Origin of the sequence: Brevundimonas sp. UBA7664 (assembly GCF_002483305.1) — a bacterium.
Lineage (GTDB): Bacteria > Pseudomonadota > Alphaproteobacteria > Caulobacterales > Caulobacteraceae > Brevundimonas.
The window spans coordinates 1-53,391 of sequence record NZ_DLHQ01000018.1; the positions used below are offsets into that span (position 1 = coordinate 1).

General features: G+C 70.0%; 60 protein-coding genes and 1 other RNA gene (1 of these 61 only partly in view). 37 read left to right on the forward strand and 24 right to left on the reverse strand.

All coding sequences use genetic code 11. The features are described 5' to 3' along the window. A partial coding sequence (locus B2742_RS03410) for a J domain-containing protein (protein WP_292062992.1) occupies window positions 1-370 on the reverse strand: 370 nt, incomplete at its 3' end. Further along, complete coding sequence (locus B2742_RS03415) at window positions 367-2,073, reverse strand: Hsp70 family protein (protein WP_292062995.1); 1,707 nt, start codon at window positions 2,071-2,073, stop codon at window positions 367-369. The genes B2742_RS03410 and B2742_RS03415, both read right to left, overlap by 4 nt. A gap of 139 nt (window positions 2,074-2,212) precedes the next feature. On the opposite strand from B2742_RS03415, the gene B2742_RS03420 reads away from it, so the two are divergent. The 7 genes from B2742_RS03420 (at window position 2,213) to B2742_RS03450 (ending at window position 9,633) form a co-directional block, all read left to right on the forward strand. Beyond that, complete coding sequence (locus B2742_RS03420) at window positions 2,213-2,671, forward strand: YcgN family cysteine cluster protein (RefSeq protein WP_292062997.1); 459 nt, start codon at window positions 2,213-2,215, stop codon at window positions 2,669-2,671. 74 nt (window positions 2,672-2,745) lie between these two features. Continuing rightward, the gene (locus B2742_RS03425) at window positions 2,746-5,922 is read left to right on the forward strand and encodes a PAS domain-containing protein (RefSeq protein WP_292062999.1); all 3,177 of its coding nucleotides are present in this window, start codon (window positions 2,746-2,748) and stop codon (window positions 5,920-5,922) included. Between the two features lie 217 nt (window positions 5,923-6,139). Beyond that, on the forward strand, window positions 6,140-6,484 hold the full coding sequence (locus B2742_RS03430) for a hypothetical protein (RefSeq protein ID WP_292063001.1): 345 nt from the start codon (window positions 6,140-6,142) through the stop codon (window positions 6,482-6,484). Beyond that, window positions 6,447-7,649, forward strand: coding sequence for a DNA-packaging protein (locus tag B2742_RS03435; protein WP_292063003.1), 1,203 nt, complete (start codon window positions 6,447-6,449; stop codon window positions 7,647-7,649). Before B2742_RS03430 ends, B2742_RS03435 begins: the two co-directional genes overlap by 38 nt. A 171-nt stretch (window positions 7,650-7,820) precedes the next feature. Further along, window positions 7,821-8,981 (forward strand): phage portal protein, encoded by a 1,161-nt coding sequence (locus B2742_RS03440; RefSeq protein ID WP_292063005.1) that lies wholly within the window; start codon window positions 7,821-7,823, stop codon window positions 8,979-8,981. Next, on the forward strand, window positions 8,981-9,208 hold the full coding sequence (locus tag B2742_RS03445) for a hypothetical protein (RefSeq protein ID WP_292063007.1): 228 nt from the start codon (window positions 8,981-8,983) through the stop codon (window positions 9,206-9,208). Before B2742_RS03440 ends, B2742_RS03445 begins: the two co-directional genes overlap by 1 nt. After that, window positions 9,205-9,633, forward strand: coding sequence for an HK97 family phage prohead protease (locus tag B2742_RS03450; RefSeq protein WP_292063008.1), 429 nt, complete (start codon window positions 9,205-9,207; stop codon window positions 9,631-9,633). The genes B2742_RS03445 and B2742_RS03450 overlap by 4 nt, the downstream gene beginning before the upstream one ends. Window positions 9,634-9,636: 3 nt before the next feature. On the opposite strand, the gene B2742_RS03455 is transcribed toward B2742_RS03450, so the two are convergent. The 3 genes from B2742_RS03455 to B2742_RS03465 form a co-directional block, all read right to left on the reverse strand. Then, a complete protein-coding gene (locus B2742_RS03455; RefSeq protein ID WP_292063010.1) occupies window positions 9,637-10,188 on the reverse strand; it encodes a hypothetical protein in 552 nt (183 codons plus the stop codon). A gap of 61 nt (window positions 10,189-10,249) precedes the next feature. Further along, the gene (locus B2742_RS03460; protein WP_292063013.1) at window positions 10,250-10,798 is read right to left on the reverse strand and encodes a hypothetical protein; all 549 of its coding nucleotides are present in this window, start codon (window positions 10,796-10,798) and stop codon (window positions 10,250-10,252) included. Between the two features lie 80 nt (window positions 10,799-10,878). After that, on the reverse strand, window positions 10,879-11,691 hold the full coding sequence (locus B2742_RS03465) for a hypothetical protein (protein ID WP_292063015.1): 813 nt from the start codon (window positions 11,689-11,691) through the stop codon (window positions 10,879-10,881). 86 nt (window positions 11,692-11,777) lie between these two features. Between B2742_RS03465 and B2742_RS03470 the strand changes: the two genes are divergently transcribed. The 8 genes from B2742_RS03470 to B2742_RS03505 all read left to right on the forward strand — a co-directional run bounded on the left by B2742_RS03470 (window position 11,778) and on the right by B2742_RS03505 (window position 15,591). Then, complete coding sequence (locus B2742_RS03470; protein ID WP_292063018.1) at window positions 11,778-13,031, forward strand: phage major capsid protein; 1,254 nt, start codon at window positions 11,778-11,780, stop codon at window positions 13,029-13,031. Between the two features lie 113 nt (window positions 13,032-13,144). Next, window positions 13,145-13,411, forward strand: coding sequence for a head-tail connector protein (locus B2742_RS03475; RefSeq protein WP_292063020.1), 267 nt, complete (start codon window positions 13,145-13,147; stop codon window positions 13,409-13,411). Beyond that, a complete protein-coding gene (locus B2742_RS03480) occupies window positions 13,408-13,713 on the forward strand; it encodes a phage head-tail adapter protein (RefSeq protein WP_292063022.1) in 306 nt (101 codons plus the stop codon). Before B2742_RS03475 ends, B2742_RS03480 begins: the two co-directional genes overlap by 4 nt. After that, window positions 13,710-14,123 (forward strand): DUF3168 domain-containing protein, encoded by a 414-nt coding sequence (locus B2742_RS03485; protein WP_292063023.1) that lies wholly within the window; start codon window positions 13,710-13,712, stop codon window positions 14,121-14,123. The genes B2742_RS03480 and B2742_RS03485 overlap by 4 nt, the downstream gene beginning before the upstream one ends. Beyond that, complete coding sequence (locus tag B2742_RS03490; protein ID WP_292063026.1) at window positions 14,120-14,530, forward strand: phage major tail protein, TP901-1 family; 411 nt, start codon at window positions 14,120-14,122, stop codon at window positions 14,528-14,530. Before B2742_RS03485 ends, B2742_RS03490 begins: the two co-directional genes overlap by 4 nt. Then, window positions 14,530-14,826: a GTA-gp10 family protein gene (locus B2742_RS03495; protein ID WP_292063028.1), complete on the forward strand. Its 297-nt coding sequence runs from the start codon at window positions 14,530-14,532 to the stop codon at window positions 14,824-14,826. Before B2742_RS03490 ends, B2742_RS03495 begins: the two co-directional genes overlap by 1 nt. Window positions 14,827-14,912: 86 nt before the next feature. Next, complete coding sequence (locus B2742_RS03500) at window positions 14,913-15,068, forward strand: phage tail assembly chaperone (RefSeq protein WP_292063029.1); 156 nt, start codon at window positions 14,913-14,915, stop codon at window positions 15,066-15,068. Beyond that, entirely contained in the window at window positions 15,061-15,591 is a 531-nt protein-coding gene (locus tag B2742_RS03505) for a phage tail tape measure protein (RefSeq protein WP_292063031.1), read from the forward strand. Before B2742_RS03500 ends, B2742_RS03505 begins: the two co-directional genes overlap by 8 nt. 18 nt (window positions 15,592-15,609) lie before the next feature. Here the strand turns inward: B2742_RS03505 and B2742_RS03510 are convergent, their stop codons facing one another. Beyond that, a complete protein-coding gene (locus tag B2742_RS03510; protein ID WP_292063033.1) occupies window positions 15,610-16,095 on the reverse strand; it encodes a DUF805 domain-containing protein in 486 nt (161 codons plus the stop codon). A gap of 112 nt (window positions 16,096-16,207) precedes the next feature. Here B2742_RS03510 and B2742_RS03515 point away from each other — a divergent pair, with 112 nt between their 5' ends. The 8 genes from B2742_RS03515 to B2742_RS03550 all read left to right on the forward strand — a co-directional run bounded on the left by B2742_RS03515 (window position 16,208) and on the right by B2742_RS03550 (window position 26,085). Then, window positions 16,208-16,837: a DUF2460 domain-containing protein gene (locus B2742_RS03515; protein ID WP_292063035.1), complete on the forward strand. Its 630-nt coding sequence runs from the start codon at window positions 16,208-16,210 to the stop codon at window positions 16,835-16,837. Between the two features lie 3 nt (window positions 16,838-16,840). After that, entirely contained in the window at window positions 16,841-17,494 is a 654-nt protein-coding gene (locus B2742_RS03520; RefSeq protein WP_292063037.1) for a baseplate hub protein, read from the forward strand. After that, the gene (locus B2742_RS03525) at window positions 17,491-17,943 is read left to right on the forward strand and encodes an NlpC/P60 family protein (protein ID WP_292063040.1); all 453 of its coding nucleotides are present in this window, start codon (window positions 17,491-17,493) and stop codon (window positions 17,941-17,943) included. The genes B2742_RS03520 and B2742_RS03525 overlap by 4 nt, the downstream gene beginning before the upstream one ends. Before the next feature lie 2 nt (window positions 17,944-17,945). After that, window positions 17,946-21,668: a baseplate multidomain protein megatron gene (locus B2742_RS03530; protein WP_292063042.1), complete on the forward strand. Its 3,723-nt coding sequence runs from the start codon at window positions 17,946-17,948 to the stop codon at window positions 21,666-21,668. Window positions 21,669-21,745: 77 nt separating this feature from the next. Further along, entirely contained in the window at window positions 21,746-22,663 is a 918-nt protein-coding gene (locus B2742_RS03535) for a DnaJ C-terminal domain-containing protein (RefSeq protein ID WP_292063045.1), read from the forward strand. Beyond that, window positions 22,663-23,814 (forward strand): phosphoserine transaminase, encoded by a 1,152-nt coding sequence (locus tag B2742_RS03540; RefSeq protein ID WP_292063047.1) that lies wholly within the window; start codon window positions 22,663-22,665, stop codon window positions 23,812-23,814. The genes B2742_RS03535 and B2742_RS03540 overlap by 1 nt, the downstream gene beginning before the upstream one ends. 82 nt (window positions 23,815-23,896) lie before the next feature. Next, a complete protein-coding gene (locus B2742_RS03545) occupies window positions 23,897-25,192 on the forward strand; it encodes an adenylosuccinate synthase (protein WP_292063050.1) in 1,296 nt (431 codons plus the stop codon). Between the two features lie 86 nt (window positions 25,193-25,278). After that, a complete protein-coding gene (locus tag B2742_RS03550; RefSeq protein ID WP_292063054.1) occupies window positions 25,279-26,085 on the forward strand; it encodes a response regulator in 807 nt (268 codons plus the stop codon). Between the two features lie 64 nt (window positions 26,086-26,149). Here the strand turns inward: B2742_RS03550 and rpoH are convergent, their stop codons facing one another. The 3 genes from rpoH to B2742_RS03565 form a co-directional block, all read right to left on the reverse strand. Next, complete coding sequence (gene rpoH / locus B2742_RS03555; protein WP_292063057.1) at window positions 26,150-27,037, reverse strand: RNA polymerase sigma factor RpoH; 888 nt, start codon at window positions 27,035-27,037, stop codon at window positions 26,150-26,152. A gap of 230 nt (window positions 27,038-27,267) precedes the next feature. Then, a complete protein-coding gene (locus B2742_RS03560) occupies window positions 27,268-27,960 on the reverse strand; it encodes a hypothetical protein (RefSeq protein WP_292063060.1) in 693 nt (230 codons plus the stop codon). 11 nt (window positions 27,961-27,971) lie between these two features. After that, entirely contained in the window at window positions 27,972-28,997 is a 1,026-nt protein-coding gene (locus B2742_RS03565; RefSeq protein ID WP_414633039.1) for an RluA family pseudouridine synthase, read from the reverse strand. A gap of 133 nt (window positions 28,998-29,130) precedes the next feature. On the opposite strand from B2742_RS03565, the gene B2742_RS03570 reads away from it, so the two are divergent. After that, a complete protein-coding gene (locus B2742_RS03570) occupies window positions 29,131-29,769 on the forward strand; it encodes a DUF2799 domain-containing protein (protein ID WP_292063063.1) in 639 nt (212 codons plus the stop codon). 30 nt (window positions 29,770-29,799) lie between these two features. Here the strand turns inward: B2742_RS03570 and fba are convergent, their stop codons facing one another. Next, window positions 29,800-30,885, reverse strand: coding sequence for a class II fructose-bisphosphate aldolase (fba, locus tag B2742_RS03575; RefSeq protein ID WP_292063066.1), 1,086 nt, complete (start codon window positions 30,883-30,885; stop codon window positions 29,800-29,802). 169 nt (window positions 30,886-31,054) lie between these two features. Between fba and B2742_RS03580 the strand changes: the two genes are divergently transcribed. After that, window positions 31,055-31,237 (forward strand): hypothetical protein, encoded by a 183-nt coding sequence (locus tag B2742_RS03580; protein WP_292063068.1) that lies wholly within the window; start codon window positions 31,055-31,057, stop codon window positions 31,235-31,237. A gap of 4 nt (window positions 31,238-31,241) precedes the next feature. Here B2742_RS03580 and B2742_RS03585 read toward each other — a convergent pair whose 3' ends face one another. The 4 genes from B2742_RS03585 to B2742_RS03600 all read right to left on the reverse strand — a co-directional run bounded on the left by B2742_RS03585 (window position 31,242) and on the right by B2742_RS03600 (window position 35,895). After that, the gene (locus B2742_RS03585) at window positions 31,242-32,438 is read right to left on the reverse strand and encodes a phosphoglycerate kinase (RefSeq protein ID WP_292063069.1); all 1,197 of its coding nucleotides are present in this window, start codon (window positions 32,436-32,438) and stop codon (window positions 31,242-31,244) included. 10 nt (window positions 32,439-32,448) lie between these two features. Then, a complete protein-coding gene (gap, locus tag B2742_RS03590) occupies window positions 32,449-33,456 on the reverse strand; it encodes a type I glyceraldehyde-3-phosphate dehydrogenase (RefSeq protein ID WP_292063072.1) in 1,008 nt (335 codons plus the stop codon). Window positions 33,457-33,580: 124 nt separating this feature from the next. Beyond that, window positions 33,581-35,158 (reverse strand): ATP-binding protein, encoded by a 1,578-nt coding sequence (locus B2742_RS03595; RefSeq protein WP_292063074.1) that lies wholly within the window; start codon window positions 35,156-35,158, stop codon window positions 33,581-33,583. Further along, a complete protein-coding gene (locus B2742_RS03600; RefSeq protein WP_292063076.1) occupies window positions 35,155-35,895 on the reverse strand; it encodes a response regulator in 741 nt (246 codons plus the stop codon). Before B2742_RS03600 ends, B2742_RS03595 begins: the two co-directional genes overlap by 4 nt. Window positions 35,896-36,015: 120 nt before the next feature. On the opposite strand from B2742_RS03600, the gene B2742_RS03605 reads away from it, so the two are divergent. Together B2742_RS03605 and B2742_RS03610 are read left to right on the forward strand one after the other, a co-directional pair. After that, a complete protein-coding gene (locus B2742_RS03605; protein ID WP_292063078.1) occupies window positions 36,016-36,765 on the forward strand; it encodes a hypothetical protein in 750 nt (249 codons plus the stop codon). Window positions 36,766-36,865: 100 nt separating this feature from the next. After that, window positions 36,866-38,107 carry a S41 family peptidase gene (locus tag B2742_RS03610; RefSeq protein ID WP_292063079.1) on the forward strand — a complete coding sequence of 414 codons (1,242 nt, stop codon included), beginning with the start codon at window positions 36,866-36,868 and terminating at the stop codon, window positions 38,105-38,107. On the opposite strand, the gene purT is transcribed toward B2742_RS03610, so the two are convergent. From purT to tkt, 3 genes are read right to left on the reverse strand one after another with little or no spacing between them, the layout of a single operon-like run. After that, window positions 38,104-39,303: a formate-dependent phosphoribosylglycinamide formyltransferase gene (gene purT / locus B2742_RS03615; protein WP_414633041.1), complete on the reverse strand. Its 1,200-nt coding sequence runs from the start codon at window positions 39,301-39,303 to the stop codon at window positions 38,104-38,106. The genes B2742_RS03610 and purT overlap by 4 nt on opposite strands. Next, window positions 39,300-39,695: a VOC family protein gene (locus B2742_RS03620; protein WP_349681112.1), complete on the reverse strand. Its 396-nt coding sequence runs from the start codon at window positions 39,693-39,695 to the stop codon at window positions 39,300-39,302. The genes purT and B2742_RS03620 overlap by 4 nt, the downstream gene beginning before the upstream one ends. Continuing rightward, a complete protein-coding gene (gene tkt / locus B2742_RS03625; RefSeq protein ID WP_292063161.1) occupies window positions 39,695-41,650 on the reverse strand; it encodes a transketolase in 1,956 nt (651 codons plus the stop codon). The genes B2742_RS03620 and tkt overlap by 1 nt, the downstream gene beginning before the upstream one ends. Window positions 41,651-41,792: 142 nt before the next feature. Here tkt and B2742_RS03630 point away from each other — a divergent pair, with 142 nt between their 5' ends. From B2742_RS03630 to B2742_RS03665, 8 genes are all read left to right on the forward strand, one after another. Beyond that, window positions 41,793-42,050: a hypothetical protein gene (locus B2742_RS03630; RefSeq protein WP_292063082.1), complete on the forward strand. Its 258-nt coding sequence runs from the start codon at window positions 41,793-41,795 to the stop codon at window positions 42,048-42,050. Continuing rightward, window positions 42,050-42,361, forward strand: coding sequence for a cell division protein ZapA (locus tag B2742_RS03635; RefSeq protein WP_292063084.1), 312 nt, complete (start codon window positions 42,050-42,052; stop codon window positions 42,359-42,361). Before B2742_RS03630 ends, B2742_RS03635 begins: the two co-directional genes overlap by 1 nt. A gap of 58 nt (window positions 42,362-42,419) precedes the next feature. Then, a complete protein-coding gene (locus B2742_RS03640; RefSeq protein WP_292063086.1) occupies window positions 42,420-42,962 on the forward strand; it encodes a GbsR/MarR family transcriptional regulator in 543 nt (180 codons plus the stop codon). A gap of 15 nt (window positions 42,963-42,977) precedes the next feature. Next, entirely contained in the window at window positions 42,978-43,631 is a 654-nt protein-coding gene (locus tag B2742_RS03645) for a DUF4166 domain-containing protein (protein ID WP_292063089.1), read from the forward strand. 63 nt (window positions 43,632-43,694) lie between these two features. After that, window positions 43,695-43,855, forward strand: a non-coding RNA gene (ssrS, locus tag B2742_RS03650) — 6S RNA. 160 nt (window positions 43,856-44,015) lie between these two features. Continuing rightward, complete coding sequence (locus tag B2742_RS03655) at window positions 44,016-44,561, forward strand: 5-formyltetrahydrofolate cyclo-ligase (RefSeq protein ID WP_292063092.1); 546 nt, start codon at window positions 44,016-44,018, stop codon at window positions 44,559-44,561. Continuing rightward, entirely contained in the window at window positions 44,558-45,379 is an 822-nt protein-coding gene (locus B2742_RS03660) for a TIGR00282 family metallophosphoesterase (RefSeq protein WP_292063094.1), read from the forward strand. Before B2742_RS03655 ends, B2742_RS03660 begins: the two co-directional genes overlap by 4 nt. A gap of 86 nt (window positions 45,380-45,465) precedes the next feature. After that, the gene (locus B2742_RS03665) at window positions 45,466-46,299 is read left to right on the forward strand and encodes a DUF5694 domain-containing protein (RefSeq protein ID WP_292063096.1); all 834 of its coding nucleotides are present in this window, start codon (window positions 45,466-45,468) and stop codon (window positions 46,297-46,299) included. Between the two features lie 3 nt (window positions 46,300-46,302). Here the strand turns inward: B2742_RS03665 and B2742_RS03670 are convergent, their stop codons facing one another. The 3 genes from B2742_RS03670 to purL are packed head-to-tail and all read right to left on the reverse strand — an operon-like array spanning window position 46,303 to window position 50,584. Continuing rightward, on the reverse strand, window positions 46,303-47,874 hold the full coding sequence (locus tag B2742_RS03670) for an alkaline phosphatase D family protein (protein WP_292063098.1): 1,572 nt from the start codon (window positions 47,872-47,874) through the stop codon (window positions 46,303-46,305). Window positions 47,875-47,927: 53 nt separating this feature from the next. After that, window positions 47,928-48,368 (reverse strand): DUF305 domain-containing protein, encoded by a 441-nt coding sequence (locus B2742_RS03675; protein ID WP_292063099.1) that lies wholly within the window; start codon window positions 48,366-48,368, stop codon window positions 47,928-47,930. Next, complete coding sequence (gene purL, locus B2742_RS03680) at window positions 48,368-50,584, reverse strand: phosphoribosylformylglycinamidine synthase subunit PurL (protein WP_292063102.1); 2,217 nt, start codon at window positions 50,582-50,584, stop codon at window positions 48,368-48,370. Before purL ends, B2742_RS03675 begins: the two co-directional genes overlap by 1 nt. A gap of 101 nt (window positions 50,585-50,685) precedes the next feature. On the opposite strand from purL, the gene B2742_RS03685 reads away from it, so the two are divergent. Further along, entirely contained in the window at window positions 50,686-50,835 is a 150-nt protein-coding gene (locus B2742_RS03685; RefSeq protein ID WP_292063105.1) for a hypothetical protein, read from the forward strand. Here the strand turns inward: B2742_RS03685 and B2742_RS03690 are convergent. Next, entirely contained in the window at window positions 50,832-51,629 is a 798-nt protein-coding gene (locus B2742_RS03690; protein WP_292063107.1) for a hypothetical protein, read from the reverse strand. The two genes, B2742_RS03685 and B2742_RS03690, sit on opposite strands and share 4 nt — an antisense overlap. Before the next feature lie 109 nt (window positions 51,630-51,738). Here B2742_RS03690 and B2742_RS03695 point away from each other — a divergent pair, with 109 nt between their 5' ends. Further along, window positions 51,739-51,939: a hypothetical protein gene (locus tag B2742_RS03695; protein WP_292063108.1), complete on the forward strand. Its 201-nt coding sequence runs from the start codon at window positions 51,739-51,741 to the stop codon at window positions 51,937-51,939. A gap of 28 nt (window positions 51,940-51,967) precedes the next feature. Here the strand turns inward: B2742_RS03695 and purQ are convergent, their stop codons facing one another. From purQ to B2742_RS03710, 3 genes are all read right to left on the reverse strand, one after another. Next, entirely contained in the window at window positions 51,968-52,630 is a 663-nt protein-coding gene (purQ, locus tag B2742_RS03700) for a phosphoribosylformylglycinamidine synthase subunit PurQ (protein WP_292063111.1), read from the reverse strand. A gap of 53 nt (window positions 52,631-52,683) precedes the next feature. Further along, on the reverse strand, window positions 52,684-53,187 hold the full coding sequence (locus B2742_RS03705) for an ester cyclase (RefSeq protein ID WP_292063113.1): 504 nt from the start codon (window positions 53,185-53,187) through the stop codon (window positions 52,684-52,686). Window positions 53,188-53,249: 62 nt separating this feature from the next. After that, on the reverse strand, window positions 53,250-53,391 hold the end of the coding sequence (locus B2742_RS03710) for a YbhB/YbcL family Raf kinase inhibitor-like protein (RefSeq protein ID WP_292063116.1). 338 nt of this gene lie beyond the right edge of the window; the window shows 142 of its 480 coding nt (coding positions 339-480); the start codon falls outside the window, past its right edge — the gene reads right to left on this strand; it ends in the stop codon at window positions 53,250-53,252.

Consider the following 53,391-nt stretch of genomic DNA (forward strand, 5'->3'; position numbering starts at 1 on the left):
GCTCGTCCGCGGCGCCGGGCGGCGGGGGCGCGGTCTCACCGGGCGGACCCCACCGCGCGTCGATCGGGGTCGGAGCGCCGCCGTCGAAGGCCGCGGAACCGACGGTCCACTGGCGAGCGCCGGGGTCATTCCAGCCGCCGGCGTCGATACCGTCGTCGTCGTCGCCCTCCGCGCCCTCCGGCGGCCGGGGAACCGCCCAACCGTTGCGGGCCATGTCGATCGCGTGGTCGTAGGCCGCGCGCAGGGTCTGGAAGCCGTCCGGGTCGTCCTCGGGGTGAACCGCCTTCAGGCGACGGGCGTAGGCGCGGCGGATTTCGGCCGTGTCGTTGGTCGCCGGGATGCCGAGCGTGGCCCAGATGGAGCGGCTCACAGCCAGGTCTCGCCCTCGAAGCGGTCGAGGACCTGGGTCAGCTGGGTCCGGCCGTGCTCGATGTCGCGGGGATCCTGACGCTCGAGCACGCCCTCGAAGGCGCGGATCTGGTCGGCGATATAGGCCCGCTGTTCGCCGAGGGATTCCTCGAAGCAGCGGTTGGCGCGGGCGAGCACGGCCTTGTTGGCGTCGGTGTCGCGCGGGTGCTGTTTCAGGGCCGCGAGGGCGAGGCGGCGCTGCTCGAAATCGGCGTCGGCCATGACCGTCTCGTCGGCGATGACCAGCTCGCGCTTCTCGCCGGTCTTGGGGATGTGGACGTCGACCTCGAGCAGGCCGTTGATGTCGTAGGTGAAACGGATTTCGATCTGGATGCTGCCGACCGGACCGGCCGGAATCGGGACGTCCAGCCGGCCCAGCAGGATGTTGTCGGCGAGGTTGCGGGATTCGCCCTGATAGACCGGGATCTCGACCATCCGCTGGTTCGGGGCCGAGTTCGCATAATACTGGAGCCGGCTGGCCGGGATGACGGTGTTCCGCTCGATGATCGGCGAGAAGCTGACGCCGAGATAGCGGCCCGAGGGGTCGTGGTCGCCCGCCGCCACGCCGAGGCTGTAGGGGCAGACGTCGGTCATCACGACCTCTTTCAGCGCCACGTCGCGGGACTTCAGCCCCGCCTGGACAGCAGCCCCGACGGCCACGGCCTCGTCGGGATTGACCGCATTGGCGGGGAAGCGGCCGAACATGCGGGTGATGCTGCGGCGCACGATCGGCATGCGGGTCGAGCCGCCGACGAGGATGATCTCGGTCAGGTCCTCGGCGCGCAGGTTGGCGTCGCGCAGGGCGCGCAGGACGGGATCGCGCAGCAGGTTCAGCAGGCGCTGGCTGAGGGTCTCGAATTCCTCGGCGGTGACCGGATGCTCCAGCGCCTTGTCCTTCCAGACCACCGACATGGTCGTCGAGGGATGGTCGGTCAGCGCCCGGCGGGCGCGCTCGGCGGCGGCGCGGATGCGTTCGCGCAGCAGGGGATCGCCCCGGTCCTTCGCAGCCACCTGGTCGCCCGTGGCGCGCTTGAACTCCTCAATGAGGATGTCGTTGAAATCCTCGCCGCCCAGCCGGTTGTCGCCGGTGGAGGCGCGGACCTCGATGATCCCCTCGAAGATCTCGAGCACCGAGACGTCGAAGGTGCCGCCGCCGAGGTCGAAGACGAGGAAGCGGCTTTCCGCCGCCAGCTCGTGGATGCCGTAGGCGAGGGCGGCGGCGGTCGGTTCGTTGAGCAGGCGCTCGACCTTGAGGCCCGCCAGTTCGCCGGCCTTGCGGGTGGCTTTACGCTGTTTGTCGTTGAAATAGGCCGGGACGGTGATGACCGCCTCGGTCACCGGCTCGCCCAGGAAGGCCTCGGCGTCGGCCTTGAGGCGGGCGATGACGAGGGCCGACAGCTCTTCGGCGCGGAAGCTCTTCTGGCCGAGTTTGGTGACCCGGGTGGAGCCCATGTAGCGCTTGAAGGCCGTGGCGGTCAGGTCGGGGTGGGTCGACTGCCGCTCGCGGGCGGCCAGGCCGACGATCAGTTCGCCGGTCGTCTCCTCGAAACTGACCGCCGAGGGCGTCAGGACGTGGCCAAGGCTGTTGGGAATCAGCTCCGCCTTGCCGTCGCGCCAGATGCCGACCGCGCTGTTGGTGGTGCCCAGATCGATGCCGATGATCACGCGTATCCCCCGAACGCTACTCGGTTTTCTCCTACCCCGGTGAAAGCGAAGCCGGAAGGGGTTTGCAACCGGACGGTTGCCGGACCTGTCCTGGCGAAGGCTGGCGACAGCCCGCCCCGATCCGCGTAAGACGCCGCCGATGGATCAGCCCTTCTGGCAAACAAAACGCCTCGAACAGATGACCCGCGAGGAGTGGGAGAGCCTGTGCGACGGCTGCGGCCTGTGCTGTCTGGTCCGGTTCGAGGACGAGGACACGGGCAAGGTCGTGCCGACGCGGGTGCACTGCAAGCTGTTCGACAGCGACCGATGCACCTGCATCGACTACGCCAACCGCCGCGAGCAGGTGCCGGACTGCATCAAGCTGACGCCGTGGAATATTGAACAGCTGGGATGGATGCCGAAGTCGTGCGGTTATCGCCGGATCCATGAGGGCCGGGGGCTCGCCGACTGGCATCCGCTGATCTCTGGCGATCCCGAGAGCGTACATGCGGCGGGGGTTTCGGTGCGCGGGCAGACGGTGTCGGAACTGGCGCTGAAGGAGCCCGAGGACGCGCTGGATTTCGAGGCGCCGGAATGGAACCTGGAGCGGGGCGACTGATTCCGCCGGGCCGGTAACCATTAATTCGTCAGCCTGTGACTTCCTGCTCCCAGTATCCAGGACGAGGCGGCGCCGTGAACAAGCAGGACAGTCTGGGGCTCGAAACGCCTTTCGATGATCTGACAGCCCTGCTTTGCGACCGGTTCAAGGTTCCTTTCGGTCTTGTGTCCTTCGTCCATGGGGACCTCGCGGTCTTTCGTTCCGAGGTCGGTCTGGGGGAAAGCTTCTTGCCGCGGGATGTGAGTGTCAGCAATATCCTCGTCGGCATGGGGCCGGGCGCACACCTGACAATCGAGGACGCCCAGGCCCACCCGGTCCTGAAGGACCACCCGATGGTCGCCGGAAAGCCGTTTCTGCGCTTCTTCGCCGGCGTCACGATCAGCAACGGCAAGGGCGAAGCCGTGGGTGCGGTCGGCATCATGGATTCGAAGCCCAGGCCCGCCCTGACGCCGTCGGAGCTCGCGGCCCTTCACCGCGTGGCCGGGATCGCCGGCAGCATGTTCGACCAGACGACCGCCCAACGCGTCCAGGCCGAGCGCCTTGCCCTGTTGAAACTGGCGGAACAGATGTCGGGGGTCGGCCACTGGCGGTTTGATGTGCTCTCGGGTGAAGTCACCTGGTCCGACGAGGTCTATCGAATTCACGGCTTTGAGCCGGGTGAGATCGTACCCGACTATGAGCTCGTCCTCGCCGGCTATCATCCGGATGATGCCGAGGTGCTTGCAAGCGCGGTGTCGCAGGCGATCGCAACGGGGGCGGGCTATGAATTCCGGCTGAGAATCCAGCCGCCGGGCCGCGAAGAACGGCTGGTCGAGACCAAGGCCACGACGGAACAGGACGAGACGGGCCGGACCGTGGCGCTGTTCGGGGTGTTCCAGGATGTGACTGAGGCGGTGCGGTCGCAGGAACGGCTGGCTGAGAGCGAGGCCCTGTTCCGGCTGGTGAACGAGACGGCGACCGACATCATCGCCCGCTTCGATACCCAGGGGCGATTCCTCTATGTGTCGCCGGCGGTGAAGGCGCTACTGGGACGCGACCCGGTCGACATGCTGGGCAAGGATTGCTCTGACTTCATCCCGGAAGACGACCTGAAGGTCATCCGGGCGACCCTGCGGGCCTATGTCGAGGCCGGGCCCGGCGCTCCGCCCCCGCGCTACGAATACCGCGCCATCCGGACGGACGGCAGTGTCGTATGGCTCGAGGCGATGCCGAGGGCCGTTCGCGACGCCTCGGGCGCGGTCGTGGAGTTTCACGACCACGTTCGCGACATCACGGCCCGCAAGACCGCCGAGCGCGAGCAGGCCGAGCTCGTCGAGACCCTGAAACTGGCCGAGACGATCGCCGGCGTCGGGCACTGGCAGCTGGATGTGACGACGGGGAAGATCCGCTGGTCCGATGAGGTCTATCGCATCCACGGCGTCTCACCGGAGACCTTTGACCCCCAGTATGACGACGCCGTCGGCTTCTACCATCCCGACGACCAGACCAAGGTCCGCGAATGGGTGGCGCGGGCGATCGAGGTGGGCGAGGCCAGCCAATTCCGGCTTCGTCTGATCAGGACCGACGGCGAGGAACGGATCGTCATCTCCCATTGCATGCCGGAGCGCGATCAACGGGGCGCAACGGTCGCCCTGTTCGGCGTGTTCCAGGACGTCACCGAAAGCGTCCGCGCCCACGACCGGACCGCGGCCAGCGAGGCCCGTTACCGGCTGCTGGCGGACAATGCGACGGACATCATCGCCACCTACGGGTTGGACGGGGTGTTCGCATACGTGTCCCCGTCGATCGAGGGAGCGATGGGCTACCGACCCGAGGAGTTGGTGGGCCGGTCGATCTGGGATTTCATCCATCCGGAAGACATTGGCGGTTTGCGGACCGCCTTTGCGGCATATCTCAACGCGGGACCGGGCGCCTCGTCGCCGCGCGTGCCCTATCGGGGCATGCGCAGGGACGGTCAGACGGTCTGGCTGGAAGCGCATCCCAAGGTGATCCGCGACGCCGAGGGGCGGCCGCTGGAGTTCCAGGATGTGGTCCGCGACGTGTCCGAGACCAAGGCGCTGGAAGATGAGCTGATCGCCTCGCGCGACGTGGCCGAGGCGGGGGCGCGGGCCAAGTCGGAGTTCCTGGCCAATATGAGCCATGAGCTGAGGACGCCGCTGACCAGCGTGATCGGCTTCTCGGGCCTGCTGCAGGAGAGCCGTAATTTGCCGGAGGCCGAGCGCAAATATGCCGACCGGATCGCGACGGGGAGCGAGGCCCTGTTGAGCGTCATCAACGACATCCTCGACTATTCCAAGCTGGAAGCCGATGCGGTCGATCTGGATCCGCAGGCCTTTGATCCTCGCGCCATGGCTGAGGGCGCGGTCGCCCTGGTCGAAACCCAGTGCCAGGCCAAGGGACTGAGGCTGGAGACCGTGATCGACTCCAGCTTGCCCGAGGCCCTCATGGGGGATGAGGGGCGGCTTCGGCAGGTTACGCTGAACTTCCTGTCCAATGCGGTGAAATTCACCACCAGCGGGACGGTGCTTCTGGAATTGGCGGTGGCCGGCGACCGGCTTCGGCTTGCGGTGACCGACAGCGGCATCGGCATCTCTCCGGAGAAGATCGACGCCCTGTTCGACCGTTTCACCCAGGCCGACGCCTCGACCACGCGCGTCTATGGCGGCACCGGGCTGGGGCTGGCGATCTCGCGCCGCCTGATCGAGATGATGGGCGGCGAGATCGGGGCGGACAGCCGGCCCGGCGAGGGCTCGACCTTCTGGTTCGAGGTCCCGATGCACGAGGCCGTCGAGGGCGTGGAGGCCGCGGGCGAGGGCGATCTTGCGGTGGACGCGGGTCTGAAGATCCTGATGGCCGACGACGCGGCGCCGAACCGGGAATTGGTGGCGGCGATCCTGGGCGGACTGGGGCTGGCGCTGGACACGGTGTGCAACGGGGCCGAGGCGGTCGAAGCCGCGCGCACAGGCGCCTATGACCTGATCCTGATGGACGTGCACATGCCGGTGATGGACGGGCTGGATGCGACCCGGGCAATCCGGGCGATCAGCGGCCCCGCCGGACGCACGCCGATCATCGCCCTGACCGCCAATGTCCAGCCGGAACAGGTCACGCGATGCCGCGAAGCGGGCATGGACGGGCACGTCGGCAAGCCGATCCAGATCAGCGAACTGCTGACCGCCCTGGCCATGGTCCATGCCCGCGCTGAGGACGACACGTCGGATGCCGGGCTGGTGCGCGGCGCAGGCCGCTGACCGCCGACGCCCCGGCTACGGCATGACGCTGTGCTGACAATCCGCGAATCCATAGTTGGGTTGGCGGGATAATATCGCCAAAAAGCAATCACTTGTGATTTTCCAAGGGCGTTTATCCCGCCGGGGTGCGCTGGTCGCCTACTCTTTGGGCATGACGGGAAATCAGGACAGGGCGGCGCGGGCGGCGGCATGGGCCGGCGACCTGCAGGAGCAATTCATGGCGATCGTCGACACGGATGTCGGGATCCTGAAGGCCGCGTCCCCTGCGGCCGGCGACCTGGGCGCGGCGGAGCGACGGGTCCGGGCCGTGGGTGTCTTCGCCCGTTCGGTTCGCGCCGTCGTGGCGCTGTCGCCGCCGTCGCGATCCGGTGGCGACCGTCAGCTGGAAGAGGATGAGATGAAACCCCGTGACGACAGCCCCGAGAACCTCGAGCGAATGCGGGCCGAACTGGAGGCCCGTCTCGATCGCCTCAACGCGGTGCTGGAGGCAAAAGGTATCGTTGTCGAACCTGGATGCTGGCCAGTTGCACGCGCTGATCGGGAGCCGGTTCGCGCTGCATGAGCATCAGGCGCCGGCTGCGGCGTCGGACTGGCGGACCTGGGTGCTGCTGGGCGGAAGAGGCGCCGGCAAGACCTTCGCCGGGGCATGGTGGATCAACCATCTGGCCGAGATCGCGGACCGACGGTTCGCCCTGGTCGGACCGACGCTGCACGATGTGCGCGAGGTGATGGTCGAGGGACCGTCGGGGCTGAAGGCCCTGCCGGAGCGGGCGAAGCGGCCGCGTTGGGAGGCGGGCCGGCGGCGACTGGTCTGGCCGAACGGCAGCGAGGCGCACGCCTTCTCAGCCGAGGATCCGGACAGTCTGAGAGGGCCGCAGTTTCATCATGCCTGGGCCGACGAGTTCTGCGCCTGGCGCCGGCCGGAAGCGGTGCTGAGCAATCTGCGGATGGGGCTGAGGCTGGGCGACGATCCGCGGCTGGTGGTGACCACGACGCCGCGACCGATACCGGCGCTGCGTCGGCTGATGGAAGAGGCGGGCGTGGTCATCGACCGCGCGGGAACGCAGGCCAATGCGAGCCATCTGTCGCCGGGATTTCTGGCGCATCTGAGGACGCTCTACGCCGGGACGCGGCTGGAGGCGCAGGAGCTGGAGGGGCTGGTGGTCGAGGCCGAGGGGGCGCTGTTCCGGGCCGAGGATCTGGCGCGGGCGCGGGGCCACCGGCCGGCGACGCTGGAGCGGATCGTGGTGGCGGTCGATCCGCCGGCGAGCGCGGGCGGGGACGCCTGCGGGATCGTGGTCGTGGGCCGCAGGGAGGGCCGGGCCTATGTGCTGGCCGACCGGTCGAAAGGCGGGGAGTCGCCGCAGGGCTGGGCCATGATCGTGGCCCAGACGGCGCGGGAGTTCGGGGCGCAGGAGATCGTGGCCGAGAAGAACCAGGGCGGCGAGATGGTGCGGACCGTGCTGGCCTACGGCGGCTGCGAGACGGCGATCAGACTGGTGCATGCCAGCCGGGGCAAGGCGGCGCGGGCCGAGCCGGTGGCGGCGCTCTATGAACAGGGACGGGTCGTCCACTGCGGGGCGTTTCCGGCGCTGGAGGAGGAACTGATGGCGCTGGGGTCGGCGGAGGGCGGCGGGCGCAGTCCCGACCGGGCCGACGCCCTGGTGTGGGCGGTGACGCATCTGCTGCCGGCGCCGCGGGCGGGGCCAAAGGTGCGGATGTTGTGAGGACGCTCTCCCTCCCCCGAAGTGGGGAGGGACGGCGAGGCGCAGCCGAGCCCGGGTGGGGAACGACAGTCCTGAACCGATGCCGCCCGGCTTCGCAATTCCCCACCCTGTCGTCGCTTTGCGCCGACATCCCTCCCCATGAAGGGGAGGGAGAACGATGGAGAGTCTTTCATGCTGAACTGGCGGCGGCCCTTCGAGGGCCGGCGGCGCGTATCCGCGCCTGAGATCAAGGACAGCCGGACCGGGCCGCTGATTGCGCTGACGGCGGGCGGGCGGGCGCGGTGGACGCCGCGGGACTATGCCCATCTGGCCGAGGAGGGGTTCGCCAGGAACGCCGTGGCCTATCGCTGCGTGCGGATGATCGCCGAGGCGGCGGCGTCGACGCCGCTTCTGGTATTCGCCGACGGGGTGCGGCGGGACGATCATCCGCTGGCGGCGCTGCTGGCGCGGCCGAACCCGGAGCAGTCGGGGGCGGAGTGGCTTGAGGCGCTGTACGGGGCGCTGCAGACGGCGGGAAACGCCTATGCCGAGGCGGTGGGGGAGCCAGCGCCCGAGGAGCTTTGGACGCTGCGGCCGGACCGGGTGAAGGTGGTGCCGGGGCGGGCCGGCTGGCCCGAGGCCTGGGAATATTCCGTCGACGGACGGTCGATCCGGATCGGCCGGGCGGCGGATGGCTGGTCGCCGGTGATGCAGCTGAAACTGTTTCATCCGACGGACGATCACTACGGGTTTTCGCCGCTGGAGGCGGCGGCGTTCGCGATCGATGTGCACAACGCCTCGGGGGCCTGGAACAAGGCGCTGCTGGACAATGCGGCGCGGCCGAGCGGGGCGCTGGTCTATGGGGCGAAGGACGGCGAGCGGCTGACCGCCGAGCAGTTCGAGGCGCTGCGGGGGCAGGTCGAGGAGAGCCATGCGGGGACGATGAACGCCGGGCGGCCGATGATCCTGGAGGGCGGCCTGGACTGGAAGCCGATGAGCTGGACGCCGGCGGACATGGATTTCATCGCCGGGAAACACGCCGCGGCACGCGAGATCGCGCTGGCGTTCGGCGTGCCGCCGCAACTGCTGGGGATTCCGGGGGACGCGACCTACGCCAACTATCGCGAGGCCAATGCCGCCTTCTGGCGGGGGACGGTGGTGCCGCTGGTGCGGAAGACGGCGGCGGCGCTGACGGGGTGGCTGGGCGGGCGGTTCGCCGGGACGCGGATCGAGGCCGACCTGGATGGATTGCCGGCGCTGCAGCCGGAGCGGGACGCGCTGTGGGCGCGGCTGAATGCGGCGACCTTCCTGACGGACGAGGAGCGGCGTCGGATGGCGGGGGTGGGAGATTGATGGAAGCACTCAGGAAGGTCCCCGTCGCCGTGATCGCGGCGTTGGTGGTGCAGACCGTGGGCGGGTTGGTGTGGGCCGGGGGTGCGGCGGCGCGGATCGCGACGCTGGAGGACCGGGTCGCCGGGCAGCAGCTGGTCGCCGAGCGGCTGGCCCGGCTGGAGGAGCAGAGCCTTGCGACGCGGGCGGCGGTCGAGCGGATCGAGGAGCGGCTGGAGGGATGGGGATGACGGCTGCCGCAGTGGTGGACGCGGATCTCAGGATCGAGGGCTATGCGTCCCTCTGGGGCGTGGCCGATCTGAACGGGGATGTGGTGGCGAGGGGCGCGTTCGCGGCCAGTCTGGCGAAGACGGGCGCGACGGGCGTGCGGATGCTGCATCAGCATGAGGGGCGGGCGGCGGTCGGGGTCTGGGACCGGGTGGTCGAGGACGAGCGCGGCCTGTTCGTCGCCGGGCGGATCATGGACTGGTCGGCGGAGGCCCGGTTCGCCCGGGCGCTGTCGAGGGCCGGGGCGCTGGACGGGCTTTCGATCGGATTCCGCAGCAGCCGCGCGCGCCGCGAGGGGCGGTTGCGGGTGCTGGTCGAGGTCGAGCTGTGGGAAGTGTCGCTGGTGACATTCCCCATGTTGCCGGGGGCGCGGTTCCGGCCCGCGTAAGCGTCAGTTCGCCGGCGGGAGGTATTCCGGCGGGATCGGCGCGTCCGGGGTTTCACCCTGCCAGTAGACGCTGATCACCCACCAGCGGGTTCCGTCGTTGAGCAGCTGGATGCTGTTGATGCCGCGCATGAAGGGCTCGGCGTCAGAGAGGCTGCGCTTGCTGTCGTAGGTGGTCCAGACGTGGGCGATGTGACCGAAGCGCTCGGTGCGGCTGGCGATTTCGCGCTCATGGAAGCCGTCGCGGACCAGACCGGGTCCGGCCAGGGTGATGTAGTCTTCCGGCGTCAGGACCCGCGTGCGAGCGACGCCCTCGGCGTTGACCCCCGTGGGCATGAGCCGACCGGTGGGGTGGAACAGGGCGCGGAAGCGGTCCCAGTCGCGGGCGACGCCAGCGTCGCCGGAGATGACGTCATAGAGGGCCGCGACGATGGCCTCGGGGCTGGCGACATCGGCCGGGGCGGCGGCTGCGACGGCCGGGGGCGGCGCGGCGGTCTGGGCGGCGGCGGGGACGGCGGTGGCGAGGGCCAGCGCGGCGGCGAGTATCGAAAGTCGCATCGGAAATCCTCTCCCTGGGACCGGGACTATGCCGGGACGGAAGGCGGCGCGCCAGCGGGCATCAGCCCGAAGCGGCGGCGCCCCGGCAGTCGATCCAGTTCAGGGCGGCGGTCATGCCGCGGAGCGAGAAATAGGCCTCCACGGGGCCGTCGTCGGACGGATAGGTCCAGCGGGCGATACGCTGGCGGCGCAGGCCCGAGACGAGGGAGCGGGTCAGGATCGGATCGCTGACCCGGAACTCATTGGCGCCGGGCGAGGTCGGGACCAGCCAGGGGCCGGGATCGACGGTCTGGCCGGGGGTGGTGAACCGCATGGGGCCGGCGACGGGCATGGGGTTGGCCGCCACCAGCTCGACCAGGTGGTCGGCGCCGGGGCTGGGCCGGGCGACGCGCAGCTGCTGGCGATAGACGGCCTGGCCGGACGGATCGGGCAGGGCTACCACGGCCGAACAGTAGCCGTCAGGCCGGCAGGCCGCGAGCGTGTCGCCGAAATAGGCCCGGGTCTCGCCGAAACGCATGTGGGTCTGTGCGCCGCAGCGGTCGGCGGCCTGGACGGCGCCGGCGGACAGGAGAAAGACGGTCGTTGCGATCGCCACGCGGAGTCTGGACATCGGCGCAATCCCAAGCTTGGCCATGGTTAACCGAGATCACGCGGTTCGGTGAGTGTCAACCGATTGCAGCTTAAGCGCTTTTACCGCTGGGGCGGGCGATATTCGTACTGGCCGAGCCGGCGGGCCCCACGGGCGAGGGCCGAGCGGACCTTCGGCTTGTGCAGCGTCTGTCCGACGACGCCCGCCAGGACGACGGCGAAGAAGAACGGTACGTCGAAGAACACGACGGCGAGGAAGGCGACGGCGGCGATGGCGACCCACAGGCCGATGAGGACGGAGGTCTGGTCGGCCTTGTCGGGCGGAGCTTCGCCGGCGGCGGCGGCGGCCGGGGCCGATGGCTCGATCTTCCCGAACACGACGTCGAGGACGTTCTGGAGGCTGGGCTCCTGCGCCCATCGATGGGGGTCGCGATCGCCCGCGCGCGGCTCGGCCGGGAACGGCGGCTCGTGGTCCTCGTGCCGGTGCAGGTCGAGCAGGGGGCTGGGCTGCATCAGGACGGCGGGGTCGAAGGCGATGGACTCGCCCTGATCATTGAGGACGAAGATCTGATCGAAGGGGACGCGGGCGAAGTCGATGGCCCGGGTGTCCTGGCCGTAGGCGTCGCCGTGCAGGGACAACAGCCGGCCCTGACGCAGCTCGACCTGGAAGGCGATCGGGTCGGGCAGGTCGCCGACCATGGCGTGGACCGTGCCGAAGCGGCCGGTGGGGTCGGTCAGGGGCGGCGGACGCGAACGGTCGACGATCAGTTCCGTGAACAGGCCGGAGCCGGTGTTGCGCCGGGAGCCGGGCAGGGACTCGGCGAACTGGCCGCCGAGATCGGGCGCGATGTCGCGCAGGTCCCAGGCGAGGGCGTCGAGGATGTCGGATTCGAGCGGGGTGAAGCGGGTGCTCACCGGCCGTCTCGCAGCGAGAATTTTTCAAGAGGGCGGTTCACGCCCCGACCCTAGCCGCAACCCGCGGTTCTTCAACCGGAGAGACCATGAAAGAGACCAAACAGGCCTCGGGCACGCCCGAGGCGCGCGCCGCCATGCATGAGATGATGGCGGCGTTCGAGGCGTTCAAAGGGGCCAATGACGCCCGGCTGGACGAGATCGAGCGGAAGAGCTCGGCGGATGCGCTGCTGGAGGAGAAGGTGGCGCGGATCGACCAGGCGGTGGGGGCGGCGCAGGCGCGGCTGGACCGGGTGGTGAGCGAGGGGAGGCGGCCGGGGATCGAGTCCGATGGCCGCCACCCCTCCACCGCTTCGCGGTCCCCCTCCCCATTGCATGGGGAGGAGACGAAGGCCGCGTTTGACGGCTATCTGAAGACCGGTCAGTCGTTCGGGCTGGAGCTGAAGGCGGGGCTGTCGACGGCGTCGAACTCGGCCGGCTATGTGGTGCCGGAGCAGACCGAGCGGGCGATCGAGCGGCGGCTGATGGCGGGGTCGCCGATGCGCGAGATCGCCACGGTGAGAACGGTCGGGGCCGGGGTGTTCAGGAAGCCGGTGTCGACGGCGGGCGTGGCCTCGGGCTGGGTGGCCGAGACGGCGGCGCGGCCGGAGACGGATCCGGCGACCCTGGCGCTGCTGGAGTTTCCGTCGGCCGATCTCTACGCCAATCCGGCGGCGACCCAGTCGCTGCTGGACGACGCCCTGATCGATCTGGACGAATGGCTGGCGGCCGAGGTCGAGGACGCCTTCGCGGCGCAGGAGACGACGGCCTTCGTCACGGGCGACGGGGTCAACAAGCCGAAGGGGTTCCTGAGCTATGACATTGTCGCCGAGGCCGACCATGAATGGGGCGAGATCGGCTACATCGCCTCGGGCGCGGCGGGGGCGTTCGCGGCCGAGGATCCGACCGACCGGCTGATCGACCTGGTCTATGCGCCCAAGGCCCAGTACCGGCCGAACGGGCGGTTCGTGATGAACCGCAAGACGGTCTCGGCGGTGCGGAAGTTCAAGGACGCCGACGGCAACTACATCTGGCAGCCGGCGCAGCGGGCGGGCGAGACGGCCAGCCTGCTGGGCTATCGGGTGACCGAGATCGAGACCATGCCGGACATCGCCGCCAACAGCGCGGCGATCGCCTTCGGCGACTTCCAGCGCGGCTATCTGATCGTGGATCGCGCGGGGGTGCGGGTGCTGAGGGACCCGTATTCAGCAAAGCCCTATGTGTTGTTCTACACCACCAAACGGGTCGGCGGCGGGGTGCAGAACTTTGATGCGATCAAGGTGATGAAGTTCGCGGCGACGTAGTCGCCGAGGCAGCAGGCAACAGGCAGCAGGCAACAGAAGAAGGCGGCGGGATCGATCCTGCTGCCTGATCCCTGATGCCTGTTGCCTCCCTTCCCAGACAATCGAGGTTTCCCATGACCGCACCCGTCTCACTGGCGGAAGCGAAGCTGTTCCTGCGCGTCGAGCATGCGGCGGAGGACGGGCTGATCCAGACGCTGATCGATGCGGCCCGGGCGCGGGTCGAGGGGGAGGTCGGGCTGACCCTGACCTCGACCTCGCCGGCGCCGTTGCGGCTGGCGATCCTGATGCTGGCCTTGCGGGCCTATGAGCGCGGCGACCCCGAGATGGCGGTGGCAGCGGTCGAGGGCTGGATCGCGCCGTACCGGGTGGTGCGACTGTGAGCGGCGCGATGAAGGTGCTGGCCGAGCTGTTCGAGGGGATCGAGAGCGAGACGCCTTACGGCGGACGGGCGGTCAGCTGGGAGCCGCTGGGTTCGGCCTGGCTGAAGCTGGGCGCGCGGCGACGGCGCGAGAAGAACGAGCCGGGCGGGGCGCGGGCGATCGAAACGGCAGCGGCGGAGACGCGGTCTGACGCGCGGCTGACGGTCGGGCGGATGCTGAGGTTCGGCGGGGGCGACTGGCGGATCGTCGCGGGCGAGACGGTCGGCGGCCGGGCGATCCTGAACCTGGAGCGGATCCGGTGAGCGCGCATGAACTGGCGCTGCAGAAGGCGTTGATCGCGCATCTGAAGGCGGATGCGGCGGTGCAGGCGCTGTTGGGCGAGCCGGCGCGGGTTTGGGATGTCGCGCCGGCCGATCCGGCGTTTCCGCATCTGCTGATCGGGCGGTGCGAGAGCCGGCCGGTGGCGGCGGATGGGGGCGGGGCCGAGCAGGCGCTGACGCTGACGGTCGTGTCGCGGTTCCGCGGGACCGAGGAGGCCAAGGCGGTGCTGGCGGCGGTGCGGGTCGCGCTGAACGATGCGGCGCTGGAAGCCGACGGGGTGCGGACGGTGAATCTGAGGGTCTCGTTCGCCGATGTGTTTCCCGGCGCCAATGGGGCGCGGACATTTGCGGTGCTGCGGGTGCGCGCCGTCACGGAGGAGATGGCGGCATGAGCGCACAACGCGGCAAGGACATCCTGCTGAAGATCGAGGGCGCGCCGGGCGTGTTCACGACGGTCGCGGGCCTGAGAGCACGAACCATCTCGCTGAATGCGCGCACGGTCGACGCGACCGACGGCGACAGCGCCGGCCGATGGCGCGAACTGCTGGGCGGCGCGGGGGTCAAGTCGGCGGCGGTGGCGGGGCAGGGGATCTTTCGCGACGCGGCGTCGGACGCCCAGATCCGGGAGGCCTTCTTTTCCCAGTCGGCGAGCGTGTGGCGGTTGATCGTGCCGGACTTCGGCGTGCTGGAGGGGCCGTTCCTGGTGGCGGCGCTGGAATACGCCGGCGAGCATGAGGGCGAGGCGACCTTCGCGATCAGCCTGGCGAGCGCGGGCGAGATTTCCTTCGAGGCCTTGTGATGATGGCCAACGGCGCGCGGGGCGAGGTCATCGCCCTGCTGGCCGGATCGCAGCGGCGGCTGTGCCTGACGCTCGGGGCGCTGGCGGAGATCGAGACGGGGCTGGGGCTGGAGGGGCTGGGCGGCCTGGCGGAGCGGATGCGGACGCTGTCGGCGCGGGATCTGATGGTGGTGCTGGCGGCGCTGTTGCGGGGCGGGGGCGAGCGGGCGCTGGCGGATGCGCTGGAGCGGGCGCCGGTCGATCCGCGGGAGGCGGCGGAGGCGGTGGCGAAGGCGTTCGCGGCGGCGGCGGAATGACGACGGGGATGAGGGAACTGCCCCTCCACCACCCTTCGGGTGGTCCCCCTCCCCACGATGTGGGGAGGACACTGGATTGGGGCGAGATGCTGCGGGCGGCGGCGAGGCTGGGCGTCGGGCCGGAGGGGTTCTGGCGGCTGTCGCTGCGGGAGTGGCGGATGCTGACGGCGCGGCCGGGCGGCGGGGCGCCGATGGGGCGGGGTGCGTTCGAGCGGATGGCGGAGGCGTGGCCGGATGACTGATACGTTTGAATCTACCGGCCTCGACGGGGTGCCGCGCAAGGCGGCCGAGGCGGCGGCGGCGCTGGAGGCGTTGCGGGAGCCGGCGGAGCGGGCGGCGGCGTCGATCGAGGACGCCTTCGGCCGGGCCGGGGAGGGGCTGGTCCGGTCGCTGGCGCGGGCGGCGGCGGACGGGGAAGTCAGCCTGGCCGAGCTGGCGCGGGCGGTGCTGGCGGCGGTGAATGCGGCCTCGGGATCGGGCGGCGGCGGCGGGCTGGGCGAGGCGATCGCCCGGGCGGTGCAGACGATCTTCGCGGGGTCGCGCGCCGACGGCGGGGCGGTGCTGGGCGGCGGGGCCTATCTGGTCGGCGAGCGCGGTCCGGAGGTGTTCCGGCCGTCCGGGGCGGGGGTCATCGAGCCGGCCGGCGGCGGGGGCGTCACCGTCAATGTGCGGGTGGACGGCGGCGCGCCGGCGCTGCTGCGTTCGGAGGCGCAGATCGCCCAGATGCTGGCGCGCGCCGTCTCGCTGGGCGCGCGCCGGCTCTGAGCGGGGTCTACCGGGCCCTCAGAGGCCCTTGGGATTGGGACCGAAGCGATTGTCGCCGGCCTGGCTGTCGGAAACGCCGATCCAGAGCAGGAAGCCGAGATTGACGAGGGTGAGCAGCCCGAACAGGCCCAGCGCGGGACCAATGAGGGCGAAGATGGCGGCGGGATCCTCGCGCTCCAGGGCCGCGGCGTTCGCGAAGGCCGTGACGCCGATCAGGCCGATGGCGACGAAGATGCCGACAATGCTGACGACCCATGGAATGGCGACCAGCCATCCGCTGTGGCCCATATCGTGGAGGCGCTTCACCGAGATGGCCAGGTTGGGCCAGATCAGGGCCAGGGAAATCAGACCGCCGAGCAGCGGGATCCATCCCGCGACGACGCCGACGCCGAGGCAGATCAGCCAACCGATCCAGAAGTGCGAGCGCCGGCTGCGGCCCTCGAAGGAGAACAGCAGCTTCTGCCAGTCAAAGCTTTGAATCTGATGGGAACTTTCCGTGGTCATGTCGCCCTCCCGCTCGCCGGACATCGTGTCCGCAGCGGAAGAATGACCGAACGGTGCTCGCCCGACAAGCGAAAGACGAAGCCGGCGAATCCGGAACAGGAGAGGGACTGCGATGGCCTTTCACGAGGTGCGGCTGCCCGCGCGGCTGGCGTTCGGATCGACCGGCGGGGTGGAGCGGCGGACGGAGATCGTGACGCTGGGGTCGGGGTTCGAGCGACGCTCGACGCCCTGGGCGCAGGGGCGGCGGCGGTATCTGATCGGCGCCAATCTGCGGTCGCTGGACGACATGGCGGCGCTGACCGGGTTCTTCGAGGCGCGGCGGGGCCGGCTGTACGGGTTCCGGTTCCGGGACTTCGCCGACTGCAAATCCTGTGCGCCGGGGGCGGCGGTCGCGCCGCTGGATCAGGCGCTGGGCGCGGGCGACGGGACGCGGACCGGGTTCCAGTTGGCGAAGGCCTATGGCGCGGGCGAGGGGGCGTTCGGGCGGTTGATCGCCAAGCCGGTCGAGGCGACGGTGCGGGTCGCCGTCGACGGGGTCGAACTGGCGGCGGAGGCTTTCACGGTCGATGCGGCGACGGGGATGGTGACGCTGGCCGCGGCGCCGGGCGCCGGCATGGCGGTGACGGCGGGCTTCGAGTTCGACACGCCGGTGCGGTTCGACGCCGACCGGATCGAGGTCACGCTGGAGAGTTTCGACGCCGGGCGGATGGCGGCCGTGCCGCTGATCGAGGTGCGGGTCTGAGTCATGCGAACGATACCGGAAGAGATGACCGCCCGCATCGAGAGCGGGGCGGCGATGCTGTGCCACGTCTGGATGCTGCGGCGGGCGGACGGGGTTGAACTGGGGTTCACCGATCATGACCGCGACCTGCTGGTCGACGGCGTGACCTGTCGGGCGGCGAGCGGGTGGACGGTGGGCGCGGAGGACAGCGCGGTCGGTTTCAGCCCGGGATCGGCGGCGGTCGCGGGCGGGCTGGACGACGCGGCGATCACCGACGCCGATGTGGAGGCCGGCCTGTACGACGCGGCCGCGGTGACGCTGTGGCGGGTCGACTGGGACCGGCCGGATCTGAAGGTCAGGCTGTGGACGGCGACCCTCGCGCGCATCCGGCGCGAGGGCCCGGGCTTCATGGCCGAACTCGAGGGACCGCTGGCGAAGCTGGAGCGGGTCGTCGGCCGGACCTATGGGCGCGACTGTGACGCGATGCTGGGGGATGGACGCTGCGGCGTCGATCTGGAGGCGTTTCCGGGGGCCGGTTGCGACAAGCGCTGGGCGACCTGCATCGGGACCTTCACGAACGGCGCCAATTTTCGGGGCTTTCCGGACATTCCCGGCGACGACTTCCTGACCGCGGCGCCGGTCGAGGGCGGACGCAACGACGGCCGGAGCCGGCGATGAGGCGCGCGGTGGTGGCGGCCGCACGGGGCTGGCTGGGGACGCCGTACCGGCATCAGGCCAGCGTGAAGGGCGAGGGCGCGGACTGCCTGGGCCTGGTGCGGGGCGTGTGGCGCGAACTGGTCGGCGCGGAGCCCGAGGCCCCGCCGCCGTACCGGCCGGACTGGGCCGAGGTCGGGGGCGAGGAGACCCTGCTGGCGGCGGCGCGCCGGTGGCTGGCGGAAATACCGGTGGAGGCGGCGCGGGCGGGCGATGTGGTCCTGTTCCGGATGGCGCCCGGCTGTCCGGTCAAACACTGCGCGATCCTGAGCGACATGACGGGCGCCGAGCCGCGGATGATCCACGCCTACTGGGGGCGGACGGTGGTGGAGAGCTGGATGGGGTCGTGGTGGCGCAGGCGGCTGGTCGCGGCCTTCAGCTGGCCCGGCGTTGAACGGTCCGGGGAGGACTGAACATGGCGCAGGTGATCCTGGGCAGCGTCGGCCAGGCATTCGGCGGGCCGATCGGGGCGGTGATCGGCTCGACCCTCGGGCGGGCGATCGATCAGCGGGCGATCTCCAGCCTTCAGCCGGCGCGGCAGAAGGGGCCGAGGCTGGAGACGCTGAAGGTGCAGGGGACGGCGGAGGGTGCGCCCGTAGCCTGTGTGTTCGGGCGGGCGCGGGTGACCGGCCAGATGATCTGGGCGGCGCGGTTCCTGGAAGGGCGCAACACCGCGTCCGGCGGCAAGGGCGGGCCCCGGACGGTGGAGTACGACTATTCCCTGAGCTTCGCGGTGGCCCTGTGCGAGGGCGAGATCGACGGGATCGGCCGGGTCTGGGCGGACGGGCGGCCGATGAATCTGTCGGGCGCGACGATGCGCGTGCATCGCGGCGGCGAGGATCAGACGCCCGACCCGTTGATCGAGGCGGTGGAGGGAGCGGCGCCCGCCTACCGGGGCACGGCCTATGTCGTGTTCGAGGACCTGCCGCTGGGGCCGTACGGCAACCGGCCGCCGCAGTTGAGCTTTGAGGTGTTCCGGCGGGCGCCGGGCGACGCGCCGCGGCTGGAGGACCGGCTGGAGGGCGTGTGCCTGATCCCGGGCGCGGGGGAGTTCGTGCTGGCGACCGAGGTGGTCATGCGCCGCGAGGGGCTGACCCGGACGACGGCGGAGAACCTGCACGCCGGCGACGGACGGGCGGACCTGGCGGTGTCGCTGGATCAGTTGCAGGCGCAATGCCCGAACCTGAAGCGGGTCAGTCTGGTGGTCGCGTGGTTCGGCGACGACCTGCGGGCCGGCCACTGCGCCGTCCGACCCGGCGTCGAGCGGGCGGACAAGGCGACGGAGCCGCTGGGCTGGTCGGTCGCGGGCCTGGATCGGTCGGAGGCGCATCTGATCAGCCATTCCCCCTCCGGCGGACCGGCCTATGGCGGCACGCCCTCGGACGAGAGCGTGCGGCAGGCGGTGGCGGCGCTGAAGGCGCGGGGCCTCGAGGTGACGCTGTATCCGTTCGTGCTGATGGATGTGGCGGCGGGGAACGGGCTGCCCGATCCCTATGGCGGGTCCGAGCAGGCGGCCTATCCGTGGCGGGGTCGGGTCAAGGGCGAGGACGGCGCCGGCGCGGCGGCGGAGGTCGCGGCGATGTTCGGGACGGCGGACGGCTGGGGACTGCGCCGGATGGCGCGGCATTATGCGGCGCTGGCGGCGGAGACGGGGGCGGACGGGTTGTTGATCGGCTCGGAGATGCGCGGGCTGACGAGGACGCGGGATGCGGGGGGCGGGTTCCCGGCGGTGGCGCAACTCCGGACGCTGGCGGCCGAGTGCCGTGCGGTGGTCGGGTCGGGCGTCGCGATCAGCTATGCGGCCGACTGGTCCGAGTACGCCGGGGTGAGGGATGGGAGCGACGTGGCGTTTCATCTCGATCCGCTGTGGGCCGATGCGAGCATCGATTACGTCGGCATCGACTGGTATCCGCCGATGGGCGACTGGCGGGCGCTCGACGGCGGGGCGGACGGCGAGGGGTTCGCGGGACCGGCCGAGGCGGCCTATCTGGCGGCCCAGGTCGCGGGCGGCGAGGGGTTCGACTGGTTCTACGCGTCGGACGCCGACCGGGCGGCGCAGACGCGGACTCCGATCGTCGATACGGCGCACGGTGAAGACTGGGTGTTCCGGGTCAAGGACCTGAAGGGGTGGTGGTCGAGTGCCCACCATGACCGGCCCGGCGGCGTGAGGAACGGTTCGCCGACGGCCTGGGTCGCCGGGATGAAGCCGGTCCGGCTGACGGAGTTCGGCTGCGCGGCGGTGGACCGGGGCGGCAATGCGCCGAACCTGTTCCTGGATCCCAAGAGCGCCGAAAGCGCCCTGCCGCCGTTCTCGACCGGCGCGCGCGACGACCGGATGCAGAGGCGCGTGCTGGGGTCGGTGCTGGAGCATTTTGCGGTGGAGGCGAACAATCCCTCTTCGGCGGTCTATGGCGGGCCGATGGTGGAGGCGGCGGACGCCTGGTGCTGGGATGCGCGGCCGTATCCGGCGTTCCCGGGACGCGACGACGTCTGGGCGGATGCCGGCTCGTGGCGGACGGGCCACTGGCTGAACGGGCGTCTGGCGGGGGAGACCCGGGATCTGATCGCGGCCATCCTGAAGCGCGGCGGTCTGGACGAAGGCGCGTTCGAGATCGGCGGCTTCGCGGGCGAGGTGCAGGGCTATGTCATCGACCGGCCGATGCGCACCCGCGATGCGCTGGAGCCCTTGCTGGCCGGACTGGGCCTGGTCGCGGCGGAGCGAGGCGGACGGGTGTCGGTGATCGGGGATGAGCCGGCGGTCGCGTCGCTGACACCCGAGGCCTTGGCCTTGCCGGAGGAAGGGGCGAGCCTGAAGGCGGAGCGGGTGCTGGAGCCGCGGCCCGGCGCGGCGCGGGTGCGTTATATCGACGGAGAGGCGGGGTATCAGACCGGATCGGTCGTGGTGCGTTCGGCGGGCGAGGGCGGCGGGATCGATCTGGACCTGCCGGCGGTCTGTTCGGGCGCCCTGGCGCGGGCGGCGGCGGAGCGGGCGCTGGAGGCTGGAGGCGCGGATCGGCTGATGGTGACGCCGGGGCCGGTCGAGGCGCTGGCTCTGGAGCCCGGCGACACGGTGACGGTCGAGGGCCGCAGCGGCGACTGGCGGGTCATGCGTCTGGATAGGGACGAGACGCCGTCGGCGGTGCTGGAGCCCGTTTCCGCGGTCCGGGTCGGGGAGGATGACGGCCAGCCGGGGGCGGGCGAGAGCGCGGTCGTCGCCGGCGCGCCCTTCTTCCGGATGATCGAACTGCCGCCGCTGCTCGGTGCGGAGGATGACGGGCGGCCGATCGCGGTCGTGGCGGCGGACCCGTGGCGGCCGATGCGGGTGTTCGCCGGGGCGGACGCGGCGGCGCTGACGGCGAGGGGCGAGGTGGCGCAGCCGGCGACGGTGGGTGTGCTGGCCGGGCCGCTGGGGACGGGCGCGCGGCATCGCTGGGACGAGGTGAACGCCGTGCTGGTGCGGGTCGAGGGGCCGGCGCCGCAGAGCCGGTCCGAAACGGCTGTGTTCGCGGGCGGCAATACGGCGGCGGTTGAGACCGCCGGCGGCTGGGAGTTGCTGCAGTTCCGGACAGCGACGCTGGTCGGGGGCGGGGTCTGGCGGCTGTCCGGCCTGTTGCGGGGGCAGCAGGGGACGGAGGCGGCCGGGGCGTCGAGCGGGGTTGTCGTCGTCTTCCTGGATCAGGCGCCCGCAAGGGCGGACTCGCCGCGGGCGGAGCGGGATCTGCCGCGGATCTGGCGGGCCGGTCCGGCGGGCGGACCGGCCGGCGGTGCGGGGGTGAGCGAAGTCGGGTTCACGGCGACGGGCGTGCATGAACGGCCGTGGTCACCGGCGCATCTGCGGGCCACGGCGCGGGGGGACGGCGGGTTCGATCTGGGCTGGATTGCGCGCTCGCGGGTCGACGGAGACCGGTGGGACGGCGAGACGGCCGCGTCCGGGTCTTCGAGGTTCCGGGTGCGGGTGCTGGATGGCGAGGTCGAGAAGCGAAAGTTCGAGGTCGAGGCGGCCGGCGCGAACTATCCGGCGGCTGATCTGGCGGCGGATTTTCCGGGTGGGCCGGACGCCCAGTCCCGCGTGGCCGTGGCGGAATGGGGCGAGGGATATGGCTGGGGGATGGAGGCGAGCATTCTGTTGACGGGATGATTTGCCCAGCCTCCCTTTGCGCGGCGCACGCGATGCCCTAACTGACGCTCTCGGCTTTCGATGGAGCGGTATTCGACGTGGCGGGCGATCCCTACAAGGAACTGGGCGTTTCGAGGGGCGCGAGCGCGGACGAAATCAAGAAGGCGTTCCGCAAGCTCGCCAAGGAACTGCATCCCGACAAGAACCCCGGCAATACGGCGGCCGACGAGCGCTTCAAGCGGATCACGGCGGCCTTCGACCTGCTGGGCGACAAGGACAAGCGCGCCAAATTCGATCGGGGCGAGATCGACGCCGACGGGCGCGAGCAATTCCGTGGTTTCGGCGGGGGACAGGCGCGCGGCGGCCCCGGCACCAATCCCTTCGGCCAGGGCGGGACGCGGCAGCAGGGCTTCGAGAACATCGACCTGGACGAACTGTTCGGCGGCATGTTCGGCGGCGCGGCGCGGCCGGGCGGGGCGCGGCCCGGCGGATTCGCGGCCAAGGGTCAGGACGTCAAGGCGACGCTGGAGATCAGTCTCGAGGATTCGATCTCGGGGGCGACGCGGCGCATCCAGTTTTCGGACGGCAGGATGCTGGATGTCGCGATCCCGAAGGGGGCCAGTGACGGCCAGACGATCCGGCTAAAAGGCCAGGGCGCACCGGGACGGGGCGGTCCTGCCGGCGACGCCCTGATCGAGCTGAAGGTGGCGAAGCATCCGGTCTTCACTCGCGACGGTGCGGACCTGACGATGGATCAGCCGGTGGCGCTGTTCGACGCGGTGCTGGGCGGCAAGGTGCCGGTGCGGACGCCCGAGGGAACGGTCAGCATGACCATTCCGGCGGGCTCCAGCTCGGGCAAGGTGCTGCGCTTGAAGGGCCGGGGCGCGTTCGCGGACGGCAAGCGCGGCGACCTGCTGGCCAAGCTGATGATCACCCTGCCGGAGGACAGCGCCGAGCTGACCAAACTGGCCCAGACCGTGCGCGACAAGGGGCCCGCGCGGCCGTTCCGCGATTGATGGCGAACAAGCCGAACATCAAGCCAGCGCGGCCGTGGTTCTCGTCCGGGCCGACAGCGAAGCGGCCCGGGTGGTCTTCCCAGGCGATTCCGCATGAGCTGCTGGGGCGGGGCATCCGCGCGCCGGAGGTGGTCGAGCGGTTCGCCCACGGGCTGAGGCTGACGCGGGCGCTGCTTCAGGTTCCGGCGGACTGGGTGCTGGTCTATGTGCCCGGATCCGATACGGGCGCCGTCGAGGCGGCGATGTGGTCGATGCTCGGCGAGCGGCCGGTGCAGGTGCTGGCGTTCGAGAATTTCGGCAAGGTGTGGGCGACCGACGCGGTCGAGCATCTGAAACTGGAGCCCGAGGTCATCTCGGCGCCGTGGGGCGAATGGCCTGATACCTCGGCGGTCGATCCGGCCAAGGATCTGGTGTTTCCCTGGAACGGCACGACCTCGGGCGTCTGCGCGCTGGATGCGGACTTCATCGCGGACGACCGCGAGGGGATCGTGATCTGTGATGCCACGTCGGCGGCGTTCGCCATGGCCTTGCCGTGGGGCAAGCTGGATGTGGTGACGTTCAGCTTCCAGAAGGCGCTGGGCGGTGAGGCGGGACTGGGCGTGGCCGCCCTGTCGCCGCGCGCGGTCGAGCGACTGGACCGCTATGCGCCGCCGCGACCGGTGCCCAAGGTGCTGCGGCTGCGCGACAGCAAGGGTTTTGACCGGCTGCTGGCCAGTGGGTCGATGCTCAACACCTTTTCGGTCTGGACGATCGAGGACTGGATCGACGCCGTCGAATGGGGGCTGTCGGTTGGCGGCCTGCAGGCGCTGATCGCGCGGACGGAGGCAAACGCCGCGGCGCTGGACGAATGGGTCGGGCGCACGGACTGGATCGACTATCTGGCGCGGGATCCGGCGACCCGGTCGACGACGTCGGTGTGCCTGAAGATCGTCGATCCGCGTGTGACGACGATGGCCGAAGACGCGCGACAGGCGCTGGTCCGGCGGATGAAGGCGCTGGTCGAGGAGGAGGGGGCGGCGTTTGATGTCGAGAGCCACCGCAATGCGCCGGCGGGCCTGCGCGTCTGGTGCGGCTGCACGGTCGAGACGGCGGATATCGAGGCGCTGACGCCGTGGCTGGACTGGGCCTTCGAGACCGCTCTGACGGAATAATCGTCCGGCGACGGGACACCCGCTGATTCCCCGGCTATAGGCTGCGCCCGCATTCCGAAATCCCGGACAGCGGAGAACAGTCTTGGCGAACGTTGCAGTGGTCGGCGCCCAGTGGGGTGACGAGGGCAAGGGCAAGATCGTCGACTGGCTGTCGAACCGCGCCGATATGGTCGTGCGGTTCCAGGGCGGGCACAACGCCGGCCATACGCTGGTCGTGGACGGCAAGGTCTACAAGCTGGCGCTGCTGCCGTCGGGCGTGGTGCAGGGCAAGCCCTCGATCATCGGCAATGGCGTGGTGGTCGATCCCTGGCATCTGGTCGGCGAGATCGGGAAGATCGAGGCGCAGGGGATCAAGATCAGTCCCGAAGTCCTGATCGTGGCCGACAACGCCTGTCTGATCCTGCCTATCCATCCGGCGCTCGACGTGGCGCGCGAGGCGGCGGCGAGCGCGCCGGGGGCGCGGATCGGCACGACGGGTCGCGGCATCGGCCCGGCCTATGAGGACAAGGTGGGGCGGCGGGCCATTCGCGTCTGCGACCTGGCCAATGTCGAGGACCTGAAGGTCAAGATCGACCGCCTGCGCTCGCACCACGATCCGCTGCGGGCCGGGCTGGGGCTTGAGCCGATCGATCCGGAGGCGCTGCTGGCGCAACTTCTGGAGATCGCGCCGAAGGTCCTGCCGTATGTGCAGCCAGCCTGGCGGGTGCTGGACCAGGCGCGGCGGGACGGCAAGCGGGTGCTGTTCGAAGGGGCGCAGGGCGCCTTCCTGGACGTGGACCACGGCACCTATCCCTATGTGACCAGCTCCAACACCGTGGCCGGGCAGGCGGCGGCGGGGTCAGGCATCGGACCGCGCGGGGTCGGCTATGTACTGGGGATCGTGAAGGCCTACACGACGCGGGTCGGCGAAGGTCCATTCGCCTGCGAGTTGAACGATGAGGTCGGAACCCATCTGGCGACGGTCGGGCGCGAGGTCGGCGTCAACACCGGGCGGGCCCGGCGATGCGGCTGGTTCGACGCGGTGCTGGTGCGGCAGTCGGTGGCGATCAACGGCATCGACGGCATCGCCCTGACCAAGCTGGACGTGCTGGACGGGCTGAAGACGCTGAAGATCTGCACCGGTTACCGGATCGACGGCCAGGTGCTGGACTATCTGCCGTCCAGCCTGAAGGCGCAGGCCGCGGCGGAGCCGGTGTTCGAGGAAATGGACGGCTGGAGCGAGAGCACGGCCGGCGCGCGCAGCTTCCGCGATCTGAACGCCAATGCGGTGAAATACGTCCGCCGCATCGAGGAACTGATCGGCGCGCCGGTGGCGCTGCTGTCGACCAGCCCGGAGCGGGACGACACCATCATGATGCACGATCCGTTCCGGGGTTAGATCGACAGCGCGAACCGCTCGACGGCGTTCAACGGGCCTTAACTCCGCGCCGGTTAAGCACGATCTCCGGAGTGGAGGTTCCCGTCTTGTTTGCAGTCGATCGTCGTGTGCTGGCGAAGCTGGAGCCTGTGGTCAAACGGGTGCTGATCATTGATCCGAACCCGCATGCCGCGCGCCTTCTAACCGACATCATGAAGGGGCTGGGCTCACGGGACGTCGTGGTTCAGCCGAACGACAAGCGCGCATTACAGGCTGCGTCGGACCTTGAGCCCGGCATCATCTTCACGGAACGCACCGGCGAGGGGCTGGACGGGGAGGCCCTGGCCAGGGCGCTGCGGCGCTCGCATCTGGCCTGTCGCCGCGCCCCCATCATCATGGTGACGGCTGACGCGACGGCCCGCACCATCGTGGGCGCCCGGGATTCGGGCGTGCACGAGTTCCTGCGCAAGCCCTTCACCAGCGCCGACCTGTTCAAGCGCGTCGAGAATGTCGCGCTGAAGCCGCGCGACTGGGTCGAGGCGGTGGGGTACATCGGCCCGGACCGGCGCCGGTTCAACTCGGGCGAGTTCTCCGGCCCCGGCAAGCGCAAGGCCGACCGGCCGGCGACGGGTGCGGCCGCCCAGGCCGCGACCAAGGACCAGGCGATGCGCATCCTGGGCTCGGCGCTGGACCAGTTCGACAGCGACCCGATGCAGGCGGTGCGCGCCATCCGTGAGCAGGCGGCGACATTGAAGGTGCTGGCCATGAAGGCGTCGGACTCGCGCCTTGCAATGGCCGTGGGCGCGCTGGAAGTTTCGATGGCCGCGGGGCCGCCGACCAAGGAGACGCTGGCCGCGCCGATCGGCACCCTGCTGGCGATGCATCAGGTCGAGCCGGTCGCCCGCACGGGCTGACGCCGCGGCCCTGTACAGGGGTGATCTGGAGCCGGGCGACCCTCAGGCCGCCCGGCGCCGGATATCAGGCGTCGACCAGGTTCCGCTCTTCGGCGGCGGCGCGCATGGCCTTCTGGAGCTTCTCGAAGGCGCGGACCTCGATCTGGCGCACGCGCTCGCGCGACACGCCATACTGGCCGGCCAATTCCTCGAGCGTCACCGGATCGTCCTTGAGACGGCGTTCCGTGAGGATGTGCTTCTCGCGGTCGGTCAGCTCTTCCATGGCCTCCTGAAGCAGGCCCATGCGGATCGACTTCTCCTCGCTCTCGGCAAGCTGGGTCTCCTGCGAGACCGCCGTGTCGTCGGCGAGCCAGTCCTGCCATTCGCTTTCACCGTCGGCGCGCAAGGGCGCGTTCAGGGAGGCGTCGCCGCCGAGGCGGCGGTTCATGTTGGTGACCTCCTCTTCCGACACGCCCAGCTTGGTGGCGATGGCGGAGAGGTGTTCCGGACGCAGGTCGCCTTCCTCGAAGGCCGAGATCTGGCTCTTGGCCTTGCGCAGGTTGAAGAACAGCTTCTTCTGCGCGGCGGTGGTGCCCATCTTCACGAGCGACCAGCTGCGCAGGATGTATTCCTGGATCGAGGCGCGGATCCACCACATGGCGTAGGTCGCCAGGCGGAAGCCCTTGTCCGGATCGAATTTCTTGACGGCTTGCATCAGGCCGACGTTGCCCTCGGAAATCACTTCGCCGATCGGCAGGCCATAGCCACGATAGCCCATGGCGATCTTGGCCACGAGGCGCAGGTGCGAGGTGACGAGGCGGTGGGCGCTCTCGGCGTCCTGGTGCTCGGTCCAGCGCTTCGCGAGCATGAATTCTTCGTCTTTCGCAAGCATGGGAAACTTGCGGATTTCAGTGAGATAACGCGACAGTCCCTGTTCAGGCGACATCACCGCGAGTGATCTGGCTACAGCCATTAGTCTGGTCCCTCCGACCGTGAAACGAGCGGGTTCTTCGGAAGCGGCCACCCGATGTGCGCCGTCGCCTCACCCCTCAACCGATGACATAGGATCGGGTTTCCGCACTTGTCAGTGGCGGATGGTCACACAAGAGCGTGACCGTTGCCCCGGCGCCACGGCACCGAATGAGGGACGGTATAGCGGATAGTCCGTCCTTAATCAAGACGGACTGCCGAAGCCAGGCCCGCTCAGTAGAAGTCGACGTGGAGGTGGTCATCGTGGCGCGCCGCCTGACACCCGGCGAACCGCAGTTTGGGATGCCCCCACAGGCCGAGGCGCCGTTCCAGATGCGGCTCGATCAGGACCCGGCGGACGCGGCGATCGGCGATCAGGAGCTCGACGAGGGTTCTGGTTCGGGCCTCGTCGAGCTGCCAGGGGCGGTTGGCGGGTGGATCAGGCTTTTCGGCGGGCCCGACGCGGCCGCCTGGGCAAGCGAGCGGCTCACCCGGTCGGACCGGCTCAGCCGGCCAGAGGCCGCCATACAGGCGGGTGTCCGGGAAGTCGGCGAGCGGGCGTCCCTCGCGGTCGGTGTAGTAGAGGCCAAGGTCGATCTGTCGACCGTCGCCATGGCTGAGATGCGGCGGGAAGGGGACGACGCCGGCCGGGCCTGAAGCGTCCATGAAGCGCAGCACTTCGTCTGGATAACGGGCGGCGATGGCCTGGGCCGCGGTGGTCAGCGCCTCGCGCGCGGCGGGAGTGACGAAATGCCGGTCGAGGCGGCAGTAGCGGTCGGCGACCGGCTCAAGCGGCGTGGAGCCGTCGCAGGGGAGGGAAACGAGGCCGGCGGCGTTGGGCCGGACCGAGCCGGGCCCCCCGCGCCATGGCGGTGTCGGCTCCGTCGCCTGCCGGCAGGCCGTCAATGCGAGCGCGGCAGCCAGCAAGACGGCTATCCTCACAGCGCGGCGAGTCCCTGTTCAAGCAGGCGCATGTCTTCCGGCGGCGCGGTTTCGAAGCGCAGGGCCTCGCCCGTCACGGGATGGATAAAGCCGAGGATGGCGGCGTGGAGCGCCTGACGCGTCAGACCGGCCTCGGCGATGGCGATGCGGACGGGATTGGCCGGACTGCCCGTGCCGTAGACCGGGTCGCCCAGCAGCGGCGAGCCCTTTGAGGCCATGTGCACGCGGATCTGGTGGGTGCGGCCGGTGTGCAGGGTGCAGGCGACGCGGGAGGCGAGGGGCGGGGCGGCCGGGCGACTGCCTTTCCGGGGCGCGGCGCCGAAGACCTGATCGACGACATAGTCGGTGATGGCTTCCCGACCGCCGGTTCTCAGCACGGCCATCTTCTTGCGGTCTCCGGTCGAGCGACCGAGGTTCGAGACGATGCGGCCCTTCTCCGGCTGGGGCGCGCCGCGGACCAGGGCGATGTAGGTGCGCTCGATGTCGTGGGCGGCGAACAGGGCCGAGAGGCCGGCGTGGGCGGCGTCGGTCTTGGCGGCGACCATGACGCCGGAAGTGTGTTTGTCGAGCCGGTGGACGATGCCCGGCCGGGCGACCCCGCCGATGCCGGAGAGCGATGCGGCGCAGTGATGAAGCAGGGCGTTGACCAGGGTGCCGGTCTCGCTGCCGGGGGCGGGATGCACCGCCATGCCCGCGGGCTTGTCGATCACGATCAGGTCCGCGTCCTCGAACAGGACGGCCAGGGGAATGTCTTCGGGCTGGGGGATGGCCGAGATGATCGCCGGGAGGGCGACGGCGTAGAGGCCGGGCAGGGCCTTGGCCGAGGCGGACCCAAGGGGCTGGCCGTCGCGGGTGACCACGCCTCCGGCCAGCAGGGCCTGGACCCGGGCGCGCGAAAGGGCGGGAAAGAGATCGGACAGGACCTTGTCGAGCCTGCCGCCGCCGGCTTCGAGACGCGCCTCCAGAACGGGTGGGAGGTCCTCGTCGGTGGCGAAGTCTTCGTTCGTGGGGTCTTCGGACAAGGCGCGCTCCGCCGCTAGGGCCAAGCGGCAGGCGATCTAGCACGTCCAGGCCGTGGGCGTGCAAGGCATGACCTTGGCGACGAAGCCAAGCTGAGTCATGGTCAAGCTTGGTCTTTCGGGGGGGTCTGGAACCATGAAACTGTGGATTTTCGCTGCGGCCGCCGGCGGCGCCGTACTCGGCCTGGCCAGTTGCGCCACGATGAGCGCGGAGCAGTGCATGGCCGGAGACTGGGCCGGCCAGGGCTATTCAGACGGGGCATCCGGGCTGACGATGAGCCGGCTCGAAGAGCACGCAGAGGCCTGCGCCAAGCACGGGGTCACGCCCGACCGGTCGGCCTATGCCGCCGGGCGCGATCAGGGGCTGGTGCGCTATTGCACCCCCGCGAACGGATTCCGGGCCGGCCGCACAGGTTCGGGCTATGGCGGGGTCTGTCCGTCGTACCTGGAAGTTGACTTCATGCCGGCCTATCGCGACGGGCAGATCGTTCACGACGTCGAACAGGCGCTGACCAATGCGCGCAGCAGCGCCGACAGCCTGGGCGCGCGGCTGGAGGAGCTGGACGACAAGATCGCCGGCAAGCAGCGCGAACTGCGCGCCGAGGGCCTGACCGAACCGCAGCGCGACCAGATCCGCGACCGGATCCAGGAGCTTCGCCGCGAACGGGCGGAGACGGAGCGGGAATGGCGCCGCGCCCAGAACGCCATCGACGACGCCGAGCGGGATGTTCGTGACATCCAGTGGCGCTTCCGGGACCAGTACGGCGGCTGGTGACCGCGCGGTCGGTCCGCTCGGGCCGCCGCGTCAGGCGGCCTTTGAGGCCGAGGCGCCGAAGTGCGGGTTCAGTTCGCCCTTGGCGTAGCGCTGGGCCATCTGGGCCGTGGACAGGGGCCGGATCTTCGAGGCCATGCCCTCGCAGCCGAACTGCACGAACCGCTCCTGACAGAGTTTGCGCATCGCTTCCTTGGCGGGCTTCAGATAGGCGCGCGGGTCAAACTCGCCGGGCTTCTCGGCGAGGATTTTCCGGATCGCGCCGGTCATGGCCATGCGGTTGTCGGTGTCGATGTTGATCTTGCGGACGCCGTGCTTGATGCCGCGCTGGATCTCTTCCACCGGCACGCCCCAAGTCTGGGGCATCTTGCCGCCATAGGCATTGATGATGTCCTGCAGGTCCTGCGGCACCGAGGACGAGCCGTGCATGACCAGATGGGTGTCGGGCAGGCGGCGGTGGATTTCCTCAATCACGTTCATGGCGAGGACTTCGCCGTCCGGCTGGCGGCTGAATTTGTAGGCGCCGTGGCTGGTGCCCATGGCGATGGCGAGGGCGTCGACCTGGGTCTCGCGGACGAAGTCCACGGCCTGGTCCGGGTCGGTCAGGAGGGCGGAATGGTCGAGCTTGCCCTCGAAGCCGTGGCCGTCCTCGGCTTCGCCCATGCCGGTCTCCAGCGAACCCAGCACGCCCAGTTCGCCCTCGACCGAGACACCACAGCTGTGGGCCATCTGGACCACCCGGCGGGTGACGTCGACGTTGTATTCGTAGGAGGCGGGCGTCTTGGCGTCCTCTTCCAGCGAGCCGTCCATCATCACCGAGGTGAAGCCGTACTGGATGGCGGTGGCGCAGGTGGCCGGGCCGTTACCGTGGTCCTGGTGCATGCAGACCGGGATGTGCGGATACAGTTCGGCCAGGGCGTCGATCAGCTTGGCCAGGACGATGTCATTGGCGTAGCTGCGCGCACCGCGGCTGGCCTGGATGATGACGGGGGCGTTGACCGCCTCGGCCGCCTCCATGATCGCCAGACCCTGTTCCATGTTGTTGATGTTGTAGGCCGGCAGGCCGTAGTCGTTCTCGGCCGCGTGGTCGAGAAGCTGTCGCAGCGTGATGCGCGCCATGGGGTGTCTCCTGAGCCCGTGAGTTTTGCCGGTGGTCTAGCGTCACAGGCGCTTGAAGTCACGCAGTGTTACAGTCGGACGGCGGCGTCAGAAGTCGAAAGGGGTCGCGGCGTCATGTCCGTGCCACGCTCGATCTGCCCGGCGATCAGGCCGGGGAGGGAGCCGCGCCATGCGGAAATTGCTGACCGCAGCACTGGTCTCCGCGCTCCTTCTGGCGGGCTGCGCGGGTCTGCCGACCACGGAAGATCTGTGCCGCAACTCGTCGCGTTGCACGCCGGACTGCGGCTCTGTCGCGCGGGGCGGCTCGCCGGAGTGTGATCCATGGCAGCGCGAGGGTCACACGCGCGGCTGACGCCTCAGACCCGCAGCGCCTCGACGCCGGGCAGGGGCTTGCCCTCCATCCATTCCAGGAAGGCGCCGCCGGCGGTGGAGACGAAGGTCATGTCGTCCGCCACGCCCGCGTGATGCAGGGCCGCGACCGTGTCGCCGCCGCCGCCGACCGCGATCAGGACGCCCGCCCTCGCGAGCGCCGCTGCGTGATGGGCGACCGCGACGGTGGCTGTGTCGAAGGGCGGCACCTCGAACACCCCCAGCGGACCGTTCCAGATCAGCGTCTTTGATGCGGTCAGGGCGTCGACGAGGCGCGCGACGGTCGCCGGGCCGGCGTCGAGGATCTTGTCGTCGGCTGACAGCGGCTGACCGGCGACGACGGGGCGGGCGGCCACGCCGGGCTTGACCTCGGTCGCCACGACGAAGTCGACGGGCAGCAGGATCTCGCAGCCGCGAGCCTTGGCTTCGGCCAGGATTTCGCGGGCGGTGTCGGCCATGTCGCGCTCGGCCAGCGAGCCGCCGATATCGATCCCTTGCGCGAACAGGAAGGTGTTGGCCATGCCGCCGCCGATGGCGAGGCGGTCCAGCTTGCCGACCAGGTTTTTAAGCAGGTCCAGCTTGGTCGAGACCTTGGCCCCGCCGACGATGCCGATCACCGGCTTCTTCGGCTTGCCGAGCGCGGCGTCGAGCGCGTCGAGCTCGCGGCGCATCGACTCGCCGGCATAGGCGGGCAGCAGGCGGGCGAGCCCTTCGGTCGAGGCGTGGGCGCGGTGGGCGGCGGAGAAGGCGTCATTGACATAGACGTCGCCGAGTTCGGCCAGTTGCGCGGCGAAGGCGGGGTCGTTGGTCTCCTCGCCGGGGTGGAAGCGCACGTTCTCGAGCAGCACGACGCCGCCGATGTCGATGTCGGCGATCATCGCTTTCGCCTCTTCGCCCACACAATCAGAGGCGAACCGGACCGGAGCCCCCAGAAGGTGTTCGAGATCGTCGACGACGGGCTGCAGGCTCATCGAGGGGACGACCTTGCCCTTGGGCCGATCGAAATGGGCCATCAGGACCACCTTGGCGCCGGCGTCGCGCAGCTTGTTGATCGTCGGCAGGGCGACGCGCAGGCGGGTGTCCTCGGTGACCTTGCCGGCCTCCATGGGGACGTTGAAGTCGACGCGGACGAGGGCGGTCTTGCCGGCGAGGGCGGGGGCGTCGTCGAGGGTGCGGAAGGTCATGATTTCAAGCCTAGATCAGCTTGCTCATCACCAGCGCCGTGTCGGCCATCCGCGTGGCGAAGCCCCACTCGTTGTCGTACCAGGTCAGGACGCGGGCCAGCTTGCCGTCGACGACCTGGGTCTGGGGCAGGGCGGCGGTGGACGAGGCGGCGATGTGGTTCAGGTCGGTGGAGACCAGCGGCTCGATCGTGGTCGCCAACACGCCCTTCATCGGACCGTCCGCGGCGGCCTGGATGGCGGCGTTGATTTCTTCCACGGTGACCTCGCGGCCGGCCACGACCTTCAGGTCGACGACCGAGACGTTCGGGGTCGGAACGCGGATCGAGGAGCCGTCCAGCTTGCCCTTCAGGGCCGGCAGGACCAGGCCGAGAGCCTTGGCGGCGCCGGTCGAGGTCGGGATCATCGACAGGGCGGCGGCGCGGCCGCGGTAGAGGTCCTTGTGCATCGTATCCAGCGTCGGCTGGTCGCCGGTGTAGGCGTGGATGGTGGTCATATAGCCGCGCTCGATGCCGAACAGGTCGTGCAGGACCTTGGCCACCGGGGCCAGGGCGTTGGTGGTGCAGGAGCCGTTGGAGACGATGATGTCGTCGGCGGTCAGGGTGTCATGGTTGACCTTGAAGACGATGGTCTTGTCGGCGCCGTCGCAGGGCGCCGAGACCAGCACCCGCTTGGCGCCGGCGGTCAGGTGGGCCGAGGCCTTTTCCTTCGTCGTGAACAGGCCGGTGCATTCGAAGGCGATATCGACGTTCAGCTCCTTGTGCGGGAGCTTCGACGGATCGCGTTCGGCCGTGACCTTGATCTTGCCCAGGCCGACGTCGATCCAGTCCGCGCCGGTTTCGACCGTGCCGGGGAACCGGCCGTGCACCGAGTCGTAGCGCAGCAGGTGGGCGTTGGTCTCGACCGGGCCCAGATCGTTGATCGCCACCACCTCGATGTCGCGACGGCCGTGCTCGACGATCGAGCGCAGGACGAGGCGGCCGATGCGGCCGAAACCATTGATGGCGACGCGGACGGTCATGGGGCGGTCTCCGGAGAAGCGGTGTCAGGGTTGGCGCTTCAATGAAGCCGACGGGCGCGGCGATCAACCCCGCGTCCGTAACAAGACGTGATCGACTGTAACGCTCAGGTCGAACGCCCGGCCGTCACGCGGGCTTCAGCGGCAGGTCGAGCCGGGCCAGCAGGCCGCCTTCGGGTCGGTTGGCCAACGTGACCTCGCCGCCATGAGCCCGCGCCGCCTGGCGGGCCGCCGTCAGGCCGAGCCCCGCCCCGCCGGTTTCCCGGCTGCGCGAGGGTTCGGCGCGATGGAAGGGCTCGAAGACGGCTTCGAGCTCATCGTCGGAAAGGCCGGGGCCGTCGTCCTCGACCGTGACGACGGCCCGCCCGGCCTCGGCAAAGGCCTTCACGCGCGCGCCGCCGCCGTATTTGACGGCGTTGGCGATCAGATTGCCCAAGGCCCGACGTAGGGCGGCCGGGTCCGCCTCGACCGGCAGTTCGCCGCCGCCGTCGAAGGTCACCGCCTCGCCGGTCTCCGAGAAACCTTCCGCGCAGGCGGCGGCGAGGGCGTCCAGATCAAGGGTCTCGCGCCGGTCGGGGGTGGCCTCGCCGCGCACATAGGCCATGGCCTGGCCGATCAGGGCGTCCATCTCCTCGATGTCGGCGGCCATCCGGTCGCGCACCCCCTCGGGCGCTTGTTCGGCCCGGAAGCGCAGACGGGTCAGGGGGGTGCGCAGGTCGTGGGCGATGGCGGCGACCGTCTGGCTGCGCCGACGCATGTGGTCGCGCAGCGACGCCTGCATGTCGTTGAAGGCCTGGATGGCGGTGCGCACCTCGCTGGGACCGGACGGCGTCAGCGGCTCGGCCTCGGGGTCGGCGCCGAGACGTTCGGCGGCGTCGGCGAAGACCCGGATCGGCCGGGTCAGCCGGCGGGCCATCCACCACACCAGCGGGGCCAGCAGCAACATGGATATGGCCAGGGCCAGCAGCACCCGCTGATGCCACGGCGACAGCAGGCCGCGGGGCGGCTCGACCGTAGCCCAGCGTCCATCCGGCTGACGCACCGACGCCGAGAATGGCGCGAAGGTCAGCCGGTCGGCGAGGACGGTGAACTGGCGGGTTTCCCGGTCGATGACGAACGCGCCGTGAGACTCCCCGGGATCAGGATGGCGCAGGCGGAGCTCGGCGCGGACCTCGGGGCCTCGCTGGACGATCACCGTCTCGCCGTCCGTTTCGGTCCGCCAGGTCGGCGTCGTTTCCGTCGCCGGAGGACGGGATGCCGCTGGCGGGGCCGGGTTGAGAGATGGAGCCGGGTCACCGTCGGGCCGGACGACAACAAGGTCGACGCGTTCGCGGGCGTGTCCGCGATCGTCCGGGCCGGGTCGACGGGGCAGGCCGTGATCGACCGTCACCCGGACGGCCTCGAGCTCCACGTCCAGCCTTTGGGCGAGTCCGGCGCGGATCGCCAGGGCCATCGGATCGGTCTGGGTCGCTGAATCCTCCCCTTGCGGGCGGTCGACCAGCCGTCGGCGCAGCGGTCGTCCGTCGGAGGTCTCCGCGGGCGCGCCCCTCAGCGCGTCGGCGGCGGCGACGATGCTGAAGCCGGCGGGCCGGGGTTCGGGCGCGAACAGCACCACGCCGAAGGCGACCGCCTGCGACATGACCACCGCCAGCGCGGCCAGGGCCGCGACCTGGACGAGGACGGGGAAGGAGGAGGGCCGCCTCACGCCACGCCCCGGATCGGGTCATGGCAGCGCGCTACCCGGACGTCGAACATATAGCCCTCACCCCGCAGGGTCTGGATCATCTGAACGCCGGAGCCGTCGTCGAGCTTCTTGCGCAGCCGGCTGATCTGCACATCCATGGCGCGGTCGAAGATGTCGGCGTCTGCGCCGCGGGCCCGCTCGAGCAACTGGTCGCGGGTCAGGAGGCGGCCGGGGCGTTCGGCGAAGGCGCGCAGCAAGGCGAACTCTCCCGCCGACAGGGCGACGGCCCGGCCATCGGGCCGGGTCAGTTCGCGGCGGAGCAGATTCAGCCGCCAGCCGGCGAACGTCAGGGTCGGTCCCTCGGCGGCGGCCTCCTCGCGCGGGCGCCTCAGGACGGCCCTGACGCGGGCCAGCAGTTCGCGGGGGTTGCAGGGCTTGGGCAGATAGTCGTCGGCCCCCAGCTCCAGCCCGATGATGCGGTCGGTGTCCTCGCCCATGGCCGACAGCATGACGATGGGCGGTCCCTTGCCGGCGAGGCGGCGGCACACGGAAAGGCCGTCCTCGCCGGGCATCATCAGGTCCAGCACGATCAGGTCAGGAGCGCGACGCGCCACGGCCCGGTCCATCTCGGCGGCCGAGGCGGCGCCCACGGCGTCATAGCCATGCTGGATCAGATAATCGCACAGCACTTCCCGGATGCCGGGGTCGTCATCGACGACGAGGATGTGGAGGGCGGCGTCGGCTTGCATGGGCGTCATTGTGACGAACCCGGCGCTCCCCGTCATTTCAGCGTTGAAACAATCGGCGACGAGCTGAAACACAACGGCAAGCGCGTCGTGGTCGAACATGGACCGCACAACAACGGGAGCCGACCCCTCATGCTGACCCTGATCGCCCTTTCCGCCGCCCTGATACAGCAGACCCCGGCGCCCGCCGCGCCTCACGCCCCGCCCGAAGTCCGCACCCGCGTCATGGTCCTGGGCGGCGACGGCCCCGGCGGGCTCGACAAGGACGGCGACGGTCAGGTCTCGCGTGAGGAGTTCGCCGCGCCGATGAACGATCATTTCGCGCGGATGGACACGGATGGCGACGGCCGCCTGTCGTCCGGGGAACTGGACGCCGGTCACGGCCCCATGGGCGAGGGCGGCGACCACCAGATCAGGATCCTGCGCGGTCCGGGCGGCCACGGGGGCCCGGACGGCCCGGGGATGCATCGCTTCGAACTGCGCCGTGACCATCCCGGTGGCGAGGCTGGCGCAGAAGCCGGACAGCGTGAAGAGCGGACCATGGTCTTCGTCGGCGGCGAACCCGGCGCCGGCGGTGAACGCGAGGTCATCATCCTCGATGGACCCGGCGGACATCCGGTCATGGCCGGCGGGCATCGGGAAGGCGGGCCCGGCGAGCGGATCGAGATCCGGCGCATGGGCGGTCCCGACGGCGGGAATGATCTGGACGCCGACGACGACGGCCGGATCAGCGAGGCCGAGTTCAGCGCGCCCCTGCGCGACGCGTTCGCGCGGATGGACGCCGATCGCTCGGGCTTCATCGAGGCCGGCGAGCGCGGATCCGGCCACGGCGCAGAAGTCTTCGTCCACCGCATCGAGACGCGGGCGGGCGACGAGGATTGATCGCGCCAGCGACTTCGTGACTTGAACGGCGCCCAAGGCGCCCTCTAATGGCGTCATGATCTTGCGCCGGCTTCTCCGGATCCTGCCTGTATCGGCGGCGATGAGCCTTGGGCTCATCGCCGCTCCGGCGTTCGCGGTCGATCCCGCCGCCGCGCCGGTGACGGCGACTGCCGCCCCCGCCGCCCCCGACCGCGAGCGGGCGCGGATGAACCAGCGCGTCTTCGACCGGGTCTGGAGCGAGGTCCGGTCCCAGTACTACGACCCGGAACTGCACGGCGTGGACTGGAACGCCGCAAGGCGGACCTATCGGCCGGCGGCCCTGACGGCGACGGACGACCGGACCCTGTACCGCACGCTCGGCGATATGCTCGACCTGCTGGATGACGATCACGCCGGCGCCTCCCCGCCGGCCGTGGCGCGCCGACGGGATACGCAGCGCAACCGCCGTCCCGCGATCGGGGTGACCTTGCGGCCCGACCCGTCGGGAGACGACTATGTGATCGAACGGGTCCGGCCGGCCTCGCCCGCCGGCGAGGCCGGCGTGGCCGAGGGGTGGCGACTGATCGCCGGCGACGGCGCCCTGTGGACGCCGGAGGAGGATCTCGTCGAGGGCCGGACGATAACCCTGGCGATGGTCGATGGCGACGGCGTCTCCCGGGCCCTGACCCTGACCCCGCGCATGATGGAGCCGACGCCGGCCTTCGTCGCCGACCGCTCGCGGCCGGGCGTGCTGATCCTGACCGTCGATGGCTTCGAGGCCGGGCTGGGCCGGTGGATGGGCGAGCAGCTGGACGGACTGCCGGCGGACACGGATGTCGTCATCGATCTGCGCGGCAACCCCGGAGGACGGCTGGCCGAGGCCGATGCGGTGCTCAGCTGCTTCCTGCCGCGAAACCGGCTGTGGGCGGCCCGCACCGGCCGCTCGGGCCGGCGGATCGAGCTCCGGACCGCCGGCGGCTGTGGCGACCTGGCCCGGCCGGTCGGAAACGAAGTGGCCGTCCTGGTCGACGCCAACAGCCGCAGCGCGGCCGAACTGACCCCCGCCGCCCTGCAGGAGGCGCGGCGCGCGGTCGTGGTGGGCGCGCCGACGGCCGGGGCCGTGTTGATCTCTCAGGAGACCTCTCTGCCCGACGGCGGGCGGTTGAGCCTGAGCCGGGCCGACTTCGTCACCCAGGGGGGCGTACGGCTGGAGAAGCGCGGCGTAACGCCGGACGTGGCCGCGCCGCTGACGCTGGAGGACCGCCGCGCCGGGCGGGATCCGGGACTGGAGGCCGCCGTGGCGGCCCTGGCGGGGACGCAAACGGAGCCGCCGATGGCGGTTCAGCCCGCGCCGTCGCTCTAGCCCGCGACTACCCGGACCCTGGACGCCGCCAGCCGCGCCCGCTCGCGAGCCTGCTCCACGGTCTCGCCGCGGGCCGTGGCCACGCCCATCCGGCGGCTGACGTAGCTCTCCGGCTTGCCGAACAGGCGCAGGTCGGCGGTCGGGACCGACAGGGCCTCGGCCACACCTTCAAAGGCGACGCCGACGGCATCCATGCCGCCATAGATGACCGCGCTGGCGCCGATGTCGCGCTGGCTGACGTCGACGGGCAGGCCGAGGATGGCGCGGGCGTGCAGGGCGAACTCGCTCATGGTCTGGGTGGCCAGGGTCACCAGGCCGGTGTCGTGGGGACGCGGCGACACCTCCGAGAACCAGACCTGGTCCCCCTTCACGAACAGCTCGACCCCGAATACCCCGAGCCCGCCCAGCGCATCGGTGACCTTGCGGGCGATGTCCTGTGCGGAGGCGAGGGCGGCGGGCGTCATCGCCTGCGGCTGCCAGCTCTCGACATAGTCGCCCTTGACCTGGCGATGGCCGATGGGCGCGCAGAAGTCCGTCCGCACCGTGCCGTCCCGCAGCGAGCGCACGGTCAGCAGGGTGATTTCGAAGTCGAAATCGATCCGGCCCTCGACGATCACCGTCGCCGTTTCGACCCGTCCGCCGGACTGGGCATAGGCCCAGGCGTTGGCGGCGTCCTCGAGGGCGTCGATCATCGACTGGCCCTTCCCGGACGAAGACATCACCGGCTTGATGAAGACCGGCAGGCCGATGCGGTGCGCGGCCTCGGCCAGTTCGGCGGCCGAGGTGGCGAAGGCGTAGGGGCTGGTCGGCAGGCCGAGGTCCTCGGCGGCCAGCCGGCGGATGCCCTCGCGGTTCATGGTCAGCTGCGTCGCCCGCGCCGTCGGGATGACCGTCGCCAGACCGGCTGCTTCGATCTGCGCCAGAACGTCAGTCGCGATGGCCTCGATCTCCGGCACGATGATGTGCGGGGCCTCGGCCATGATGACGCCGTTCAGGACCTGGGGATCGGTCATCGGAATGACGTGGCTGCGGTGCGCCACCTGCATGGCCGGGGCGTTGGGATAGCGGTCGACGGCGATGACCTCGGCGCCCAGCCGCTGCAGCTCGATGGCCACCTCCTTGCCGAGCTCGCCCGCGCCCAGAAGCATGACGCGCACGGCGCTGTCGGAGAGGGGGGTGCCGAGGCGCATGGTCAGTGGTCCTTGTCGGAATGCTGGATCAGATCCCAGGCGTTGCCGTACAGATCCTCGAAGACGGCGACGACGCCATAGTCCTCGCGCCGGGGCGTTTCGCGGAAATGGACCCCCGCGGCGACGAAGGCCGCGTGGTCCCGGTCGAAATCCTCCGTTTCGAGGAACAGCCAGACCCGCCCGCCAGACTGGTTGCCGATCGCGGCCCGTTGAGCATCTGTCACGGCCCGGGCGAGCAGCAGGGAGGTCTGGCCGCCGCGCGGCGTGACCCTGACCCATCGCTTGCCGCCGCCGCGATCGGCGTCCTCGCTCAGTTCGAACCCCAGCTTGCCGACATAGAAGGCGATGGCCTCGTCATAGTCGCGGACCAGCAGGCTGAAGGCGGCGATGTGGGCCATCAGCCCTGGAGCCGCGCCTTCGCCGCCGCGACCACCGCATCCGTGGTGACCCCGAACTTCTCGTACAGGACCTCGGCCGGCGCGCTGGCGCCGAAGCCGGTCATGCCGACGAAGGCGCCGTCCTCGCCGATGAACCGCTCCCAGCCTTGCTGGATCGCGGCCTCTACGGCGACGCGGACCGTGCCGCGGCCGATGACGCTGTCCTGATATTTCTTCGGCTGCTGGAAGAAGAGCTCGAAACAGGGAACCGAGACGACGCGGGTCGGCGTGCCCTCGGCCTCCAGCACATCGGCGGCGGCCAGCGCGAGCGCCAGTTCCGTGCCGGTGCCGAACAGGGTGACCTTCGCCGCGCCCTTGGCGGCGCGGACTTCATAGGCGCCGCGGGCGGACAGGTTCCCGTCCGAGGCCACGGTGCGAACCGCCGGGGTCTTCTGGCGAGACAGGGCGAGGGCCGACGGTGCGCCCTTGTGCTCCAGCGCGGCCTGCCAGCATTCCATGGCCTCGACCGTATCGGCGGGGCGGAAGACCAGCAGGTTGGGGATGGCGCGCAGGGCGGCCAGATGTTCCACCGGCTGGTGCGTCGGGCCGTCCTCGCCGAGGCCGATGGAGTCGTGGGTCAGGACGTGGATGGCCCGTACGCCCATCAGGGCCCCCAGACGGATCGCCGGACGGCTGTAGTCCGAGAACACCATGAAGGTGCCGCCGTAGGGAATGATCCCGCCGTGCAGCGCCATGCCGTTCATCGCCGCGGCCATGCCGAACTCGCGGATGCCCCAGTTGACGTACCGGCCCTCATAGGACGGGGCGTCGAAGATCGGCGTGCCCTTGACGAAGGTGTTGTTCGAACCGGTCAGGTCGGCCGAGCCGCCGATCAGTTCGGGGATGGCGGCGAACAGTTCGTCCAGCGCCGCGCCCGAGGACTGGCGCGTGGCCTGGGCCGGCCTCGTCTCGACCAGTTCGGCGATCCTTGCGTTCAGGGCGTCGAAGGCGCCGGCGGGCAGGTCGCCCTTCATCGCCCGCGTGAAGTCCGCGGCCTGCGCAGAGGCGTTCAGCCGGGCTTCCCAGGCCTTCCGCTCTTTCGCGCCGCGCTTGCCGACCTTCTTCCAGGCCTTGTCGATCGCCTCGGGCAGTTCGAACGGTTCGTGCGTCCAGGCCAGGCCCAGTCGGGTGGCGGCGATTTCCGCCGCGCCCAGGGCGGCGCCGTGGGTCTTGTGGCTGCCTTCCATGGTGGCGGCGCCGCGGCCGATCCTGGTCTTGCAGGCGATGAGGGTCGGCTTGTCCTGCTTCACGGCCCACTGCAGCGCCGACTTGATGACCTTCATGTCGTGGCCGTCGACGGCCTTGACCGCCCAGCCGGCCGCCTTGAAGCGGGCCTTCTGGTCGGTGGCGTCCGACAGGGACACGGCCCCGTCGATGGTGATGCTGTTGTCGTCCCAGAGCACGGTCAGCTTGTTCAGCCGGTAGCGGCCGGCGAGGGCGATCGCTTCCTGCGACACGCCCTCCATCAGACAGCCGTCGCCGGCGATCACCCAGGTGCGGTGATCGACGAGGTCGGCGCCGTATTTGGCGGCCAGATGGCGCTCGGCCATGGCGAAGCCGACGCTGTTGGCCAGGCCCTGACCCAACGGCCCGGTGGTCGTTTCCACGCCCGGCATATGACCGAACTCAGGGTGACCCGCGGTCTTCGATCCCCACTGACGGAAGTTCGACAGTTCTGCCTTCGTCGCCGCCTTGTACCCGGTCAGGTGCAGCAGGCTGTAGATCAGCATCGAGCCGTGGCCCGCCGACAGGATGAACCGGTCGCGGTCGGCCCATTCCGGGCGGCTCGCGTCGAACTTCAGGAATTTCGAGAACAGCACCGTCGCCACGTCGGCCATGCCCATGGGCATGCCGGGGTGGCCGCTCTTCGCCTTCTCCACCCCGTCCATGGACAGCACCCGGATGGCGTCGGCCATCTGCTTCGGCGTGGCTTTTTCGGATACGGTTCTGGCGTCGGTCACAGGGGGACCTTTCGGCGGGAGGCGGAAAAAGGGAGGCGCGCCGCTTTACCCCGACGCGTCGGCGGGTTCTATACGGATTCTGGAGGATGTGACCCGAATGGACGCTGCATCGGCCGCCAAGGACCGAGTTGACCGCGCTTTGGCGCTGCTGGAACGCCGCCTGCTGGATCTCAAGAGCCGCGCGGTCGGGACCAGCCGCGTGCCCGACGACGACCTGTTCGCGCCCCAGCCTTCGACGGAGACCGACCGCGCGCGCATCCACGAGCTGGAAGCCGCCGGCCGCGACGCCGCCGAGGCCCTGTCGCACGCCGCCGACGCCATCCGCGACGCCCTGGCCGAACAGGAGGCCCGCTGATGGCGACGGTGACCGTCGAGATCAACGGCCGCCCCTATGCCGTGGGCTGCGCCGACGGCCAGGAGGATCGCGTCCGCATGCTGGCCAAACAGTTCGACGGCCATGTCCGGCAGGTCGCGGGCGAGGTCGGCCATGTCGGCGACATCCGCCTGTTTCTCATGGCGGGCCTGATGTTGGCCGACGAACTGCATGAGGTCCGGCTCGGCACTCCCGGCGCATCCGCCGTGACCGCCGCCGCATCAAGCGACGGCGTGGCCGAGGCGCTGAACGCCGTGGCCGCGCGGCTGGAGAAAATCGCCCAGGGACTGTGACGGGACGCCGCGGCGGCGTCGGGTTGACCTCTGCCCTGTTGTGTCAGATATTTCTGTCATGACAGAAATTACGAAACTTCCTGTCGCGCTCGAACGCTTTGTCCTCCATTGGGGCGAGATGGGCGGCTTCTGGGGCGTCAATCGTTCGGTGGCCCAGATTCACGCCCTGCTGTTGACCGCCGACCGGGCGATGACCGCCGAGGATATCGCCGGAGCGCTGGAAATCGCACGCTCGAACGTGTCCAATTCGCTGAAGGAGCTCCAGAACTGGGGCCTGATCCGGCGTGTTCCCGTCCGCGGCGACCGTCGCGACCACTATGAGGCCGAGACCGACGTCTGGGAGGTCGCATCGCGCATCGCCGCAGGCCGCAAGGCCAAGGAGATCGACCCGGCCCTCGCCACCTTGCGCGCCTGCGTCGCCGAGGCGGTGGGCGATCCGACGGTTTCGCCGGTCGCCATGAAGCGGCTGAAGGACTTGCTGGAATTCACCGAGACCATCGATCGCTGGTACGATCAGATCACGACAGTGGCCCGGCCCAAGCTGATGGCGTTGCTTAAACTGGGGGCGCGTATCGCCGCCCTCATTCCGGGCGGGAAATAGCGAGGGGAGGGGGCGATGAGGGCTGCTGTCGCGATCACGGAGGCCGTCGTCCCGGAACGCGCCGGTGAACTCGCCGATCTCCGGTTCCGCGCCCTGCTGTCGGCCGAAGCCTGGGCGGCCCTGCCGCTGGCGGTGCGCCGCCGGTTCTCCAAACGGATGACAGGTGGGGCGACAGTCGCCTACCGGGGCGGCGTCGCCGCCGTGAGGGCCAGTGCCGCGGGTCGTCTGCTGGCCGAGGCCGCCCGCCTGATCGGAGGCCCCCTGCCATTGGTGTTTGAACCTGGCGCCAGCGTGGTCACCGTGACCGAGGACCATGTCGGACAGGGTCAGGTCTGGACCCGGCTCTACGCCCGGCGAAGCGGCTTTCCGCAGGTCATCCATTCCGCCAAACGCTTTGCCGGTCCGACCGGGCTGGAGGAATATGTCGGCTCCGGGGTCGGCATGGCGCTGACCGTGGCGGTCGAGGACGCGGCCCTTGTGTTCCGCAGCGCCTTCTATTTCGTGACCTTGGCCGGATTGCGGGTCCGGCTGCCGCGTTGGGCGGAGCCGGGGCGGTTGACCATCCTGCATCGAGACCTGGGCGACGGCGCCTTCGCCTTCACCCTGGCCCTCGACCATCCGTGGCTGGGTCGGTTGATCGAGCAGGACGCGGTGTTCAGGGACGCCTGAACGGAAGGGAAGCGCGCGCCACTGGCGTTCAGCGCCGTGAAGGCCTATCTTGTCCGACGGCGGGTCCTGCTGCGGCTCTCGTCGAAGGCAACATTTCCTTGCGACCTTAATTCACTCAAAGGGAGCTGTCCCTGATCAGGCTCGTGGGCCTGGGCATACGGCGCCCACCTGGCTACCCAGGTCGAGAGGATTTAAACGCCCTTCACGGTTCTTGCGGCGCCGCCAACCTTCCCTCTTTTTGGGCGCTAACGCTCGCGACGCGGTCGCTCGCTGCTTGAGCGCATTCCTCCCCCTTTGGGGGAGGGGGACCGCCGGCGAAGCCGGGGGTGGAGGGGCGCCGGCCATGGGCTCGCCGCCCTTCGCCGAATGCGCTACGGCGTCCGGATGACCGACAAACATCAGCTTCGAGCCGCGATGCGAGCCGTGCGCAAGCGGCTGGCAGGGCTTGATGCGGGCGCCGCGGCCCGCGCGGCGGATCAGGCCGGCGCCCTGCCGCCCGGTCGAATCGTCGCCGTCTATCGCGCCATCGGATCAGAACTGGATGTCGACGCCCTGTCCCTGGCGCTCAGCCGGGCCGGCCGCGAGCTATGCCTGCCGGTGGTTATCGAGCGGGACGCGCCGATGATCTTTCGCCGCTGGTCGTCGGGGGAGCCGCTTGAGCTGGACGAGGCGGGGGTGCCCGCGCCGTTTCCGCTCGCGGAGGTCGTCGATCCCGATCTGATCCTGACGCCCCTGCTGGCCTTCGACGCCCTTGGCGGACGACTGGGGCAGGGCGGGGGCTACTACGACCGGACCTTCGCCGCGCGGCCTGACGCCCTGCGTATCGGCTTCGCCTATGCCGGACAGGAGGTGGACGACCTGCCGGTCGAGGTCCACGACATCCGTCTGCATGGCGTTCTGACCGAGACCGGTTATAGACCCTTCGCATGAGACTGGCTTTTTTCGGTGATGTCGTCGGCAAGTCCGGACGGGACGGCCTGAGCGATCACCTCCCGGGTCTGAAGCGCGACCTGAAACTCGATTTCGTGGTGGTCAACGCCGAGAACGCCGCCGGCGGCTTCGGCATCACCGAGAACACCGCGCGCGAGCTGTTCATGGCCGGGGCCGACTGTCTGACCCTGGGCAACCACAGCTGGGACCAGCGCGAGGCCCTGACCTATATCGTGCGCGAGCCGCGGCTGATCCGCCCCGCCAACTATCCGCGCCTGATGGACGCGCCCGGGGCCGGGGCCAATCTGTTCGAGACCCACAGCGGCAAGACCGTGCTGGTCATGAATGTGCTGGGCCGCATCCACATGGACCCGATGGACTGCCCGTTCAGCGCGGTCGAGAAGGAGCTGGCCGCCTGTCCCATGGGCGCGGTCGCCGACGCCATCATCGTCGACATGCATTGCGAGGCGACCTCCGAAAAGATGGCCATGGGCCATTTCTGCGACGGCCGGGCCTCGCTGGTGGTCGGCACCCACACCCACGTCCCGACCGCCGACTGCCAGATCCTGCCCGGCGGCACGGCCTATCAGACCGACGCCGGCGGCTGCTGCGACTACGACTCCGTCATCGGCAATGAGAAGGAAGAGCCGCTGCGGCGCTTCACCACCCGGCTGTCGGGCGGCCGCTATACGCCGGCGCACGGGCCGGCCACGGTGTGCGGCGTCTATGTCGAGACCGACGACAAGACAGGACTGGCCACGCGGGTCGAGCCCATCCGGGTCGGCGGCCGGTTGAGTCAGACGGTCCCGGTGGTCTGAACCTGTCGAAGAGTTAATGGCCGCATCTGCATCCGCCGCGGCCCGCCGCCGCCTCTGTCCGTGAACACCCTCGCGGAGCCTCGCCGATGCTGAAGATTCTCGCCGTTCTCGCGGCCGCCCTGACCCTGCCGACCGCCGCCATGGCCCAGACGCCGGAGCCCGAGGCGATCGAGGTGATGATCCTTGGGACCTACCATTTCGGCAATCCGGGCCAGGACCTGCACAACGCCCGCATCGACTCCGTCCTGACGCCCGACAAGCAGGCCCAGCTCGAGGCCGTCGCCGAAGGACTGGTCCGCTTCCGGCCGACCGCCGTCGCGGTCGAACGGGTCGCGGCCGACCAGTCGACCATGCTGGATCATCGCTATCCGGCGTTCACACCTGCCGATCTCCTCACCAACCCCGACGAACGCGTCCAGATCGGCTATCGCCTCGCCCATCGTCTGGGCCTGACCCGTGTCTATGCGATCGACGAGCAGGGCGGTGACGGCGAGCCGACCTACTTCCCGTTCGAGGCCGTGCACAACTGGGCCGAGGCCAATGGCCGCGCGGCGAACCTGACGGCGATGCACGCCCAGATCGCTGCCAAGGTCGCCGATCTTGAACAACGGCAACGGACCCGGGAGGTCGGGTCCGTTCTCGCCTTCATGAACGGCCCCGAGGCCGCCGCGGACGACAAGGCCTTCCACTACGCCCTGATGCAGTTCGGCGCGGGCGAAGGCCAGCCGGGCGCGGTGCTGAACGGCCGTTGGTTCACGCGCAACGCCGAGATATTCGCGCGCCTGATGCAGGCTGCGGAACCCGGAGACCGCATCGTGGTGGTCTATGGCGCCGGCCATGCCTCCTGGCTGCGCGAGATGGTCGAGAACACCCCCGGCTTCCGCCTGATCGAGCCGGACGACTATCTGCCGGCGGAGTGACGCCTAGGCAGCGACGACCCGCGCGTCCCCGCTGGCCACCGCGAGTTTCGCTCGCGTGCTCAGGGTCCCGCCGCGTTCCGACACCTTGTCCAGCACCTTGAACTCGGTCTGCCAGCGCTCCGGGGTTACGTCGCAGACGACATAGCCGCGCTGGGCGTTGTTGAACTTCAGGAACGGGTTGTCGGCCAGATACCGGCGGCCGTCGGCCCGCTGGTCCTGACCGTCGCCGGACGAGCTGATCGAGGTGGTCACGAACTCCGCGGCGATCGGGGCGCCTTCCGGGTTGCGGCTGTCGCGATACAGCTCCCCGGCGTAGTTCTGATGTTCATCCCCTGTCAGGACGACGGTGTTGGCTATCCGGCGCTCGCGCAGTCGGTCCAGCAGCCGCTGGCGCGGGATCGAATAGCCGGCCCAGGTGTCGAGGTTGTAGCCCGGCTCCGGCCCTTCCTTGCGGTCCAGATCCATCACCATGATCTGCTGGGCCAACACCTTCCAGCGGGCGCGGGACTGGTCGAGATTGCGATACAGCCAGGCCTCCTGCGCCTCGCCCAGCACCTGGGCGTTGGCGGCCGCGACCCCGGCGCAGGTCGAGGCCCAGGCGTCGTTGCAGGGCTGGTCAGACCGGTGCGACCGCGTGTCGAGGAAATTCAGATCCAGCAGGTCGCCCCAGACCGCGTGGCGGTACAGCTGCATCTCTGCCCCGCGCGGGAAGGCCGAGCGACGCAGGGGCATATGCTCGTAGAAGGCCTGTGCCGCCGCCTGCCGCCGCAGCAGAAACACCTCGGGCGGCACGCCGTCATCGAACTCCGAGACCCAGTTGTTGGCGATCTCGTGATCGTCCCAGGTGACGAACCAGGCCGTCGCCGCGTGGCTGGCCTGAAGGTCTGTATCCAGCTTGTACTGGGCGTAGCGCCGACGGTAGTCGTCGAGGCTGTAGGTCTCGCCGCCCAGATGCTGGCGCGGGTTCTCGATGGTCCCGCCCGAGCCGGTGTAGGTGCGGTTGCCGCGGCCTTCATAGATGTAGTCGCCGTAGCAATAGACGAAGTCGAGGTCCTCGGCGGCCGCCTGGCGATGGGCGGTGTAGAAGCCCTGTTCATAGGCCTGGCACCCCAACACGCCGAACCGGGCCCGGGCCACAGCGGCGCCGGCCGCCGGCGCGGTCTTCGCCCGCCCCGAGGGGGTGCGTTCGGATCCGGCGGTGAAACGATAGAAATAGTCCCGGCCGGGCTCCAGCCCTTCCACCTCGACATGGACGGCGTGGCCGAGTTCCGGTCGGGCGATCGTCTCGCCAGAGCGGACCACGGCGGCGCCGAAGCCGCGCGAGGTCGCCACCTCCCACTTCACCGGCACCGGCGCCGACGGCATGCCGTGGCCGATCTCGAGCGGGCGGGGCGCCAGCCGGGTCCAGATGACGAAGCCGTCGGGGGCGGGATCGCCGGCGGCGATGCCCAGCTGGAACGGATACTCGGCGAAAACCGGGTCAGCGAGCGCCTTGCGGCCCGAGCCGAGCACCACACCCCCGGCGCCCAGCGCCAGCATCAATCCCCGGCGGGATACGGAATCGAGCGAGCGCATCTGGACCTCCGCGGTGGCGACGATCCCGACCTAGCCCGGAAATGTGACGCGCGTCACGGGGTCGGTTCGGCCGTCGGTCTCCACGCCCGCATCTCGGCGATCTCGCGGGTCTGGGTCGCCCTGACCGCTTCGGCCATGCGACGGATTTCCGGGTCGCGCGACTCCGCCAGGGCGACCTCGGCCATGGCCAGGGCCCCTTCGTGGTGGGCGATCATCTTGGCGATATAGGCCTGGTCCAGGGTGGCGCCGGACGCGGCGGCCATGTCGGCGTGCATCCCGGCTTCCGAGGCGGCGAAGGCCTGACCTCCCGCGGTCGCCGCGTGGCTGTCCCCGGCGTGGGCCGGCGCCGATACGACGCCCTCCTGCACGGTTGCGGCATGATTTTCGGCCGAGGCCTCGCGCAGCGCCTGGTTGACCGGGTCGCCGCCGCCCTCGCAGGCGGACAGGGTCAGGGCGAGGAGGCCCACGGCCAGGGCGGACGATACGAGGCGCATCAGGCGGGTCCTTCGATCCAGTTCGGCATCCAGCTCTCATGCATCTCGCGCAGGTGATCCAGCGGCAGGCGGAACAGGTCGCCGCCCGGCCCGCCGGAGGCGAAGTCCCGGCCCTTGGCCCGACCGACCACGGCGGCGCGCACGCCCGCGGCCTGGGCCGTGGCGAGGATGTCCGTCGCGTCGGCGACCGCCACCAGATACCGGGCCTGATCCTCGCCGAAGAGCAGGATGTGGGCGTGAGCCGCCGAGCTGGCGTCCAGATCGACCCCGACGTCCGAAGCCAGCGCCATGTCCGCCGCCGCCCCGATCAGCCCGCCGTCCGACAGGTCGTGGACGCAGGTCAGGGCGCCGGCCTCGATCTGTTCGCGCACGAAGTCGCCGGTCTTGCGCTCCAGCGCCAGATCGACCGGGGGCGGCGCCCCGTCCTCGCGGCCCAGCACCTCGCGCAGATAGATGGACGCGCCCAGCTCGCCGACCGTCTCGCCGATCAGCACCAGCACATCGCCCTCGACCATGCCGCCGAAACCGACGACCACGTCATAGTTGGTCAGCAGGCCGACCGCGCCGACCGTCGGGGTCGGCGGAATGGCCGCGCCATTGGTCTCGTTATAGAGGCTGACGTTGCCGCTCACGACCGGGAAGTCCAGCACCCGGCAGGCCTCGGCCATGCCGTCGATGGCGCGGACGATCTGGCCCATGATCTCGGGCCGCTGCGGATTGCCGAAATTCAGATTGTCGGTGATGGCGATCGGCCGCGACCCGACGGCGGTCAGATTGCGCCAGGCCTCGGCCACGGCCTGTTTGCCGCCTTCATAGGGATCGGCCTGGACATAGCGGGGCGTGCAGTCCGAGGTCATGGCCAGACCCTTGTCCGTGCCATGCACCCGCACCACCCCGGCGTCGGCGGCGGTGGCCGAGTCGTGCAGGGTGTCGGCCATGACGTGGCGGTCGTACTGTTCCCAGATCCAGCGCTTGGACGCCATGTCCGGGCAGCAGACCACCTTGATCACCGCATCGACCCAGCTCTCGGGCGCGGGCACGTCGGCGGGCGACAGGCGGGGCTGCAGCGCCGGCTGCACCCACGGGCGGTCGTACAGGGGCGCGTCGTCGAACAGCGGGGCCAGCGGCACGTCGCAGACCGTCTCGCCGTGATGCTTCAGCACCAGCCGGCCGGTGTCCGTGGTGACGCCGATCACGGCGGCGTCGAGGCCCCATTTCTTGAAGATCCGGTGGCCGTCTTCCTCGCGGCCCGGTTTCAGCACCGCCAGCATCCGCTCCTGGCTCTCCGACAACATCATCTCATAGGCCGTCATGCCCTCCTCGCGCTGGGGCACGGCGTCCATGTTCAGCTCGATGCCGACCGCGCCCTTGCCGGCCATTTCCACGGACGATGAGGTCAGGCCCGCCGCGCCCATGTCCTGGATCGCGGCCACGGCCCCCGAGGCCATCAGCTCCAGCGTCGCCTCGATCAGCAGTTTCTCGGCGAAGGGATCGCCGACCTGCACCGTCGGACGCTTCTCGTCCGAATCCTCGTCGAACTCGGCCGAGGCCATGGTCGCGCCATGGATGCCGTCGCGGCCGGTCTTCGATCCGAAATAGACCACCGACAGGCCCGGGGCCGGGGCGGCCGAATAGAACAGGGCGTCGGCCTTGGCCACGCCGACGCACATGGCGTTGACCAGGATGTTGCCGTTGTAGCCGGCGTGGAAATTGGTCTCGCCCGCCACCGTCGGCACGCCGACGCAGTTGCCGTAGCCGCCGATGCCGGAGACCACGCCCTTGACCAGCCGCTTCGTCTTCTCGTGGGACGGGTCGCCGAAGCGCAGGGCGTTCAGCAGGGCCACGGGCCGCGCGCCCATGGTGAAGACGTCGCGCATGATCCCGCCCACGCCCGTCGCCGCGCCCTGATAGGGCTCGATGAAGCTGGGGTGGTTGTGGCTCTCCATCTTGAAGATGCAGGCGTCGCCGTCATCGATGTCGATGACCCCGGCGTTCTCGCCCGGTCCGCAGATGACCCGCGGCCCCTTGGTCGGGAATTTGCCCAGATGAATCTTCGACGACTTGTACGAGCAGTGCTCGGACCACATCACCGAAAAGACGCCCAGTTCGACGTTGTTGGGTTCACGCCCCAGCCGGTCGAGGACGACCTGATATTCGTTCGGGGCCAGGCCGTATTCGGCGGCCAGTTCGGCCATGGTCTTCTGCGGAGCGCTCATGGGCGCGCCTTCTAGCCGTTGAACGGTGCGGTGTCAGCCATTGCGGCGGAACATCGTGGCCGGTCCGCCATTGAATCAGCGGACAGCCGCAGGAGGCCCCCGTGCCGGATCATCCCATCGACCCCGCCGCCACCCCGGAAGACCCCGACACGCCGGAGATCGCCGCCGCCGACGCCGGCGCCAGCGCAGCGGCGGAGCGGGCCTCGAAGCGCGCGGCCAACGATGACGAGGCCGACGGCGCGGGCGGTTAGTCCGTGGCGCGCTCGATGCCCGATCGCAGCCTGAAGCTCAGAACGATGGCGCCGATCAGCACCGCCACGGCGGCGGCCAGGGCGACATAGGCCAGCATGGGATTGCGTTCCTGCTCGGCCACGAAGGCGCCCAGCAGGCCCCAGGCGATGGGCAGGCCGTAGGCCAGGGTGCGCAGGCGCTGGGTCACGGCCAGCGCCACCACGGTCACGACGAGGATGGCCAGGATCGCCCAGCCGGTCGGCGAGAGCATGCCGGGCAGGGCGTCATTGCCGGTCGCCACGGTGATCAGGTTCAACGGCGCCGCCACCGTCAGCCAGCCGGCGAGCATCGCCAACGGCCAGACCGTCATCCACCGGTCGCGGTCGGCGCGCGGCAGGGCGCGGATGGCTCCCGCGTTGGCCAGCAGGGGAACCAGCACCGCCGCCAGCGAGGCGAAGATCAGGATGACCGTCGCCGCCTCCCAGTCGAAGGCCGCCGCCGCCACCCACCAGCCGATGCCGAGCAGGGCGGCGACCGAAGGCCAGCCGAGCCGATGGAGCAGCAGGCTCTCGCCGGTTTGCGGCAGCGCCTGTCGCACGGCGTACACGAGCAGCCAGAGATAGATCACGCCCCAGATGGCGAAGGCGTATCCCGCGACCTTCAGGGTCGCGTCGCCGTCCGCCGAGAACTCGGCGGGGGACTGGCCCCATCCGAGCAGGACCTGGGTCTGGCCGATCACCACGGCGAATATGACCGCCGCCAGCACGATCAGGCGCCGGGTCATCTGGGCGGAAGTGGGTCGGACGATGGACATGGCGGCTCCAATGGCGATGGCCAGACTACGCGTGCGGACGGTGAAGGTTCATTCCCGGGAACCGACACCGGACGGGGTTGGTTGATCCACCATATCAGAGAGACACCCCATGACTGACCCCAATCGCCCGACGCCAGTTGGAAAAGGTGCCGGGTCCGAGCCGCGCGATCCGATCGCTGACCGCACCGGGGAAGCGGCCGGAGTCGAGCGTTCCGGCGCGGGCGCCGAAGGCGATCCCGATGCGCTCGACCAGTCGGAGGGCCGCGGAGAGGCCGAGGGCGGCCCCCGGAGCCGCGACGGGGCGATCTGACGCCGCCGCCTGACAGGGCCGCCGGATTTCAGACGGCGGCGAAGACGCTTCGGAACAGCGTGGCGCCATCCGCCGAGCCGAGCTCTTCCTCGAACGACCGGTCGGGGTGGGGCATCAGGCCGAGCACGTTTCCCCGCGCGTTCTGAATGCCGGCGATGTCGGCGACCGAGCCGTTGGGATTGTCGACGTAGCGGAACACCACCTGACCCTCGCCCTCGATCCGGGCCAGGGTCTCGGCGTCGGCGAAATAGTTTCCGTCGCCATTGCCCTGGGTCATGACGACTTCGCGCTGGCCCTGGTAGCCGGCGGTGAAGCGGGTCTGGCCGTTGGCGACGCTCAGGGTGATGGGTTTGCAGACGTATTTCAGCCCGGCGTTCCTGAGCAGGGCGCCCGGCAGCATCCCGGCCTCGCACAGGATCTGGAAGCCGTTGCAGATGCCGACCACGGCCACGCCGTCGTCGGCGGCCTTCTTCACCGCCTGCATCACCGGCGACTGCGCCGCCATGGCGCCGCACCGCAGATAGTCGCCATAGGAAAAGCCGCCCGGCAGGACGATCAGGTCCAGGCCCGACGGCAGCTCCGTCTCCTGGTGCCAGACCATTTCGACGCGCTCGCCCGTGGAGCGTTCGACGGCGACCTTGCAGTCGCGGTCACAGTTGGAACCGGGGAAGACGATGACGGCTGCGCTCATGGCGGCGGCGTGTAGCAGCGTTTGCGGCGGTTGTCAGGGCGTCCACACCGACTTCATGAGGGCGGAGGCGGTACCACACCCAGCTGCTGCAGCAGGCCGAGGGCGTCGTTCTCGTTCCAACCCTCGACGATGCGCCCCTCGGCGACCCGTTCTATGCTCATACCGCTGACGACCACCGTCCGCCCGGTCGGCGGGACGCCGTTCATGGGCCCCAGATGCGTGCCGCGCATGGTCAGTCTGGCGGCGACCCGATCGCCTTCGGCGATCATGTCCTCGACGGTGAAACGAGCATCGGGGAAGCCGGTCCTGAAGCCTTGGAACCACCCTGTCCAACCGTCCCGGTCGATGGGAGCAGCGGCGCCGGCGATATGCCCCCGGTATCCGGCGGCCAGAAACTCATCGCGCCGCGACAGGTCGCCCGTACTCCAGACCTCCTCGAAGAAACGGCGGATGAGCGCCTTGTTGGCCTCGGGATCGTTGACGACCCAGGCCGTCGCGGGCGATGCGGCGAGCGCCAGGGTTGAGCCCGAAATCAGGATGGACCGTCGGTCAAACATCGCATCGCTCCTGTGCTGGGCGGATGTAACGACGATAGTCGCCGCCGGGCAATCTTTGCGCCTCAGCCCAGGCTTCTGTTCTCGTACACGCCCGTGATCGAGGCCGTGGCCAGGGTATGGAAATGCAGGTTGAAGCCGAACACCGCGCCCGAGTTCTCCGGCGTCACGTCCAGTCGCTCCGTATCGACCGCGAAGACGGTGAAG

Excerpts from the sequence above, each read along its gene's own strand:
- B2742_RS03640 (WP_292063086.1), top strand. The coding sequence starts at position 42,420 with ATGACAGAAATTACGAAACTTCCTGTCGCGCTCGAACGCTTTGTCCTC.
- B2742_RS03515 (WP_292063035.1), top strand. The coding sequence starts at position 16,208 with ATGGCCTTTCACGAGGTGCGGCTGCCCGCGCGGCTGGCGTTCGGATCG.
- B2742_RS03675 (WP_292063099.1), bottom strand. The coding sequence starts at position 48,368 with ATGCGCCTCGTATCGTCCGCCCTGGCCGTGGGCCTCCTCGCCCTGACC.
- B2742_RS03605 (WP_292063078.1), top strand. The coding sequence starts at position 36,016 with ATGCTGACCCTGATCGCCCTTTCCGCCGCCCTGATACAGCAGACCCCG.
- B2742_RS03440 (WP_292063005.1), top strand. The coding sequence starts at position 7,821 with ATGCTGAACTGGCGGCGGCCCTTCGAGGGCCGGCGGCGCGTATCCGCG.
- B2742_RS03660 (WP_292063094.1), top strand. The coding sequence starts at position 44,558 with ATGAGACTGGCTTTTTTCGGTGATGTCGTCGGCAAGTCCGGACGGGAC.
- B2742_RS03540 (WP_292063047.1), top strand. The coding sequence starts at position 22,663 with ATGGCGAACAAGCCGAACATCAAGCCAGCGCGGCCGTGGTTCTCGTCC.
- B2742_RS03495 (WP_292063028.1), top strand. The coding sequence starts at position 14,530 with ATGATGGCCAACGGCGCGCGGGGCGAGGTCATCGCCCTGCTGGCCGGA.
- B2742_RS03655 (WP_292063092.1), top strand. The coding sequence starts at position 44,016 with ATGACCGACAAACATCAGCTTCGAGCCGCGATGCGAGCCGTGCGCAAG.
- B2742_RS03520 (WP_292063037.1), top strand. The coding sequence starts at position 16,841 with ATGCGAACGATACCGGAAGAGATGACCGCCCGCATCGAGAGCGGGGCG.
- B2742_RS03690 (WP_292063107.1), bottom strand. The coding sequence starts at position 51,629 with ATGTCCATCGTCCGACCCACTTCCGCCCAGATGACCCGGCGCCTGATC.
- rpoH (WP_292063057.1), bottom strand. The coding sequence starts at position 27,037 with ATGGCTGTAGCCAGATCACTCGCGGTGATGTCGCCTGAACAGGGACTG.
- B2742_RS03705 (WP_292063113.1), bottom strand. The coding sequence starts at position 53,187 with ATGTTTGACCGACGGTCCATCCTGATTTCGGGCTCAACCCTGGCGCTC.
- B2742_RS03530 (WP_292063042.1), top strand. The coding sequence starts at position 17,946 with ATGGCGCAGGTGATCCTGGGCAGCGTCGGCCAGGCATTCGGCGGGCCG.
- B2742_RS03585 (WP_292063069.1), bottom strand. The coding sequence starts at position 32,438 with ATGACCTTCCGCACCCTCGACGACGCCCCCGCCCTCGCCGGCAAGACC.
- B2742_RS03645 (WP_292063089.1), top strand. The coding sequence starts at position 42,978 with ATGAGGGCTGCTGTCGCGATCACGGAGGCCGTCGTCCCGGAACGCGCC.
- B2742_RS03490 (WP_292063026.1), top strand. The coding sequence starts at position 14,120 with ATGAGCGCACAACGCGGCAAGGACATCCTGCTGAAGATCGAGGGCGCG.
- B2742_RS03570 (WP_292063063.1), top strand. The coding sequence starts at position 29,131 with ATGAAACTGTGGATTTTCGCTGCGGCCGCCGGCGGCGCCGTACTCGGC.
- B2742_RS03445 (WP_292063007.1), top strand. The coding sequence starts at position 8,981 with ATGGAAGCACTCAGGAAGGTCCCCGTCGCCGTGATCGCGGCGTTGGTG.
- B2742_RS03695 (WP_292063108.1), top strand. The coding sequence starts at position 51,739 with ATGACTGACCCCAATCGCCCGACGCCAGTTGGAAAAGGTGCCGGGTCC.
- B2742_RS03665 (WP_292063096.1), top strand. The coding sequence starts at position 45,466 with ATGCTGAAGATTCTCGCCGTTCTCGCGGCCGCCCTGACCCTGCCGACC.
- B2742_RS03450 (WP_292063008.1), top strand. The coding sequence starts at position 9,205 with ATGACGGCTGCCGCAGTGGTGGACGCGGATCTCAGGATCGAGGGCTAT.
- B2742_RS03510 (WP_292063033.1), bottom strand. The coding sequence starts at position 16,095 with ATGACCACGGAAAGTTCCCATCAGATTCAAAGCTTTGACTGGCAGAAG.
- B2742_RS03470 (WP_292063018.1), top strand. The coding sequence starts at position 11,778 with ATGAAAGAGACCAAACAGGCCTCGGGCACGCCCGAGGCGCGCGCCGCC.
- purQ (WP_292063111.1), bottom strand. The coding sequence starts at position 52,630 with ATGAGCGCAGCCGTCATCGTCTTCCCCGGTTCCAACTGTGACCGCGAC.
- B2742_RS03670 (WP_292063098.1), bottom strand. The coding sequence starts at position 47,874 with ATGCGCTCGCTCGATTCCGTATCCCGCCGGGGATTGATGCTGGCGCTG.
- B2742_RS03620 (WP_349681112.1), bottom strand. The coding sequence starts at position 39,695 with ATGGCCCACATCGCCGCCTTCAGCCTGCTGGTCCGCGACTATGACGAG.
- B2742_RS03430 (WP_292063001.1), top strand. The coding sequence starts at position 6,140 with ATGGCGATCGTCGACACGGATGTCGGGATCCTGAAGGCCGCGTCCCCT.
- B2742_RS03420 (WP_292062997.1), top strand. The coding sequence starts at position 2,213 with ATGGATCAGCCCTTCTGGCAAACAAAACGCCTCGAACAGATGACCCGC.
- B2742_RS03630 (WP_292063082.1), top strand. The coding sequence starts at position 41,793 with ATGGACGCTGCATCGGCCGCCAAGGACCGAGTTGACCGCGCTTTGGCG.
- gap (WP_292063072.1), bottom strand. The coding sequence starts at position 33,456 with ATGACCGTCCGCGTCGCCATCAATGGTTTCGGCCGCATCGGCCGCCTC.
- B2742_RS03505 (WP_292063031.1), top strand. The coding sequence starts at position 15,061 with ATGACTGATACGTTTGAATCTACCGGCCTCGACGGGGTGCCGCGCAAG.
- B2742_RS03580 (WP_292063068.1), top strand. The coding sequence starts at position 31,055 with ATGCGGAAATTGCTGACCGCAGCACTGGTCTCCGCGCTCCTTCTGGCG.
- B2742_RS03600 (WP_292063076.1), bottom strand. The coding sequence starts at position 35,895 with ATGACGCCCATGCAAGCCGACGCCGCCCTCCACATCCTCGTCGTCGAT.
- B2742_RS03460 (WP_292063013.1), bottom strand. The coding sequence starts at position 10,798 with ATGTCCAGACTCCGCGTGGCGATCGCAACGACCGTCTTTCTCCTGTCC.
- fba (WP_292063066.1), bottom strand. The coding sequence starts at position 30,885 with ATGGCGCGCATCACGCTGCGACAGCTTCTCGACCACGCGGCCGAGAAC.
- B2742_RS03500 (WP_292063029.1), top strand. The coding sequence starts at position 14,913 with ATGCTGCGGGCGGCGGCGAGGCTGGGCGTCGGGCCGGAGGGGTTCTGG.
- B2742_RS03525 (WP_292063040.1), top strand. The coding sequence starts at position 17,491 with ATGAGGCGCGCGGTGGTGGCGGCCGCACGGGGCTGGCTGGGGACGCCG.
- B2742_RS03475 (WP_292063020.1), top strand. The coding sequence starts at position 13,145 with ATGACCGCACCCGTCTCACTGGCGGAAGCGAAGCTGTTCCTGCGCGTC.
- B2742_RS03610 (WP_292063079.1), top strand. The coding sequence starts at position 36,866 with ATGAGCCTTGGGCTCATCGCCGCTCCGGCGTTCGCGGTCGATCCCGCC.
- B2742_RS03455 (WP_292063010.1), bottom strand. The coding sequence starts at position 10,188 with ATGCGACTTTCGATACTCGCCGCCGCGCTGGCCCTCGCCACCGCCGTC.
- B2742_RS03635 (WP_292063084.1), top strand. The coding sequence starts at position 42,050 with ATGGCGACGGTGACCGTCGAGATCAACGGCCGCCCCTATGCCGTGGGC.
- tkt (WP_292063161.1), bottom strand. The coding sequence starts at position 41,650 with ATGGCCGACGCCATCCGGGTGCTGTCCATGGACGGGGTGGAGAAGGCG.
- purL (WP_292063102.1), bottom strand. The coding sequence starts at position 50,584 with ATGAGCGCTCCGCAGAAGACCATGGCCGAACTGGCCGCCGAATACGGC.